This window comes from Cupriavidus sp. UME77, assembly GCF_014170355.1.
Lineage (GTDB): Bacteria > Pseudomonadota > Gammaproteobacteria > Burkholderiales > Burkholderiaceae > Cupriavidus > Cupriavidus basilensis.
Genome location: NZ_LZZU01000005.1, coordinates 57,672 through 113,903, shown reverse-complemented (window position 1 = coordinate 113,903; position 56,232 = coordinate 57,672). Strand labels below are relative to the sequence as shown.

At 67.0% G+C, this 56,232-nt stretch carries 52 protein-coding genes and 2 pseudogenes (2 of these 54 running past the window's edge); 38 read left to right on the top strand and 16 right to left on the bottom strand.

The genetic code is table 11. From position 1 onward, the window contains the following. Positions 1-668, bottom strand: partial view of a phosphogluconate dehydrogenase (NAD(+)-dependent, decarboxylating) gene (gene gnd, locus A9975_RS01690; RefSeq protein ID WP_183031118.1) — the 5' portion only. It extends 370 nt beyond the left edge of the window; only the first 668 of its 1,038 coding nucleotides appear in the window; it begins with the start codon at positions 666-668; its stop codon lies off the left edge, out of view. A 532-nt stretch (positions 669-1,200) separates the two neighbouring features. Between gnd and A9975_RS01685 the strand changes: the two genes are divergently transcribed. The 8 genes from A9975_RS01685 (at position 1,201) to A9975_RS01650 (ending at position 12,686) form a co-directional block, all read left to right on the top strand. Beyond that, on the top strand, positions 1,201-2,451 hold the full coding sequence (locus tag A9975_RS01685; protein WP_183031117.1) for an MFS transporter: 1,251 nt from the start codon (positions 1,201-1,203) through the stop codon (positions 2,449-2,451). Between the two features lie 483 nt (positions 2,452-2,934). Continuing rightward, a complete protein-coding gene (locus A9975_RS01680) occupies positions 2,935-3,639 on the top strand; it encodes an MgtC/SapB family protein (protein WP_043354534.1) in 705 nt (234 codons plus the stop codon). Between the two features lie 27 nt (positions 3,640-3,666). Then, entirely contained in the window at positions 3,667-4,023 is a 357-nt protein-coding gene (locus A9975_RS01675) for a hypothetical protein (protein ID WP_043354532.1), read from the top strand. 464 nt (positions 4,024-4,487) lie between these two features. After that, complete coding sequence (locus A9975_RS01670; RefSeq protein WP_183031116.1) at positions 4,488-5,654, top strand: efflux RND transporter periplasmic adaptor subunit; 1,167 nt, start codon at positions 4,488-4,490, stop codon at positions 5,652-5,654. Continuing rightward, positions 5,647-8,787 (top strand): efflux RND transporter permease subunit, encoded by a 3,141-nt coding sequence (locus A9975_RS01665; RefSeq protein ID WP_183031115.1) that lies wholly within the window; start codon positions 5,647-5,649, stop codon positions 8,785-8,787. The genes A9975_RS01670 and A9975_RS01665 overlap by 8 nt, the downstream gene beginning before the upstream one ends. A gap of 10 nt (positions 8,788-8,797) precedes the next feature. Next, positions 8,798-10,162, top strand: coding sequence for a TolC family protein (locus A9975_RS01660; protein WP_183031114.1), 1,365 nt, complete (start codon positions 8,798-8,800; stop codon positions 10,160-10,162). Positions 10,163-10,241: 79 nt separating this feature from the next. Beyond that, positions 10,242-10,640, top strand: a complete 399-nt coding sequence (locus tag A9975_RS01655) for a hypothetical protein (RefSeq protein ID WP_183031113.1) — start codon at positions 10,242-10,244, stop codon at positions 10,638-10,640. Between the two features lie 129 nt (positions 10,641-10,769). Then, entirely contained in the window at positions 10,770-12,686 is a 1,917-nt protein-coding gene (locus A9975_RS01650) for an ATP-binding protein (protein ID WP_183031112.1), read from the top strand. A 61-nt stretch (positions 12,687-12,747) separates the two neighbouring features. Here the strand turns inward: A9975_RS01650 and A9975_RS01645 are convergent, their stop codons facing one another. Further along, a complete protein-coding gene (locus A9975_RS01645) occupies positions 12,748-12,933 on the bottom strand; it encodes a YjfB family protein (RefSeq protein ID WP_150988355.1) in 186 nt (61 codons plus the stop codon). Between the two features lie 322 nt (positions 12,934-13,255). Between A9975_RS01645 and A9975_RS01640 the strand changes: the two genes are divergently transcribed. Both A9975_RS01640 and A9975_RS01635 read left to right on the top strand, forming a co-directional pair. Further along, a complete protein-coding gene (locus tag A9975_RS01640) occupies positions 13,256-14,296 on the top strand; it encodes a S1C family serine protease (RefSeq protein WP_183031111.1) in 1,041 nt (346 codons plus the stop codon). 55 nt (positions 14,297-14,351) lie between these two features. Further along, the gene (locus tag A9975_RS01635) at positions 14,352-15,083 is read left to right on the top strand and encodes a hypothetical protein (RefSeq protein ID WP_183031110.1); all 732 of its coding nucleotides are present in this window, start codon (positions 14,352-14,354) and stop codon (positions 15,081-15,083) included. 21 nt (positions 15,084-15,104) lie between these two features. Here the strand turns inward: A9975_RS01635 and A9975_RS01630 are convergent, their stop codons facing one another. After that, a complete protein-coding gene (locus A9975_RS01630; RefSeq protein WP_183031109.1) occupies positions 15,105-16,025 on the bottom strand; it encodes an SMP-30/gluconolactonase/LRE family protein in 921 nt (306 codons plus the stop codon). Between the two features lie 48 nt (positions 16,026-16,073). Continuing rightward, positions 16,074-17,042: a tripartite tricarboxylate transporter substrate binding protein gene (locus A9975_RS01625; protein ID WP_183031108.1), complete on the bottom strand. Its 969-nt coding sequence runs from the start codon at positions 17,040-17,042 to the stop codon at positions 16,074-16,076. Positions 17,043-17,475: 433 nt separating this feature from the next. Between A9975_RS01625 and serA the strand changes: the two genes are divergently transcribed. Further along, on the top strand, positions 17,476-18,687 hold the full coding sequence (gene serA / locus A9975_RS01620) for a phosphoglycerate dehydrogenase (protein ID WP_183031107.1): 1,212 nt from the start codon (positions 17,476-17,478) through the stop codon (positions 18,685-18,687). A gap of 66 nt (positions 18,688-18,753) precedes the next feature. Here serA and A9975_RS37890 read toward each other — a convergent pair whose 3' ends face one another. Continuing rightward, positions 18,754-19,533, bottom strand: coding sequence for a hypothetical protein (locus A9975_RS37890; RefSeq protein ID WP_255503006.1), 780 nt, complete (start codon positions 19,531-19,533; stop codon positions 18,754-18,756). A gap of 386 nt (positions 19,534-19,919) precedes the next feature. Between A9975_RS37890 and A9975_RS01610 the strand changes: the two genes are divergently transcribed. The 5 genes from A9975_RS01610 (at position 19,920) to A9975_RS01590 (ending at position 23,537) form a co-directional block, all read left to right on the top strand. Next, positions 19,920-20,642 (top strand): cobalt ABC transporter substrate-binding protein, encoded by a 723-nt coding sequence (locus A9975_RS01610; protein WP_183031105.1) that lies wholly within the window; start codon positions 19,920-19,922, stop codon positions 20,640-20,642. Positions 20,643-20,655: 13 nt separating this feature from the next. Next, positions 20,656-20,946 (top strand): DUF3649 domain-containing protein, encoded by a 291-nt coding sequence (locus A9975_RS01605; protein ID WP_183031104.1) that lies wholly within the window; start codon positions 20,656-20,658, stop codon positions 20,944-20,946. Further along, positions 20,943-22,589 (top strand): PepSY domain-containing protein, encoded by a 1,647-nt coding sequence (locus A9975_RS01600; protein WP_183031103.1) that lies wholly within the window; start codon positions 20,943-20,945, stop codon positions 22,587-22,589. The genes A9975_RS01605 and A9975_RS01600 overlap by 4 nt, the downstream gene beginning before the upstream one ends. After that, complete coding sequence (locus tag A9975_RS01595; RefSeq protein ID WP_183031102.1) at positions 22,586-22,957, top strand: DUF3325 domain-containing protein; 372 nt, start codon at positions 22,586-22,588, stop codon at positions 22,955-22,957. Before A9975_RS01600 ends, A9975_RS01595 begins: the two co-directional genes overlap by 4 nt. Before the next feature lie 157 nt (positions 22,958-23,114). Beyond that, positions 23,115-23,537, top strand: a complete 423-nt coding sequence (locus tag A9975_RS01590; protein ID WP_183031101.1) for a PaaI family thioesterase — start codon at positions 23,115-23,117, stop codon at positions 23,535-23,537. Between the two features lie 38 nt (positions 23,538-23,575). Here A9975_RS01590 and A9975_RS01585 read toward each other — a convergent pair whose 3' ends face one another. Then, a complete protein-coding gene (locus A9975_RS01585) occupies positions 23,576-24,997 on the bottom strand; it encodes an MFS transporter (RefSeq protein ID WP_183031100.1) in 1,422 nt (473 codons plus the stop codon). A gap of 241 nt (positions 24,998-25,238) precedes the next feature. Between A9975_RS01585 and A9975_RS01580 the strand changes: the two genes are divergently transcribed. From A9975_RS01580 to A9975_RS01570, 3 genes are all read left to right on the top strand, one after another. Further along, entirely contained in the window at positions 25,239-25,403 is a 165-nt protein-coding gene (locus A9975_RS01580) for a hypothetical protein (RefSeq protein WP_170302016.1), read from the top strand. 217 nt (positions 25,404-25,620) lie between these two features. Next, positions 25,621-26,280, top strand: a complete 660-nt coding sequence (locus A9975_RS01575; RefSeq protein WP_183031099.1) for a hypothetical protein — start codon at positions 25,621-25,623, stop codon at positions 26,278-26,280. 519 nt (positions 26,281-26,799) lie between these two features. Continuing rightward, positions 26,800-27,765 (top strand): threo-3-hydroxy-L-aspartate ammonia-lyase, encoded by a 966-nt coding sequence (locus A9975_RS01570; protein WP_183031098.1) that lies wholly within the window; start codon positions 26,800-26,802, stop codon positions 27,763-27,765. Between the two features lie 236 nt (positions 27,766-28,001). Here A9975_RS01570 and A9975_RS01565 read toward each other — a convergent pair whose 3' ends face one another. Then, the gene (locus tag A9975_RS01565; RefSeq protein ID WP_183031097.1) at positions 28,002-28,274 is read right to left on the bottom strand and encodes a hypothetical protein; all 273 of its coding nucleotides are present in this window, start codon (positions 28,272-28,274) and stop codon (positions 28,002-28,004) included. 141 nt (positions 28,275-28,415) lie between these two features. Between A9975_RS01565 and A9975_RS01560 the strand changes: the two genes are divergently transcribed. The 5 genes from A9975_RS01560 to A9975_RS01540 all read left to right on the top strand — a co-directional run bounded on the left by A9975_RS01560 (position 28,416) and on the right by A9975_RS01540 (position 33,819). Further along, the gene (locus tag A9975_RS01560) at positions 28,416-29,324 is read left to right on the top strand and encodes an alpha/beta fold hydrolase (RefSeq protein ID WP_183031096.1); all 909 of its coding nucleotides are present in this window, start codon (positions 28,416-28,418) and stop codon (positions 29,322-29,324) included. Positions 29,325-29,347: 23 nt separating this feature from the next. Further along, complete coding sequence (locus A9975_RS01555) at positions 29,348-30,820, top strand: MFS transporter (RefSeq protein ID WP_183031095.1); 1,473 nt, start codon at positions 29,348-29,350, stop codon at positions 30,818-30,820. 177 nt (positions 30,821-30,997) lie between these two features. Then, a complete protein-coding gene (locus A9975_RS01550) occupies positions 30,998-32,074 on the top strand; it encodes a methyltransferase (protein ID WP_183031094.1) in 1,077 nt (358 codons plus the stop codon). Positions 32,075-32,108: 34 nt separating this feature from the next. Next, a complete protein-coding gene (locus A9975_RS01545) occupies positions 32,109-32,576 on the top strand; it encodes a bacterioferritin (protein WP_183031093.1) in 468 nt (155 codons plus the stop codon). A 124-nt stretch (positions 32,577-32,700) separates the two neighbouring features. After that, entirely contained in the window at positions 32,701-33,819 is a 1,119-nt protein-coding gene (locus A9975_RS01540) for an NAD(P)-dependent oxidoreductase (RefSeq protein WP_255503005.1), read from the top strand. Between the two features lie 7 nt (positions 33,820-33,826). Here the strand turns inward: A9975_RS01540 and A9975_RS01535 are convergent, their stop codons facing one another. Next, on the bottom strand, positions 33,827-34,546 hold the full coding sequence (locus tag A9975_RS01535) for a Crp/Fnr family transcriptional regulator (protein ID WP_183031091.1): 720 nt from the start codon (positions 34,544-34,546) through the stop codon (positions 33,827-33,829). A gap of 334 nt (positions 34,547-34,880) precedes the next feature. On the opposite strand from A9975_RS01535, the gene A9975_RS01530 reads away from it, so the two are divergent. The 4 genes from A9975_RS01530 to A9975_RS01515 all read left to right on the top strand — a co-directional run bounded on the left by A9975_RS01530 (position 34,881) and on the right by A9975_RS01515 (position 37,684). Next, a complete protein-coding gene (locus A9975_RS01530) occupies positions 34,881-35,156 on the top strand; it encodes a hypothetical protein (protein WP_183031090.1) in 276 nt (91 codons plus the stop codon). Between the two features lie 258 nt (positions 35,157-35,414). Then, a complete protein-coding gene (locus A9975_RS01525) occupies positions 35,415-35,933 on the top strand; it encodes a hypothetical protein (protein ID WP_183031089.1) in 519 nt (172 codons plus the stop codon). Between the two features lie 53 nt (positions 35,934-35,986). Beyond that, a complete protein-coding gene (locus tag A9975_RS01520; RefSeq protein ID WP_183031088.1) occupies positions 35,987-36,211 on the top strand; it encodes a hypothetical protein in 225 nt (74 codons plus the stop codon). A 108-nt stretch (positions 36,212-36,319) separates the two neighbouring features. Next, positions 36,320-37,684, top strand: coding sequence for a TAXI family TRAP transporter solute-binding subunit (locus A9975_RS01515; RefSeq protein ID WP_183031087.1), 1,365 nt, complete (start codon positions 36,320-36,322; stop codon positions 37,682-37,684). Positions 37,685-37,699: 15 nt separating this feature from the next. Here A9975_RS01515 and A9975_RS01510 read toward each other — a convergent pair whose 3' ends face one another. Then, positions 37,700-38,590 carry a LysR substrate-binding domain-containing protein gene (locus A9975_RS01510; protein ID WP_183031086.1) on the bottom strand — a complete coding sequence of 297 codons (891 nt, stop codon included), beginning with the start codon at positions 38,588-38,590 and terminating at the stop codon, positions 37,700-37,702. Between the two features lie 260 nt (positions 38,591-38,850). Between A9975_RS01510 and A9975_RS01505 the strand changes: the two are divergent. The 8 genes and pseudogenes from A9975_RS01505 to A9975_RS01470 form a co-directional block, all read left to right on the top strand. Further along, positions 38,851-39,288, top strand: a pseudogene (locus A9975_RS01505) (SDR family NAD(P)-dependent oxidoreductase); the annotation flags it as partial. A 65-nt stretch (positions 39,289-39,353) separates the two neighbouring features. Continuing rightward, positions 39,354-40,379, top strand: a pseudogene (locus tag A9975_RS01500) (Bug family tripartite tricarboxylate transporter substrate binding protein). Positions 40,380-40,404: 25 nt separating this feature from the next. Continuing rightward, complete coding sequence (locus tag A9975_RS01495; RefSeq protein WP_183031084.1) at positions 40,405-41,253, top strand: amidohydrolase; 849 nt, start codon at positions 40,405-40,407, stop codon at positions 41,251-41,253. A gap of 44 nt (positions 41,254-41,297) precedes the next feature. Continuing rightward, positions 41,298-42,254, top strand: coding sequence for an SMP-30/gluconolactonase/LRE family protein (locus A9975_RS01490; RefSeq protein ID WP_183031083.1), 957 nt, complete (start codon positions 41,298-41,300; stop codon positions 42,252-42,254). Positions 42,255-42,306: 52 nt separating this feature from the next. Continuing rightward, positions 42,307-43,293, top strand: a complete 987-nt coding sequence (locus A9975_RS01485; protein WP_255503004.1) for a tripartite tricarboxylate transporter substrate binding protein — start codon at positions 42,307-42,309, stop codon at positions 43,291-43,293. 1 nt (position 43,294) lies between these two features. Continuing rightward, entirely contained in the window at positions 43,295-43,954 is a 660-nt protein-coding gene (locus tag A9975_RS01480; protein WP_183031082.1) for a glutathione S-transferase family protein, read from the top strand. A 104-nt stretch (positions 43,955-44,058) separates the two neighbouring features. Continuing rightward, positions 44,059-45,189: a serine hydrolase gene (locus tag A9975_RS01475; RefSeq protein WP_183031081.1), complete on the top strand. Its 1,131-nt coding sequence runs from the start codon at positions 44,059-44,061 to the stop codon at positions 45,187-45,189. Further along, positions 45,170-45,847 (top strand): hypothetical protein, encoded by a 678-nt coding sequence (locus A9975_RS01470; RefSeq protein WP_183031080.1) that lies wholly within the window; start codon positions 45,170-45,172, stop codon positions 45,845-45,847. The genes A9975_RS01475 and A9975_RS01470 overlap by 20 nt, the downstream gene beginning before the upstream one ends. A 65-nt stretch (positions 45,848-45,912) precedes the next feature. Here the strand turns inward: A9975_RS01470 and eutC are convergent, their stop codons facing one another. From eutC to A9975_RS01445, 5 genes are all read right to left on the bottom strand, one after another. After that, entirely contained in the window at positions 45,913-46,716 is an 804-nt protein-coding gene (gene eutC / locus A9975_RS01465) for an ethanolamine ammonia-lyase subunit EutC (RefSeq protein ID WP_183031079.1), read from the bottom strand. A 38-nt stretch (positions 46,717-46,754) separates the two neighbouring features. After that, the gene (locus tag A9975_RS01460) at positions 46,755-48,137 is read right to left on the bottom strand and encodes an ethanolamine ammonia-lyase subunit EutB (RefSeq protein WP_183031078.1); all 1,383 of its coding nucleotides are present in this window, start codon (positions 48,135-48,137) and stop codon (positions 46,755-46,757) included. Between the two features lie 65 nt (positions 48,138-48,202). Beyond that, the gene (locus A9975_RS01455; protein WP_183031077.1) at positions 48,203-49,354 is read right to left on the bottom strand and encodes a branched-chain amino acid ABC transporter substrate-binding protein; all 1,152 of its coding nucleotides are present in this window, start codon (positions 49,352-49,354) and stop codon (positions 48,203-48,205) included. Between the two features lie 166 nt (positions 49,355-49,520). Beyond that, on the bottom strand, positions 49,521-50,753 hold the full coding sequence (locus tag A9975_RS01450; protein ID WP_183031076.1) for an FAD-binding oxidoreductase: 1,233 nt from the start codon (positions 50,751-50,753) through the stop codon (positions 49,521-49,523). Further along, positions 50,753-52,108: an amino acid permease gene (locus A9975_RS01445; protein WP_255503013.1), complete on the bottom strand. Its 1,356-nt coding sequence runs from the start codon at positions 52,106-52,108 to the stop codon at positions 50,753-50,755. Before A9975_RS01445 ends, A9975_RS01450 begins: the two co-directional genes overlap by 1 nt. Positions 52,109-52,481: 373 nt before the next feature. Here A9975_RS01445 and A9975_RS01440 point away from each other — a divergent pair, with 373 nt between their 5' ends. Together A9975_RS01440 and A9975_RS01435 are read left to right on the top strand one after the other, a co-directional pair. After that, positions 52,482-53,903: a PLP-dependent aminotransferase family protein gene (locus tag A9975_RS01440; RefSeq protein WP_183031074.1), complete on the top strand. Its 1,422-nt coding sequence runs from the start codon at positions 52,482-52,484 to the stop codon at positions 53,901-53,903. A gap of 122 nt (positions 53,904-54,025) precedes the next feature. Further along, a complete protein-coding gene (locus A9975_RS01435) occupies positions 54,026-55,078 on the top strand; it encodes a phytoene/squalene synthase family protein (protein ID WP_183031145.1) in 1,053 nt (350 codons plus the stop codon). Positions 55,079-55,169: 91 nt separating this feature from the next. Here A9975_RS01435 and A9975_RS01430 read toward each other — a convergent pair whose 3' ends face one another. Next, positions 55,170-55,691 carry a hypothetical protein gene (locus tag A9975_RS01430; protein WP_183031073.1) on the bottom strand — a complete coding sequence of 174 codons (522 nt, stop codon included), beginning with the start codon at positions 55,689-55,691 and terminating at the stop codon, positions 55,170-55,172. 139 nt (positions 55,692-55,830) lie between these two features. Then, a protein-coding gene (locus A9975_RS01425) for a TetR/AcrR family transcriptional regulator (protein ID WP_150992768.1) crosses the window boundary here: on the bottom strand, positions 55,831-56,232 show its 3' portion. It continues 300 nt past the right edge of the window; only the last 402 of its 702 coding nucleotides appear in the window; its start codon lies off the right edge, out of view — the gene reads right to left on this strand; it ends in the stop codon at positions 55,831-55,833.

Sequence of the window (56,232 nt, the reverse complement as noted above, 5' to 3'; positions counted from 1 at the left end):
CGCTCGGCCTCGGGCAGGCTTTCGGCGGCCTTGGTCTTGAGGATGTCGAAGCCCTCGGCGTAGGCCTGCATCAGGCCATACTCGATGCCGTTGTGGACCATCTTCACAAAGTGGCCCGCGCCCGCCGGCCCGGCGTGGATGTAGCCGCGCTCGGCGCGGGCGTTCGCGGGATTGCGCCCCGGCGTGCGCGGGATGTCGCCATAGCCTGGCGCCAGCGTATCGAACAGCGGATCGAGGCGGCCTATGACCTCCTGCTTGCCGCCGATCATCAGGCAATAGCCGCGCTCCAGGCCCCAGACCCCGCCCGAGGTGCCCACGTCCACATAATGCAACTGGCGCGCCGCCAGTTCGCCAGCGCGCCGGATATCGTCCTTGTAGAAGGTGTTGCCGCCGTCGATGATGACGTCGCCAGGCTCGAGCAGGTCCGCCAGCGCGGTGATCATCTGCTCAGTGGTGTCGCCTGCCGGCAACATGACCCAGATCGCGCGCGGGGCGGCCAGCTTGCCAACCAGCGCCTCGATGCTGGTGACGCCGACGGCACCGTCCGCCGCCAGGGCCTGCACCTTGTCGGCGCTGCGGTTGTACACCACCACTTCGTGCTGCGCGCGCAGCAGCCGCCTTGCGATGTTCGCGCCCATGCGCCCGAGCCCTATGATTCCGAGTTGCATATCCGGTCCTCTCACTGAGTCATTGGTGATGAAACTGGTGACGAAACTGGTGGCGAACCCTGCTGCTGCCACGAGGCATTGTCTACCTCTCCGAGCGCACTTGCACAGGCCTCGCTGCCCTCGTGAACGTGCCACTTAGTGCACTTCAGCCTGACCTGCCACGCGTTCGGGCGCACTCGGTGGGCTAAATTCCGCAACCCGGATTTACACCAACTAAACGGGCGCTTAAAATCGCCCAGCCAGCAGCGGCGGACTTGCATACGACCGGGCGGCTCCGATTTCACCGGCCAGACTCTGGGGACACAGGCCGGCTAACCGCCCCCTAGCCATGTCCCTGCTCATGCTGCCAGCCCACCGCCTGCGCCCCGCCGTATTCATCCGCCGCCTCGAGTAGCGCCCGCATCACACCTTCGCTACCCGCTTCGCATTCGCCCCAAGACCGCACTATCCCGCGCGCCCCCAGCATGGCGCGCCACGGTTCGTTGTCCGGGCTCTGCGCTTTCAGCGCCAAGACACTCGCCTTCGCATCGCCATGTCCGCAAACAGCACGACCCTCGCCACCCCGGAATCCGGGGAACACCAGCAAGGCAGCATCAACCGGCGCATCGTCGCCATCGTCTTCTTCAACTTCATTGCCTACCTGACGGTCGGCCTGCCACTGGCGGTGGTGCCCGGCTTTGTCCACGGCGATCTTGGCTATGGCACGGTCGTGGCCGGGCTGGCGGTCAGCATCCAGTACCTGGCCACGCTGCTGAGCCGCGCCTACGCCGGCAACCTGTGCGACCTGCAGGGCCCCAAGAAATCCGTCACGCTCGGGCTCACGCTGGTTGCCGCCAGCGGGTTGTTGGCCGTGGTGTCCAGCCTGTTCGTGTCGATCGGGTGGCTTAGCCTGGCGTGGCTGTTTGCCGGGCGGCTGATGCTTGGCGCTGGCGAGAGCCTGGTGACCACCGGCACCATTGCCTGGGGCATTGGCGACGTGGGCGCCCGCCATACCGGCAAGGTGATCTCGTGGAATGGCATGACCACCTACGGCGCGCTGGCGCTGGGCGCGCCGGTCGGCGTGCTGCTGGATGCGCGCTGGGGCTTTGCCTCGCTGGGCATCGTCACCACCGTCATGGCCCTGGCCGCGTTCATGCTGGCCCGGCGCAAGGCAGCGGTGCCCACGGTAAAGGGCGCGCGCATGCCGTTTCGCACCGTGTTCCGCCACATGACGCCGTTTGGCCTGTGCCTGGCGCTGGGCTCGGTGGGCTTTGGCGCCATCACGGCCTTTGTCACGCTGTACTACGCCAGCCACGGCTGGGACCATGCCGCGCTGGCGCTGACCAGCCTGGGCGTGAGCTTTGTGGTGGCGCGCCTGCTGCTGGCCGATAGCATCGGCCGCTTTGGCGGCTATCGGGTGGCGCTGTGCTCGTTTGCCGTGGAAGCCGCCGGCCTGGCCCTGATCTGGCTTGCGCCGACACCCGCGCAAGCGCTGATCGGCGCCGCCGTGACCGGCTTTGGCTTTGCCTTGGTGTTCCCGTCGCTGGGCATGGAGGCGGTCAAGCTGGTGCCCCAGAGCAACCGCGGCTCCGCGCTCGGCGCCTATGCGCTGTTCCTTGACCTGGCGTTGGGGCTGACCGGCCCGGTGGCCGGCGTGATCGCCAGCCATGCGGGCTATGGCTCGGTGTTCCTGTTCTCGGCGGTGGCGGCGCTGGGCGGGCTGGGCCTGAGCCAGGTGCTGGCGGCGCGATCGCGGCGCGCTGCCGTGCCGACGCCGACGCCGACGCCGACGCCGACGCACTGACTATCTCAACGCGCCAATATAGCGGCACGCCGGATGAGGCCGCGAGATATTCCGATGCGATGAAAGAATTCGGGAATTTCCTGATCTATTTTCAGACTTGTCCGATTGATTTTCAGGCGATCTACATGCATTCGACCGTCAATATCGATGAATCGCAGGCATCCGCCGTTTTGTGCTTGACCCATTCAACTTGCGCCGCTACAGTACGCGGGTTCTTAATTCCAGGGCTACCCAGTGAGCACTTGTTCCGACGACAGTAGTCGATCCAGGATCGGCACCTCCGCCTGACGGGCCACGGTATCCCTAGCGACCGTGCCCCGCTTGCGGCACGGTGCTTTCGAGGCCGGACGTCCTGTCCCGCTTCTCTTCTTGAATACGGCTTCATTCTTCTGATCGCGCCTGCGTTGCAGCACGCCGCTGCCTGCGCTTGCCCGCGATTTGCACAAGGCTCACCGGTGCCTCCTGCTCAATTCGGGAGTTCTCATGGTGTGGCACGAATTTGCCCTGCGCTTGCTCGAAGCGCTAGCGCTGGGCGCTTGCATCGGTACCGAACGGCAGCTGCGCCAGCGCATGGCGGGGCTGCGCACAAACGCGCTGGTCGCCGCCGGCGCGGCCTTGTTTGTTTCGGTTTCCGCCTTTACGTTTGACCCGCAGGGGCATGCGCGCATTGCCGCGCAGGTCGTCTCGGGCATCGGCTTTCTCGGCGCCGGCGTGATCATGCGCGACGGCCTGAACGTGCGCGGCCTGAATACCGCTGCCACCCTGTGGTGCTCCGCCGCGGTCGGCGTGCTCGCCGGCCTTGGCCATGCGCTGGAAGCCGCCATCGGCACCGCCTGCATCCTGTGCGCCAACTTTGGCCTGCGCATGCTGGGCCAGCGCATCAATCGCAACGGCACGGCCACCGCGCCGGAAGTGGAGATGGTTTATCGCATCACCACGGTATGCACGGCCCAGGAAGAAATCCGTGTGCGCGGCTTGCTGCTGCATGCGCTGACCGAAATGCCCGCCCTGCTGCTGCAGTCGCTGCACAGCGAGGACACCGCCGCTGGCGGGCACATAGAAGTGCGCGCCGATGTGCTGGCCGCGCCCGGCAATGAAGGCAAGCTGGAGCAGATCGTCAGCCGCATCAGCATGGAGAAGAGCGTTTCCCTCGTGCGCTGGGCCATTCCGGCCGGCGCGCTCGAATAACCCCAAGGAGAAGGAAAGGAGCTGGATATGCGTTTGTTCAACTGGATGCTCCCCCAGGCCCCCAACCGCCGCGCCGCCCAGGCGGGCCGCGGCACAGCCGCCCAGCTGTTCCAGGTGGTGCTGCTCTGCAAGGACGACTATGGCGCCCGGCTGGAGCAGCAGATCCGCCAGGAGCTGGCCGCGCGCGAACTCTCGCTGCAGCGCCTGCGCACCCGGCAGTGCGAGCGCCGCGAGCTGGTCGAGATGCGCGTGCTGGTGCATTGCCAGCCGGGCGGCAGGCCCGGCATGGTCAAGCTGGTGCAGCGCCTGGGCCTGGAGCCGCTGGTTCGCGCCGTGCGCTGGGAAACCGTGCCGCAGCCCGAGCGCGCGTTGGCCGCTGCCTGAGCGCAAGGCCCCGCCCGCCAAGATCCACCCTGATTGCCTGAGGAAAGACATGGACCCAGACCCTTCTAGTAGGCAGCGCCGAAGGCACGGCGTGTTCCAGCTGGCCTGATTCCGCTTCCGGCATCCTGCCGGAGCCGCGGCAGGCTACCTGGACCCGCCAGGCTCCCATTGCGTTTCGCGCCGTCCCGGCCGCGTGCGCGCCGGACCCGCCCCGCCTTCCGCGCCGCCTCCCCCCGTTAGCAAAGCGGGCGCTTTCGCCCATCACCGGTTACCTGCGTGCATTTGCCAGCCCGCAGCGCCGGGGATGCGTCACGCCTGTCGAATCCTGTCGACCGTGGATCCTGAACCTGCGATTGCGCTTTGCGTTTTGCGCTTTGCGATTCCACCGACGACGCACCGGCAACAAGCGGTGCCCCTGTCCTGGCTGCCGCCACGGCAAGTGCACCGACCGAGGAGAAAAAACCATGCAAACGCCCATCACCCGCCAACGCTTGCCGCTGCGCCGGCAGCCAGGCCTTGCGCTCGCCGCCGTCTGCGCGGCATGTCTCGCGCTGGCCGGCTGCGATGGCGCGAGCCTGTCCGGCGCCCACGCCAACACGCCCAAGCCCGGCACCGAACCGGTCCGCGAGGGCAACTTCATCACGGTGCCCGAGGCATCGCCATTGCGCACCCAGTTGCAGGTGCAGACGCTCGTCGAGCAAGCGCTGGAGCGTCCCATCGAGGTACCGGGCTCGATCGAGCCCGATGCCGCCAAGCTGGTCAAGATCGTGCCGCCAATGCCCGGGCGCATCGTCCGCCTGCACGCTGCCCTGGGCGACACCGTACGCAAGGGAGACCCGCTTCTCACGCTGGACTCCGCCGAGCTGAGCGCGGCGCAGGGTGAGGCCAGCAAGGCGCGCGCGGCGCTGCTTGAAGCCAAGCTCAACCTGGACCGCCAACGCACCCTGTTCGAAGCGGAAATCGCAGCACGCAAGGATTATGAACAAGCCCAGCTGGCCTACGCGCAAGCCAACAGCGACGCCGTGACCACGGCCGCCCAGCTCGCGCAGCTTGGCGCCGGCACCGCGCCGCAATCGCACCGCCAGTACACCATGCACGCGCCGCTGGCCGGCCGGGTGATCGAGCTCGAAGGCGCGCAGGGCGGCTTCTGGAACGACAACGGCGCGCCGGTCATGACGGTAGCGGATCTGTCCACGGTCTACCTCGCGGCCAGCGTGTCGGAGAAAGACATCGCCTCGATCTTCGTCGGCCAGCCCGCCGAAATCCTGCTCAACGCCTACCCCGGCAAGCCCGTGACCGGCAAGGTCCGCTACATCGGCGAGATCCTCGACCCCGACACCCGCACCGTGAAAGTCCGCGTGGCCATCGACAACGCGGACGGACGTTATCGCCCAGGCCTCTTTGCCAAGGTGATCTTCGCGGGAGAAAAGCACGCGGCACTGCTGGTGCCGCCCACCGCGCTGCTGCAAAGCGGGCTCTACACGCGCGTGCTGGTGGAGAAGGCCCCGCTGCGCTTCGAGCCGCGCGTGGTCACCACGGGCGCGCATGCCGACGGGCAAGTCGAGATCCTCGCCGGGCTCAAGGCCGGCGAACGCATCGTCGTGAAGAACGGAGTGCTGCTACATGATTGACCGCCTCGTCACCCTATGCTTCAACCGGCGCGCCATCGTCTGGCTGGTCTTTGCGCTGGTGGCGCTGTACGGCGCCTACAGCTGGAAGCAGCTGCCCGTGGAGGCCTATCCGGACATTGCCGACGTGACATCGCAGATCGTGACCCAGGTGCCAGGCCTCGGCGCGGAGGAAATCGAGCAGCAGATCACCATCCCGCTGGAGCGCGCGCTGCTGGCCACCCCCGGCATGCATGTGCTGCGCACCCGCAGCCTGTTTGCGCTGTCGCTCATCACCGTGGTGTTCGAGGATGGCACCGACGGCTACTGGGCGCGCCAGCGCCTGCAGGAACGCCTGAACGAGGTCGACCTGCCCTACGGCGCCAAGCCGGGGCTGGACCCATACACCTCGCCCACCGGGGAGTTCTACCGCTACACGCTGGAGTCCACGACGCGCGACCTGCGCGAGCTATCCGAGCTGCAGACCTGGACCGTGATCCCGCGCCTGAAGAAGGTGCGCGGCGTGGTCGACGTGACCAATTTCGGCGGGCTCACCACGCAGTTCATGCTGGAACTCGACCCGGCGCGGCTGACGCAGTACAACCTGACGCTGACCCAGGTCACCGAGGCGCTCAACGCCAACAACGTCAATGCGGGCGGCAGCGTCATCGACCGCGGCGAACAATCGTACGTGGTGCGTGGCGTGGGCCTGCTGCGCTCGCTCGACGACATGGGCAACGTAGTGGTCACGAGCAAGGACGGCACCCCCGTGCTGGTCAAGGATCTTGGCACGCTGCGCTACGGCAACGTGGAGCGGCGCGGCATCCTGGGCAAGGACGACAACCCCGACACGATCTCCGGCATCACGCTGCTGCTCAAGGATTTCAACGCGTCGGAAGCACTTGCGGGCGTGCACGAGGCGGTGCGGGATCTGAACGACAACCTGCTGCCCAAGGACGTCAAGGTGGTCGCCTACCTCGACCGCACCTCGCTGATCGACGCCACCATGCGCACAGTGGGCTTCACGCTGACCGAAGGCATGCTGCTGGTGGGCATCGTGCTGCTGCTGTTCCTGGGCAGCCCGCGCGCGGCCCTGATCGTGGCGCTGACGATTCCGCTCTCGCTGCTGATCGCCTTTGTCTTCATGTATCACCTGCGCATCCCGGCCAACCTGCTGAGCCTGGGCGCGATCGACTTCGGCATCCTGGTGGATGGCGCGGTGGTGCTGGTGGAGAACATCCTGCGCCGGCGCGAGCAGGACAAGGACCGCGCGCTCACCCCGCGCGACGCCATCGAGGCCACCTTGCAGGTGGCACGGCCGATGTTCTTCGGCATGCTGGTGATCGTTGCGGCCTACCTGCCCTTGTTCTCCTTCGAGCGCATCGAGTACAAGCTGTTCTCGCCGATGGCGTTCGCCGTTGGCGCGGCGTTGATCGGCGCCTTGATCGTTGCGCTGGCGCTGGTGCCGGGGCTGGCCTGGATTGCCATGCGCAAGCCGCGCCACGTGTTCCACAATCCTGTGCTGGACTGGCTGGGCGTGCGCTACCGCGCCGCGCTGGAGCGCGGCATTGGCCGCATCCGCTGGGTGGCCGCCAGCTGCGCGCTGGCGCTCGCCTGCGTGCTGGCGCTTGGCGCCACCATCGGGCGCGACTTCCTGCCGTACCTGGACGAAGGCTCGCTGTGGCTGCAGGTGCAGATGCCGCCCGGCATCACCCTGGAGCGCGCCTCCGACATGGCCAGCGAGCTGCGCCGGGTAACCCGCGAGTTCCCGGAAGTCGCCTACGTGGTGACGCAGACCGGCCGCAACGACGACGGCACCGACTACTGGACGCCCTCGCATATCGAGGCCAGCGTCGGCCTGCATCCATACAAGACGTGGGCCTCGGGCATGACCAAGCAGCAACTGATCGACAAGCTGGCGGCACGCTACGCGCAGATGCCAGGCTACTCGGTGGGCTTCATGCAGCCGATGATCGACGGGGTGCAGGACAAGCTTTCCGGCGCCCATAGCGACCTGGTGGTCAAGGTGTTCGGCGAGAACCTGGGCGACGTGCGCCGCATTGCCGGCGAAGTGGCCACCACGCTGCGCGGCGTGCCCGGCGCCGCGGATGTGGCAATCGACGTGGAGCCTCCGCTGCCCAACCTGAAGATCGACCTGGACCGCGCCGCCGCCGCGCGCTACGGCATCAACGCGGCCGACGTGGCCGAGCTGATCTCCACCGGCATCGGTGGATCGCCGGTTGGCCAGCTCTATGTGGGTGAGAAGAGCTACGACATGACGGTGCGCTTCCCGCCGGCCGTGCGTGCCAGCGCATCCGGCGTGGGCGACCTGATGCTGACCGCGGCCAATGGCGCCAAGGTGCCGCTGGCGCAGGTCGCACGCATCACCACCGTGTCAGGCGAAAGCGTGATCGTGCGCGAGATGGCGCGCCGCCACATCATCGTGCGCCTGAACGTGCGCGACCGCGACCTGTCCGGCTTCCTCAAGGAGGCCCAGCCCGCCATCGAGCGCGCCGTGTCCTACGACCACAAGCGCATCCAGATCGAATGGGGCGGCCAGTTCGAGAACCTGGAACGTGCGCAGGCGCGCCTCGCCATCATCCTGCCGATGACGCTGGCGCTGATGTTCGTGCTGCTCTTTGCCGAATTCCGCAACCTGCGCCAGCCGGCGCTGGTGCTGCTGGCGGTGCCCCTGGCTACCATCGGCGGCCTGGCTGCGCTGCATCTGCGCGGCATGACGCTGAACGTGTCCAGCGCGGTGGGCTTTATCGCCCTGTTTGGCGTCGCCGTGCTCAACGGCGTGCTGATGATCTCGCAGATCAACCGGCTGCGCGCGCAGAACGGCTTGAGCCTGCGCGAAGCCGTGATCGAAGGCGCGGCAAGCCGCATGCGTCCGGTGCTGATGACCGCCACCGTGGCCGCCATCGGGCTCACCCCGGCAATGCTGGCGCGAGGTCTCGGCAGCGATGTGCAGCGTCCGTTGGCCACCGTGGTGGTAGGCGGGCTCTTCACCGCCACCTTGCTGACCCTGCTGTTGCTGCCCGCCCTTTACTACCTGGTCGAGGCCCGCGCCGAGCGCGCGGCGCAAGCGGCCGGGGAATCGGAAACCGATGCCGAAGGCAACGCACCGGCGACCAGCGCCGCCGGCCAGGCCTGAGGAGAATCCCATGCAAATCAAAGACAAGAACTTGCCAGCGGCACCCGCCCTGCGCCACCTCGTCCTGGCAACATCCATGCTGGCGGCATCCGCATCCTGGGGGCAGGACGCACAGGACACGCCCGCCGCCGCCACGGCCCGCGCACCGGTCCGCTTCGCCTCCTATCTCGACACGGTGGAGCGGCACAACATCGGCCTGTCCGCGCAGCAGGAAACCATCCGCGGCGCCCAAGCCGAGATCTCGATCGCCGGCGTGCGCCCGGACCCGGTGCTCAAGTACGGCCGTGGCAACATCGAGACCAGCCGCGCGGTGTCGCCCAAGCCGCCGCGCACACATGAGTTCGAAATCGAGATCCCCATCGAGCTGGGCGGCAAGCGCGGCGCGCGCATCCGCGCCGCCCAGAGCAACCTGCGCCTGACCGAGGCAAACCTGCAGGGCTTCAAGCACGCGCTGTACCAGGAATCCGCCACCGCCTTTGTCGAAGCCTGCCGCAGCCGCGAGGCCCTGGTCCGGCAGGAATCGACGCTGTCCGCCCTGTCCAATGTGGTGCGCGCCAACGAGATCCGCCGCAAGGCGGGCGACATCGGTGGCCTGGAGCTGTCGCAGTCGCGGGTCGAGCGTGACCGCTTCACCGCCGAGGTGAAATCGGCGCGCGCCGCCGCGCAGGCCGCCATGCAAAAGCTGTCCATCCAGCTTGGCGTGCGCGTGGCCGAGGCCTTCGGCAACGCGCCGCTGGCTTGCGAGTTCCAGCCCTACGATCCCGGCACCGACAGCGGCGCGCTGATCGCCCAGGCGATGGAGGCGCGCGACGAGGTCCGGATCGCCCGCGCCACGCTGGAGAATGCCCGCGACAAGTCAGGGCTGGCGCGCGCCAACCGCTGGGTGGATCCCAGCGTGAGCTTCGCGATGACCATGACCCCCGGCGTGCGCGGCACCACGGACGACGAGGGCCAGCCCAACGGCGACGGCGCGGCGCGCTCGCGCATGCTGGGCGTGTCGGTATCGATTCCCCTGCCCTTGTCGCGGCTGCAGCGCGGCGAGCTGATCCAGGCGGAGTCGGAGGTCACGCAGGCCATGCTGGCGCTGCGCGAGGCCGAGCTGAAAACCGAGGTCGACGTGCGCAACGCGCTCACCGCGTTCCAGGCTGCGCAGGACAACCTGCAGCGCTACCGCGACTCGGTGATCGCCGATGCCGACCGGGTGCTGGACGGCATGCGCCAGTCGTACCGCCAGGGCTCTGCGTCGCTGCTGGAACTGCTCGATGCGCAACGCACCGCGGACGAAACCTACCTCGACTACCTCCAGGCCCAGGCGGACCTGGCGGGCGCCACGGTGGAGCTGCAACTTTCCACCGGCTTGCGGCCCGCGCTTTAAAGGCCCGGTGCGCCCCGGCCACGGCCGGGCGCACCAAACGCTTCGATTGCCTCGCGTCGAAAGACAAAGGAGACCTGCCATGAAAGCCGTCAACCTTGCGCCGCCCATCCAGCGGTGGCGCCTGTATCGCCTGAGCGTGATCGCGCGGCTGGACGATGTGCCCGACGTGCGCGTGGCCATGCGCTGCGCCACCAGCGACTGCGGCCAGTACCCGTCCAACGAGCGGCAGATGCCGCTCGGCCTGCCGCCAATCAAGTGCATGCTGAGCTTCGAGATCCGGATGCCGCAAATGCGGGCCGGGCAGTTGCTGGTCGCGCTGGAACGCGCCCTGGCGTCCGTGCCCATCATCCTGCTGCGCCTGGAGGTCATGGGCAACCATGCCGAGGCGGCACACGCCCCACGCCTGAAGCGGGTCTCTTCGCCCGCGGCCGGCACCAGTTCCCGGCCCGCCGAGACCGCGCCGGCCGCGGTGGGGTGAGACGCGGCCCATCCCGCCTGATGGCACGGCGATGGGCCGCTCCACCGGCGCGATTGACCGAACTCCGGTGCAACGCTACGATGGGCGCGGCATCGTCCCGCACCCTTGCGCCAAGCCCCAGACCAGCTCATGGTGATACCCCTCGCGGCGGCCAGCGCCCCCGGCACGCCGGCTACCGCCCCCTTGCGGCTGCCGCGCACCCTCTTGTCCCAATCCCTGCTCACTTCAAAGCCGCTGCTGGCGTTAGTGCTCTGGCTGCTGCTCGCCTTGCCCGGTTCATCACCGCTTGCCGCCGGGCAGCTACAGATTCTTGGCGAGGCCGCCATGATCACCGCCGACGGCACGCCGGCCACCATCAGCCTGCCTTACTACTGGGACCGGTTCCGTCCCGGCCAGAGCGGCGGTGCGCGATTTCTCCTGCGCTTCCCGGATCTGCCAGGCCGCCAGGGCATGGCCGCGCTGTACATCGAGCGGGCCGCCAATAGCTATGAGGTGCGCCTCAACGGCAGCCGCCTCGCCCACGCTGGCAGCCTGTCGGCCCCGGCGCCCTATGCCGGCCAGCAGCCATTGCTGATCCCGGTGCCAGCTGACCTGCTGCGCCCGGAGAACGAACTGCTTGTCACGATCGCTGCCAGCGCCAGCTCGCGCGGCGGCCTGTCACGCGTGGAGTTTGGCGCGCCGGCCCTGGTGGAGGCGCACTACCAGCGGGCGCTCTGGTTCAAGGTCATCGGCCCGGTGGTCATCGCAGCGGCCAGCATGCTGCTGGCGTGCCTGGCGGCGCTGGTATGGTGGCGGCAACGGGATCCCCTGTTCGGGTTATATGCCATCGCCGAGCTTGGCTGGTCTTTCGGGCTGGCCGAGTACTTCGTTTCCGACGAGGCCGGCGCGCCCGATGTGTGGCTCGCGTTGGTGCTGGCCGGGCGGACGGTCTTCATGTACGCGACCGCCCGGTTCGCCATCCTTGTGACCGGCCTGGAGGCGCGCTGGCTGCGCCGCGGGATGCTGCTCTACCTGAGCGTCAAGCTTCCGCTGATCGCACTGATGGTGGCGGCCCACAGCACCCACGCCATGGTGCTGGCCAATGTGGTCGTCAATGTTGCGATGGCCTTGTCGATCGTGGCCGTGCTGGTCCGCGCCGCCGTGACGCGTCCGGAGCGTGAGCGCACGGCGATTGCCGCCGCCCTTGGCCTCACCCTGCTCATCTCGGTGCTGGATTTGATCCATGTCTGGTGGATCGGGGATGACTACTGGGACTCCTCCGTCACCCGCTACGTGTCGCTGATTTTCAGCCTGACCATGGGCTGGCTGCTGGTCGACCGCTACACGCGCGCCACACGCATGCTGGCTGCCCTGAACCAGAAGCTCGACAGCGCGGTCTCCCGCAAGGAGCAGGAACTGCATGCGCTGTACCAGCACTCCCACGAAATGGAGCGCGAGCAGGCCACCCTGCAGGAACGCGGCAGGATCATGCGCGATATCCATGACGGGCTTGGCAGCCAGCTGGTGGGCATGCTCGCCATGCTGCGCTCCGGCAGCCCTTCCACGCACACATTGCAGCAACAGCTGCAGCATGCGCTGGATGCCCTGAAACTATCCGTCGATGCGCTGCAGGATACCGGCGGCGACCTGGCCACCGTACTCGGCAACCTGCGCTACCGGCTTGGCCCGCGGCTGGAGGCGGCGGGATTGCGGGTGGACTGGCAGGTGGCGCGCCTGCCGGCGCTGCACGACCTGACGCCGCAGCGGGTGCGTGAGCTGCACTACCTGTTGCTGGAGGTGTTTTCCAATGCCATGCAGCATGCCGGCGGCAGCGCTATCCGGGTCTCGGCGCGCCATCATGCCGGCCAGCAAGCCCTGGTCATCGAGATCCATGACAATGGCCGTGGCTTTACGCCCGAGGCTGCCGCGCACGGACGGGGATTGGGAAATATGCGCCGGCGTGCCGAGGCCATCGGGGCGGTGCTGGACCTGCGCTCTTCGGCGCAAGGAACGACCGTGCGGCTGACGTTTGCACTGGCGCCGCAGCCACCCGGCTCCGCCGTTTAGCCCCCCGCGCCCGTTTGATGTCAACCCGGGCGCGGGCAGCTCCGTTACCGGATTGCCGGAATCAGACCTTGACGTCGATGTTCTGGCCAAGGTGAGGGGGATTGCTGGCCGGAACGCTGACTTGCGGCATCGAGCCCAGCAGGGTTGCCACGCTCTGGGCCTGCAGGTCCAGCGACTTGCGCAGCATCATGGTGGGCACCGGATCGCCGCCCGAGTTGCTAGCCGCACTGACGAGGGAAATATCCATTGAAGGGTCTTCCAGGTTGAAATTGAGGTTGAGATTGAAGCTACGTTCGAAGCTACGATTGGCATTGAAGCCAGCGGGAAGGCACACCTCCCAGCATCCATGTTGTCGGCCATCAACCGGGAATCTTTAGCGCGGCGGCCGCAATAGCGGGCCGCCCGCTTGGCATCCGGAACGTTTATCATAGGCAGCCCGGCCGCTTTGGCCGGGAAAGACCAGACAGCCCGCACCGTCAGGATAGCGGCTGAATCCGGCGAAACCAGTCACCAGAATGAACATCATGGGTCGGGCGCAAAACATTGCGGGAAGCGTCGCTATTTCGTGTTTGGCTTTTGGCATCTCGACGGATTGCCTGGCGCTGGATTCGGCCGAACTCTATGAGCGGGAATCGCCCAGCATCTGGGTGGTATCCGTCTTTGACGCGCAGGGCACGCGGTTCGGCCTGGGCAGCTCGGTGGTGATCGGGCCGGAGGAACTGGTCACCAACTGCCACGTGCTCAAGAGCGGCAAGTCCATCAGCATCCGGCGCGAGAAGGTCACGTATGGCGCCAGCCTGGTGCACGCCGATGTCGAGCGCGACCTCTGCATCCTGCGCGCCAAGGGCCTCACCGCCCCGGCGGTAAAGATCGCGCCGCTGGCCGCGCTCAAGGTGGGGCAGAAGGTCTACGCCATCGGCGCGCCGCGCGGCTACGAGCTGACGCTGAGCGATGGCCTGCTCTCCTCGCTGAACAAGGACGAGCGCGACCGCATCGTCCGCCTGCAGACCACCGCCCCGATCTCCCCAGGCTCCAGCGGTGGCGGCCTGTTCAACACGAACGGGCAACTCGTCGGCATTACCTACCTGATGCGGACCGACGCGCAGAACATCAACTTTGCCATTCCCGCGCAATGGATCAGCGAGGTGCCGGCGCGGTCCGCGCTGGCGCTGCAGAAATTCCGTAGCGAGACGGCATCCGCCGCCCCGCCTGCCGTGGCGCTCCCGCCTGGCCAGCCCGGGCAGCCCGGCCAGGGCGCCACCGCCTACGCCCCGGCCCGGCCCGCAGCCGGCCCGCAGGGCAGGCAACTGACGGGGGCCGAGCTGACCAGCCATTTCACGCATCTTGGCAGGATCAATGCCATCGCGCCGTCCGGCGTTACGCTCTGGATGCAGGTCCGGGAAAGCGGCAGCCTGGATGTGACCAATTCCGTCAGCCGCGGCTATTCGTCCGGGCGCTACCGCATCGAGCCGGAAACCGGCCAGGTCTGCCTGGAGATGGCCAACCCGAATTTCAGCGCGATGCAAACGTGCTATCGGCTGACCGAGGCCGACGGACGCTATGTCATGCGATCCGCCACCAGTCCCTATTACTTTTCATACACGAAGTAGCGAGCGGGCGCCGGCCGCAGCCGCTCGCCTGGCCATTTCTCTCTAGGCACAAGACATGGGAAACCGATATCGAAATAGCGCCCCCGTCGCGCTGGCCGTAGCGTCGATGCTGCTGGGCGGCTGCGCGCCAACCACTGTCGGCGTGACCAGCCGCGCCAGCGACTACACCGGCAAGCCCACCCGCATGTATGTGCTGGGCACTACCGGCATGGGGTGGAACAGCGACTTCTCCGCGGCGTTCGCGGCCAAGTTCCGCGAGGTGACCCGGCAGTGCGGTGTGGAATCGGCGTACGACGAGATCTCGGGGCTGGAGCTGGACTCGACCGCGCTGACCGGCAGGATGCGTACGTTCAGCGCCGATACGGTGCTGACCATCGCCAACGGCGGGGGTGTGGTCAATGCGTCCGGCGGCCGCCTGTCGATCGAATATGGCACGACGCTGACGGATGTCAGGCAGAACCGCGCGGTGTGGAAAGGCAAATACACGTTCAGCCGCGGCGGCACCATCATCCCGATCGAGGAACGCGCTGCAGTCCTGGCGATCGACATCACCAACAGCCTGAAGAAGGACCGCTTCCTCACCGGCTGCGCGCAGATCGCGCTGGGCCAGAATGGCCGGCTCGACCCGGCTGCCGTGCCGCATGTCGCCGCCGGCGGCAGCAATGGCCCGGCCGGCGGCACGAATACGATCAGCCGGGCCCGCCCGGCGCCCACCGTCTCCGCGCCCGCGGGCCCCGCTACCGCGGCAACCCTGCGGGACCTGCAAGACCTGCTGCCACCGAAGTGACAGGCGCGGGCCGCAACGGGATCAAACGCCCAGCCCGGCCTCGTCCAGGTCCGCGAACAGGATCGTGCCCGTTTCCGATTCGGTCACAAACACCCTGCGCGGCTGCCCCGGCTCAACGGCGGGCTGAAACGCCAGGTTGGTGGTGGTTGCGCCCGACGGGCTGGCGAGGATCGCCTCGGGCTCGCCACGCTTGCTCAGCACCCACACGCAGCCCAGGCTGGCATGCGCCACAAACAGCCGGTCACGGCTGTCGATGGCCATGCCGTCGGGGCCGCTGGTGCCGTAGAACGTGAAGAACTGCCCCACCTTCGACACACTGCCGTCGGCCTGCAACGGCACGCGCCACACGCAATTGCCGCGCGTGGCCGCCACGAACAGCACCTTCTCGTCGCAGGACAGCGCCAGGCCGTTGGGGCTGGGCACATTGCCCAGCAGCAGGTCCAGCTGCCCGCCGGGCCGCAGGCGGTAGACGCGGCCGGTGGGATCGTGCAGGCCGGTCTGGCCCTGATCGGTGAAATACAAGTCGCCACGACGAGAGATCACGAGATCGTTCACGCCCTTGAACTGCTCCGCGTTGCGCCGTCCCAGCAAGGTGGTCACCTCGCCCGTGTCCACGTTGACGCGCAACAGGCCGTTGCGATAGTCCGCCACCACCAGTTCGCGCGCGTTCAGGAACTTCATGCCGTTGGGTTCGCCCTGGTACTCGGCGACCAGCGACCATTCGCCGGCCGGCGAGATGCGCAGGATGCGCCCGAACGGGATATCCGTCACGTACAGGTTGCCCGCGGGATCAAAGACCGGCCCCTCCAGGAAGCTGTCGATGCAGGCCCCGCCCTTGTTGGCATCGGCCCATTCGGAGCGCACGCCGGTCTTGCGCAAATGCGCGGGCATGGCCGAGAAGACCTGGAGGGATATTTCCCGGGGCACTGTTCTGAAGTACATGTTCGTTCCTTGTTGTCCTGGCGCTGCGCAATGGCGGCGCTTGCCCATTTACTCGGCCTTCACATCGGCGGATTTTGCCACCTGGCTCCACAGCGCGGTGTCGTCCTTGATGCGCCTGGCGAAGTCCGCCGGCGCAATGCCGCCCGGCTGGGCGCCCATGCTGGCCAGGCGCTCCTTCACCTCCGGGCTGTTCACGCTCTTGTGCACTTCCGCCTGCAGCCTGGCGATTAGCGCAGGAGGCGTGCCTTTGGGCGCCGCCAGGCCAAACCAGTTGATGACCTTGTAGTCCTTGAGGCCAGCTTCGGCAAAGGTCGGCACGTCCGGCAGCGCGGGCACGCGCGCCGCGCCCGTGACCGCCAGCGCGCGGGCCTTGCCGCCCTTGATCTGCGGCACCGCGGTCGGCGTGGCAGTGATCAGGATATCCACGTTGTTGCCGATCAGCCCCATCAGCGCATCGCCCGCGCCCTTGTAGGGGATATGCGTGATCGATATCTTGGCGTCCTTCTTGAAGACCTCGGCGGACAAGTGCGTGGAGCTGCCGGCGCCGCCCGAGCCGAAGTTCAGCTTGCCCGGGTTTTGCCTGGCGAAGTCGATCAGTTCCTGCAGCGTCTTGAACTTCGAGCTGGCAGGCACGATCAGGATCACCGGGGTCTGCGCAATGGTGGTCACCGGCACCAGGTCGTTGTTGTAGTCCCAGGGCAGCGCCTTGAACAGCGACGGCAGCATGGTGTACGTGGTGTCGTTGGCCAGCAGCGTGTAGCCGTCGGGCGCGGAACGTGCCACCTGCAGCGTGCCAATGGTGCCGCTGGCGCCGGGCTTGTTCTCCACGAAGAACGATTTGCCGGTGCTTTCGGTCAGCGTCTGCGCCACCTGACGGGCCACGAAATCGGTGGTGCCACCGGCGGTGTATGGCACGACGATGCGCACCGGCTTGTCGGGCCAGGTGCCGCCGTGGGCATAGGTAGTGGCCACACTGAGGGTTGCCAGGGCAAGGCTGGCGCAAAGGCGGTGGTACATGGCTGTCTCCATTGATGCCTGACTGATGTCCGGTGTCGGGTATCGGGTATCGGGTATCGGGTATCGGGTATCGGGTATCGGGTATCGGGTATCGGGTATCGGGTATCCGGTGTCCGGTGTTCGCTATTCGTGGCTCACGCCTGCTCCTGGCCTGCTCTTGGCGGCGGGTCGTTCTTCCGGAGTTGTTTCGCCAAACGTTCTATTAGACGGAATAGCATTCCGATTAATTGTAGGAGCCGTTGATTCGCCGGTCAATCCGGGGGCTTTCCCTAGCGGGCCTCGTCCCGGCCGGGACGGATTTGCCATTGGCGGCAATGTGGGTGTTCGGCTGGGCAGCGCTGCCTGCGTTACCATGGCAGCGTACGTTTCACCTTGCGCATGCCCTCGCGCTGCCGCACCCACCTCGCGCCTTCGCCGCCATCACCCAATCGCCATGACCTCAGCACTGCTGCTTGAAAACATCCATGACACCGCCGTCGAGCGCTTCAAGGAAGCGCATGTCACCGTCGAGCGCCGCACTGGCGCGCTCGCTGGCGACGAACTGCATCGCGCTCCGGCAGCCCACCAGATTCTCGGCATTCGCTCCGCCACGCACCTTGGCGCCGCTGAGATCGAAGCCGCCAAGCACCTCGTGGCCATTGGCTGCTTTTGCATCGGCACCTCGCAGGTAGACCTCGACGCCGCGGCCCGCGCCGGCATGCCGGTGTTCAACGCGCCGTTCTCCAATACGCGCTCCGTGGCGGAGCTGGTTATCGCGGAGGCGATCCTGCTGCTGCGCCGCGTTCCGGAGAAAAACGCATTGGCGCATGCCGGCAAATGGGCCAAGGGCGCAAGCGGGTCGTTCGAGGCGCGCGGCAAGACCATCGCCATCATCGGCTACGGCAATATCGGCTCGCAGGTTGGCGTGCTGGCGGAGGCCATGGGCATGCGCGTGGTGTACTACGATGTGCAGGCCAAGCTGTCGCTGGGCTCGGCGCGCGCGGCGCGCTCGCTGGCGGATGCGGTGTCGCAGGCCGACATCGTGACGCTGCACGTGCCGGCCACCGCGCAGACCAAGAAGATGATCGATGCCGACGTGCTCCGGCAGTTCCGGCGCGGCGCAATCCTGATCAATGCGTCGCGCGGCACCGTGGTGGATATCGACGCGCTGCGCGCGGCGTGCGATGACAACCATATCGCCGGCCTGGCGATCGACGTCTTCCCGGAAGAGCCCAAGACCAACGCTGACCGCTTCACCAGCCCGCTGCAAGGCGTGCCCAACGCGATCCTGACGCCGCATATCGGCGGCAGCACGGAAGAGGCGCAGGAAAATATCGGCACGGAAGTCGCCACCAAGCTGATTGCCTTCCTCAGGACGGGCGACACGATTGGCGCGGTGAATTTCCCCGAGGTGAGCCCCGGCCCGCTAACGTCGCCGGCGCGGCTGCTCAACGTGCACGGCAACGCACCGGGCGCGCTCGCCGCGCTCAACACGCTGCTGGCGCGCGACGGGGTCAACATCGTGGCCCAGCACCTGCAGACGCATGGCCAGATGGGCTACGTGGTGACCGACCTCGACAAGGTGCCCTCGCCAACGCTGGCCGCCGCGCTGGATGCGGAAACGACGTTTATCCGCTGCCGCACCATCATTAACCCGCTGGCCTGAACGGCAGCGCGGCGCCATCGCTGCCTCGCCGGCAGCGACCAGGACAGCGGCCATCGGCCGCTGTCTTCAATTCACCCGGAAATGCTCCACCGACTGGCCCGCGTTGACTGCGCGCAGCAGCCATGCGGGCATGGGGCCCACGCCATCCCAGACCTGTCCCTCGGCATTGCGGTAGCGGCGCGCGGGCGCGCTCGCCTGCGGCAGTGCTGGCGCAGGTGCGGCCGCTGCCGGCGCGGCGGCGGCCTCGGCTGCCTGTGCTGGTGCCGCTGCTTGTACCACTGCTTGTACCGCTGCTGGTGCCGCCGGTTTCACGGCTCCCGCTTTCTGCGCGGGCACGGACATGGTCACCCGTGCAGGCGCGGGAGCGGCGGCCGGGGTTGCCGCCGGCTCGGCAACCATTACGGCGGCCGGCTTTTCCGCGGGCACGGCGTCGGCAACCGCCACCGCATCTGCGGCAGGCGTGGCTTGCGGCAATGCGGCCGGCGTTGCGACCGGCACAGCGGGCGGCGCTGATTGCCTGACAGGGGCAGGAACGCGTTTGCGCGCTACGGCCTTGCGCAATGGCGCAGGTGCCACGACAGGCGGCGCGGTGATTGGCCCGGCAGGCAGCAGCGCGGGCGGTGCCGTGATCGGTCCTGCGGGCAACAGCGCCTGGGCAACATCTACATCCATTTCATTTTCCTTTTCGATGGGCTCCTCGATCGGCGCCCTGGCGGGCGCCGCCTCCCAGTCAAAACAACCTGCCGCCTCCAGTTCATCCATGGAGATGCCGAGCCGCTCCATCTGGACGCGAATCCAGACAATGGCGGCGACTTTCTTGACGTCGGCGGGATCAGAAGAAGGCATGGCAAAAGACACAATAAATGCAGGTAGAAGGGGCGGGGGAACGGTCGCGGATGCGGCGCTGGCCGCACACTGGAGATCCTGAGGATCGCACATGATAGCCGAGCGCGGGACCAGCCCCCACCGAGCCTTGAATCGGGACGCAAAAGCCGGGCCAAAGGCCCCTCTCCCGCACCCCCTCAATGACCGCAAATCCGCCTCCGGGGGGCATCGGCCAGCCTGCGTCCATGCCCTGCGCCCAACGCTGCACCATCATGCAAAACCCACACAAGTTAAATGAGAACGATTATCATATGCGACTTCACGGTCACGATTTCCCGACCGTCCCGGCCAACGGCCTGTGCGCAACACGGCACTGCCAGCCCCCGTCTTGAAAGGATGCATAGCCCATGAATCGCCTCATCACCTCCGCCCTGCTTTGCAGCGCCGCACTGAGCGGCACCGCTCAGGCTCACCAGGTCTGGCTGGAGCAAACGCCGGCGGCCGCCCAACTGTATTTTGGCGAATTCAACGAGAACCTGCGCGAAGTTTCGCCGGGACTGCTGGACCGGTTCGTGCAGCCCACCGCCGTGCTGGTAACGGCCAGGGGTGAGCAAGCCCTCAAGGCCGACAAGACCACCAACGGCTTCGTGCTCTCGGGGCGCGCAGGCGCGGGCGAGACCATCGTCGCGCAAGACACGGGCTATCCGCTGCTGGAGCGCAAGGACGGCGACAAGGTGATTCGCACCGCCTGGACGCCGGCGGCTCGCTTGCTGGGCGCTGGCTCCACAAGCGCAGTAGCGCCCAAGCTCGCCCTCGACATTGTGCCGACCGGCCGCACCGGCGAGTACCAGGTGGTCTATGCCGGCCGCCCACTGCCCAAGGCCAAAGTGGGCGTGGCCGTGCAGTCCGGCTGGGGCCGCGAGCTACGCACCGACGAACAAGGCATCGTGCGCCTGGCGCAGCCGTGGCAAGGCACCTACGTGATGGAGGTGCACCACGTCGACAAGACCGCCGGCGAGCGCAATGGCAAGCCGTACGACATGGCCAGCTACGTCACCACCCTGTCGCTGACGCAGGGCGATGGCCTGGCCGCGATACCTGCGGTGCCGGCAGCCACGCCCAACAAGTAACGGAGCGCTTGTCATGCGATTGAGCCAGACCGGCCGCTATCGCCTTGGCGTTGCCTCGCGCGTGGTGGCCGCCATCGGGGGCGGCTATGTACTCGCGGCCGTGGCCACCGGGCTGCTGGCCGTGGTGATGCCCATGCCGCCGGCCGAGGCGGTGATGACCGCCACGCTGCTGTCGTTCTCGCTTTACGCGTGCGCGGTGCTGTGGGTGTTCGCCGCCGGCAGCGCGTGGCGCGCCTGGGCCGGCGTGGCGGTGCCTGCCGTGGTGCTCGGCGTCTTGCTGGCTGCCTTGCGGAGCGCGCCATGAGGGCCGGGCTGCGTCAATCGATGGCCTGGCTGCATAGCTGGTCCGGGCTGCTGGTGTGCTGGGTGCTGCTGCTGGTGTTCTGCGCCGGCACCGCCAGCTACTTCAAGGACGAGATCACGCTGTGGATGCAGCCCGAGCTGCACCGCTCGGCCGCCACGCAAGTGTCCAGCGCCGAGGCGGCCAGCCGTGCGGTAGCGTACCTGCAGCGCAACGCCGCGGACTCGCCCCGCTGGTTCATCGACCTGCCGGATGCGCGCAACCCCGCGGTAAACGTGCTATGGACGCGCCCGCCCGGCGCGCCGGCTTCAGGCATCGGCGGCGGCCGCGGCCGCTTCGAGAGCCGCACGCTGGATCCCGCCACCGGCGCCTTCCTGCAGACCGTGCGCAACACGCGCGGCGGCGAGTTCCTCTACCGCCTGCACTTCGACCTGTACTTCATGCAGGCGATCTGGGCGCGGTGGATCATCGGCTTGTGCGCCATGTTCATGCTGGTGGCCATTCTCAGCGGCGTCATCACGCACCGGCGCATCTTCCAGGACTTCTTCACCTTCCGGCCGCGCAAGGGCCAGCGCTCCTGGCTCGATGCGCACAATGCCACCGCCGTGCTGGCCCTGCCCTTCCACCTGATGATCACCTACACCGGGCTGGTCACGCTGATGTTCATGTACATGCCGTGGGGCATCCAGACCGCATACCAGGGCAACCAGCAGGCCTTCAACAACGAGGCCTTCGGCCGCGCGCCGCAAGGCAAGCCAAGTGGGCAGGCGGCGCCGCTGACGCCGGTCGCCCCGCTGGTGGAACAAGCCGTGCGCCATTGGCATGGCGCGCAGCCCAGCCGCGTCGCCATCATGCTGGCGGGCGATGCCAACGCCACCATCACGGTGTCGCGCGGCACCGAAGGGTCGTTGTCCGCCAATGCGCCATCGATGCGCTTTAACGGCGTCACCGGCGCGCTGGTCGCGGTCACGGGCGACGCGCCCGGCGCGGCCAACCAGACGCGCGGCGTGATGGTGGGCCTGCACGAGGCGCATTTCGCCGGGCCCTTGCTGCGCGCGCTGTTCTTCGTGAGCGGGCTGGCAGGTTGCGCCATGGTGGCCACCGGCGCGCTGCTGTGGGGCGTGAAGACACGCCAGGGCCAGGCCAAGGCACTGGCGGCCGGCGCACGCCCGAGCTTTGGGCTGCGGCTGGTGGACGCGCTCAACCTCGGCGCCATTGCCGGCCTGCCGATCGCGTTTGCTACGTACTTCTGGGCCAACCGCTTGCTGCCCGTGGGCATGCCGCACCGCCCCGACGCGGAGATCCATGCCTTCTTCATCGCCTGGGGCGCGGCAGCCGTGCTAGCGCAGGTGCGGCCGACGCGCACCATGTGGCGCGTGCAACTGTGGGCCGGCGCGCTGATGCTCGCTGCCATTCCGGTGCTCAACGCCTTCACCACGCAAACCCACCTGGGCGTGACGCTGCTGCAAGGCCAGGGACCTGCCGCCGTGGCGGGGTTCGACCTGACCGTGCTGGCGCTGGGCATTGCGCTGGGCGCGGCAGCGCATATCCTGGGGCGGCGCGCCAAGGCGCGCGTGCCCGCGCGGCGCCCGGTGCCAGCCAAGGACATCGGCATGCCATCCAGCGATGCGAAGGGAGCCGCATGAGCGCAAGCCTGGGTTTCTTCACCGCGCTGGCCTTCACCTATAGCGGCTTCACCGCGCTCAGCCAGACGCTGGACCGCCACTATGCCGATCGCCACGGCCGCGGCGCCACGCCTTCGCCCGCCGAGCGCCTGCGCCTGCAGGGACTAGGCTGGGCCGCGCTGGCCCTTGCCCTGGCGGCTTGCGTGCAGCAGCAAGGCTGGCCGATGGGCAGCGTCTCATGGATCGGCACGCTGACGCTCGGCGCGCTCGTGCTGGTGCTGCTGCTCAGCTACGCGCCAGCCATCGCGGTACGCGCTGCCCGCTGGGTGGGGTTGCTGGGCGGATGCGGGCTGCTGATGATGCGCGCGATGCCCGCGATGCCCGCCTAGCCATTCCTGGTGCCTGCAAACAGGATCAGGCGCGCGGCAAACGCATCTCGCCCGTCCCGTCGGAGAGCGTGACAACGACGCCGTCCGGATTGCCGCAGGCATGCTAGCGGCTATCATGACGGCCATTCCAACTCACTGGCACAGTCCTTCGCTCGCCATGCCTGACAACACCCCCGCAAGCCAGCCATACGCACTGGAGAATCCGTTTCTCGAATCGCTGAATCTCACCATCGTGGAGTGGCAGCCGGACCTGGTGCGCATGTCGCTGATGCCGCAGGCTGCGCACCTCAACAACACGGGCGTCGTGCAAGGCGGCATCCTGGCCACGCTGCTGGACGCGGCGGGCGGCTACGCCGGCCTGTTTCCCGAGAATGGCGTGCGCCGCGCCGCCACCACCATCTCGCTGAACGTCAACTATGTCTCGTCCGCGCAAGTGGAGCCGCTGCTGGTGGTTGGCCGGCGCGTGGGCGGTGGCCGCCGGGTATTTTTCTCCAACGCCGAGGTCACCGACAGCCAAGGCCGTCTGATCGCCACCGCGCAGGCCGCCTTCCGCAGGAAGGATCCGGTCCGGGCAGACTAGACCGGTGCCCGTGTTGCCGGCGCGCCATGCAAGGCGGGCTAATCGCGCGACGACAGCGGCGGCGCGATCTCTTCCAGCGGGCGCTTTTCCGCATTGACCGCATAGCGCAAGGCAAACAAGCCCGCGACGATCACCAGCGCCGCGCCTATGCCATAGCCAACGGCCACCGCGGCGCGGCTGCCGCTCTCGATCAGCGCGCCGAACAGCAACGGCCCGATAAAGCCCCCGGTGCCCGTCCCCACAGCGTAGAACACGGAGATGGCGAGGGCGCGCGTCTCGATGGGAAAGACCTCGCTCACCGTCAGGTAAGCGGAACTAGCCGCCGCGGAGGCCAGGAAAAACACCGCCGACCAGCACAGCGCCTGGCTGCGCGCGTCAAGCCAGCCCTGCTCGAAGGCCCACCCGGTCATGGCCAGTCCCACGCCGGAGAGCACATAGGTAAGCCCGATCATGCGGCGCCGCCCGATGTGGTCGAACAGTGGCCCCAGCAGCAGCGGCCCCAGCACATTGCCCAGCGCAAAGGGAAAGATATACAGCCCCACGCGGTTATCGGGCACGCCGTGAAAGCGCGTGAGCACCAGCGCATAGGTAAAGAAGATCGCGTTATAGAAGAACGCTTGCGAGACCATCAGCGCCAGGGCTACCGCGCTGCGCAGCCGGTAGCGCTTGAACAGCACATGCGCGACCTCGCCAAGCGAGGGCGCCGGGCGCCTGGAAAGCAGGATCGTGCCCGTGGCCGGCGGCAACGCGCCGTACTGGGCCACCACCTGCGCCTCGATGGCGGCGACGATGCGTCCGGCTTGCTCGCCTCGCCCATGCGTGAGCAGCCAGCGCGGGCTCTCCGGCACGTCCCGGCGCACCAGCAGGATGGCCAGCGCCAGCACAGCGCCGAGCAGGAACGCCACGCGCCAGCCCAGGGCCGGGCCCAGCACGCGCGGATCCAGCAGCACCAGGCTCAGGCCCGCGCCAAGCGCGGCACCGAACCAGAAGCTGCCGTTGATGGCCAGGCTGACGCGTCCGCGCACGCGCGCCGGGATCAGTTCATCGATGGCCGAGTTGATCGCCGCGTACTCGCCCCCGATGCCAAGGCCTGTCAGGAAGCGGCACACCGCGAAGAAGACAAAACCCGTGGAAAAAGCGGTGGCCAATGTCGCCGCCATGTACACCGCCAGCGTCACCAGGAACAAGGCCTTGCGGCCAAGGCGGTCCGCAAGGCGGCCAAACACCAGCGCGCCCACGACCGCGCCAGCGATGTACAACGACCCTAGCCACCCTACCTGCGCCGCATTGAGGCCCAGGCCGTCCGGGCGCTCGAGCACGCCGCCCAGCGATCCCACCAGCGTCACCTCGAGCCCGTCGAGCACCCACGCCACCCCCAGCGCAATCACCACCCGCCAGTGCCAGCGCGACCACGGCAGGCGGTCCAGGCGGCCAGGGATATCGCTCTGAATGAGTGGCATGGCGGGTTCCGTTCCGGTGCGGCGATTGGCAAGCATGCGCTGCGGTCCGCGCCCGAGAGGCGCTTGCGGCATCGGCTCAGCCGTTCACGATGTTTCCGTCTGTTTGCGTCATGGATCTGCACGACCTGGCCGGCGATGCAGCTAGCCGCGCCGCAGGCCAGGAACACGTAGCCGCCAGCGCCCGGCACGCCAGGCGCACGACGCCTACAATGAATCATGGCCACCATAAAAGGGAACCGCCATGATCGTCTATATGCTCTTCCTCGGGGCAGTCGTCCTGCTCTATGCCTTCGTCATTCGCGCAGGCTTTTTCCACAAGTCGGTGCTCTATCCGGAACATGCCCATCCGTTCCATTACTGGTGGGACCGGATCGTCCATCACCAGAAGAAAGAGAAAGCCAGCTAAGGCGCTTGGCGCTTGGACCCCGCAAGGCCTGACCTGGCCGCCCAGCCCGCCGATTGGCGGGCTGTTTCATGCCGGTGACTGGCACCGGGCGCCGGGCGCGATCACCGGAACGGAAGACGGAAAGCGAGCACCCCGACAAAGAGGCCCTTGCTGCTCATGGCCGCCTGCCCGGGTGCTAAACTGGCCGCCCTTCTTATCCGGCCGTTCCTCCCAATCCATGCGCATTTCCCGCCTCGCTACCCGAGCTGCATTCCTCTCCTTCTGCCTGGCATCCGCCAGCACCGGCGTCCTCGCCGCCGCGGCCCCGCCCGCGCCAACGCCCGACCAGGTCACCGCCGCCATCCAGCAATCGGAAGCCGAGCGCCTGAAGCAACTGGAACAGACTGACCCGGCCGCGGCCGAGCGTGCGCGCTCGCCGTTAGTGGCGGGGATCATGGCTTCCATCAAGGCGCATACGGTCAAGGGTTGCCTGCCCGCCAGCGGCGGCGAGATCGTCTGCATCGTTGGGGTCAAGGCTGGCCGCCGCGACGGCTACCGCGCACTGGCCTTCGGCGGCGATCCGGAGCCGTGGGTGCTGGTGCGGCGTGAAGAACCCGCCATCAGTGGCCCGGACGCCGCGCAAGCCACCGCCTCGATGCGCGAATTTGCCCGTGGGCAATTGAAGACCCAGACGGATGCGGAGGCCGTCGCGGAACTGACCGCAATGGCCACATCGCTGACGGTCAAGCAACTCAGCGAGTGCAGTCTGAGCCATGAGAGCGGCAACGTGCGCTGCTCCGCCGTGATCTCCACCGGCGGCAAGCCCGACCAGCGCGTCACCGGCTTTGCCTTTGCGCTCGAAGCCGGCGGCTGGCGATTTGTGCCGCGCGAGCAGTAAGCAGGCCGCCGGGGCCATCCCGGGCCACTGGCCCGCAGGGAGCGGAGATCACATCTCCTAGCTTCGAATGTTGATCCAAGTCAAGTGAGTAATGAAGCACAATCCCCACGCTATTGGGGCAGATGCCCGGCGCCCACGGTGAGACACTGCGTGCGGGCGAGAAAAGCGTCTCGCCCAATGTCACTTCTTCATGCCCTCCGTTTACCCGGTGGGCATTTTTTTTGCCTTGCTGTCCTTTGGCCACGAATTTACAAATTATCCAGATATAGATAATATGTACAGATTGATCGCGCCTCTGAGTATCTGCAAGCAGCAAGAGCTGCTCGAGCAGGAACAGGAAAGGGAAAGCGGCCCACGGTTTGATTGAGACTTTCGCACCAGTTGACCAGTTGCAATCCGACGACATGGCGCCGCAGGCCATGAAAATGGCACGCCTGCCCGGCGGCGCGCTATCGATGCTCAGGGGGGGTCCAGAATCCATCGGCCCTGACAACGCCTTCAATCCAACAAGACTTAACGATGATGCTGAATCTTCCAACCTTCGATGACGTGTCAGCGGCCGCGCGCCGGATTGAAGGCTTTGCCCACCGGACTCCCGTGATGCGCTCGCAGACCGCCGACAAGGAACTGGGCGCCGCTTTATTCTTCAAGTGCGAGAACCTGCAGCGCACTGGCGCCTTCAAGTTTCGTGGTGCATTCAATGCGCTGGCGCGCTTCGATGCCGCGCAGCGCCGCCGGGGCGCTCTCGCCTTCTCCGGCGGCAACCACGCGCAGGGCATCGCACTGTCGGCGGCATTGCTGGGGATACCGTCGACGATCCTCATGCCGCACGATGCGCCAGCTGCCAAGGTGGCGGCGACCAAGGGCTACGGGGGCAAGGTGGTGCTCTATGATCGGTACACCGACGACCGCGAGGCAATCTGCCACAAGCTGGCGGAGGAACAGGGCCTGACGCTGATCGGGTCCTATGACCAGCCGGACGTGATCGCCGGCCAGGGAACCGCCGCCAAGGAATTGCTCGAGGAAACGGGCGAGCTCGATGCCCTGTTCGTCTGCCTGGGCGGCGGCGGCCTGCTCGCCGGCTCGGCACTGTCCGCGCGCGCACTGGCGCCGCGGTGCAAGATCTACGGCGTAGAGCCCGCCACCGGCAACGATGGCCAGCAATCGTTGCGCTCCGGCGCGATCGTGCATATCGATACGCCGAAGACCATCGCCGACGGCGCGCAGGCACAGCACCTGGGCCGTCACACGTTCGAGATCATTCGCCGTGATGTCGACGATATCCTTACCGCCAGTGACGAGGAGCTGGTCGATGGCATGCGCTTCTTTGCGTCACGCATGAAGCTGGTCGTGGAGCCAACCGGCTGCCTGGGACTCGCCGCCGCACGCGGCATGAAGGCCGAACTGATGGGCAAGCGCGTGGGCGTCATCGTTAGCGGCGGGAACGTGGACATTGACCGTTTCGCGGCGCTTCTTGCCGGCTGAGTTGCGTGATTCGCGCGTGTACACCCGAAACACCGGGCACCGCGCGAAACGTCCTCGCCGCAATGGCCTATGGCGCTCATCCGCATCATCCCGATGGTGGATCGCGGGGCGTCGGCACAGGCGCTTTTCCGCCGTCAATAGTCCTTCACGATTACCCCAACAAGGGGGGATCGTCCCCACGCAAGATGGGTGCACAATCCGGCCTGAAACAGCAACCGCAGGCCTCGAATCCCATGCTAAATGACGCGAAACCACAGATCGATCCGGTCCGCCGCAGCGAAGCCGTGAAGGAGTTGGGCGCCGACGCGCTCACGGATACGGGGATGCCTGGCGCTCTGGCCACGGTGCAGCAGATCGCGGAACGCCGGACGCGGGCCCTTGCGGATTTGCTTGAGGAAGCGATTCGGAGCGGGTCGCCGCGGGCGCTGCGAAGCCATCGCCGGCGGTAACTTCCACCCTTTCGCCCTTTCGCCAGCGTCCAGAACCGGCGCGACCGGCACGCCGGTCATAGCCGGCGCCGTGATCCTCCTGGCCCCTGCCGCGGTCGTCATGGGCACCTTGATTACCTGTCGCGTAATTGGCGCGCAGCCCCCCAGCTCCCACACTGAGCTTGCCTGGACTCGCCAGGTAACCGCCACCGGAGCTGCCTCATGCCTGCCGCCGCCAGTACCCATTCCGCCCCGTCCCTGCGCCATCCCGGCGCATCAAACCCCGCTCGGCTCCATTCCACACGGCCCGGCCATGTGCTGACCCGTGACGGCGTGTCGCTGTTCGTGCGCGACTGGCACCACGGCAATCGAGCGGCGGACGTGGTGCTGTTCGCGGCCAGTTGGGCGCTGCCGTCGGACGCCTGGAGCGGGCAGATGCAGGCGCTGCATGCCGCAGGCATGCGCTGCATCGCCTACGACCGCCGGGGGCATGGCCGCTCCAGCGATCCGGGGCACGGCTACGACTTCGATACGCTGGCCGACGATCTCGCGGACGTCATCGACGCGCTCGGCCTGCGGCGCGTGACGCTGGTCGGCCATTCGATGGCGGCGGGAGAGATCGTGCGCTACCTGTCGCGCCACGGCGCGGGCCGCGTCGCCGGCATCGTGCTGGTGGGCTGCACCACGCCGTGCGTCCCGCGCAGCGAGGACAACCCCGACGGCATCGATCCCGCGCTGCTGGCACAAGCGGCGGCCGAGCTGGCGGACGACTTCCCGCTCTGGGTGGAGAACAATCTCGCGCCGTTCGGCGGCGGCCTGTGCTCGGCGCCGCGGCTTGCGTGGGTGCGCGCCATGGCGCTGCAGACTTCGCTGCAGGCGTTGCTGGCCTGCAACCACGCCAGCACCCATGCGGATTTCCGCGCGGAACTGCCGGCCATCAAGGTGCCCGCCCTGCTGGTCCACGGCGACAACGACGCCTCCTGCCCGCTTGCGCTGACCGCCGAGCGCACGGCGGCGCTGCTGCCCGACGCCCGCCTCGCCGTCTACGCTGGCGCGCCGCACGGCCTGCCGTTCACGCATGCGCAACGGCTTGGCGCGGACATCCTGGCGTTCGTGCGCGAACTCGGCTAAGCCCCCTGCCAAGGACGCCAGCCATGACCTCCTCCAGCCTGAACCGCGCCGAGAGCGCGCCGGTCCCGCACCACGCCGCCGCATCGTCGCCGACCGCCATCGACCGCCTGGCCCTGCTCGTGATGCTGAGCGGCACCTTCATGGTGGTGATGGATTTCTTTATCGTGAATGTGGCGCTGCCGGCCATCCAGCGCGAGTTGCACGCCAGCGCCGGCGCGCTGCAGTTCGTGGTGGCGGGCTATGGCCTGGCCAATGCCACCGGGTTGATCACCGGCGGGCGGCTGGGCGACATGCTCGGGCGGCGCCGCATGTTCATGCTGGGCCTGTTGCTGTTCGCGCTCGCCTCCGCCGCTTGCGGGCTTGCCCCGTGCGCGCCCGCACTGGTCGCGGCACGCGTGGCGCAGGGCCTGGCGGGCGCGCTGCTCCAGCCGCAGGTGCTGGCCATGCTCTCGCTCACCTACACCGGCCCCGCGCGGGCGCGGGCCTTCGCCGCGTACGGTCTCACGCTAGGCCTGGCGGCGCTGCTCGGCCAACTGGCGGGCGGCGCGTTGATCCGGGCCGACCTGGGCGGGCTGGGCTGGCGCACTTGCTTCCTGATCAACGTGCCCGTGGCAATCATTGCGCTGCTGCTGGCGCCACGCGTGTTGCGCGCATCGCCACCCACCAGCGGCAGCAAGCCGGACGTGCCTGGCATGGCGCTGTTGGCGGCGGCACTGGGTGCGCTGGTGTGGCCACTGGTGGAAGGCAGGCAGCAAGGCTGGCCGCCCGCCGCCCTGCTTACGCTGGCCATGGCGCCCGTGTTGCTCGCCGTGTTCGCCTGGCATCAGCGCTGGCTGCATGCGCACGGCGGGCAGCCGCTGGTGAGCCCGGCGCTGTTCGCAGCGCCGGGCTTTGCGCGCGGGCTGGCCGTGACGGTCGCCTTCTATGCCGGCAATGCCTCGTTCTACTTCGTGCTGGCGCTCTACCTGCAAGACGGCCTTGGCCTGAGCCCGCCGCAAGGCGGCGGCGCGTTCACGATGCTGGCGCTGGGCTTCTTCGCCACCTCGCTGGCCGCGCCGCGCCTTGCCGCCCGCCTGGGACGCTCGTCCCTCGCCTATGGCGCGATGCTGCTGGCGGCAGGACACTGGCTGCAACTGGCGAACACGCTGATGCCATGGCAGGCGCAAGGCACCGGCTCGCTGGCAGTGATGCTGACCCTGCTGTTGGTAGAGGGCGCGGGCATCGGCATGGTGATGGCGCCGCTGGCCTGCGCCGTGCTGGCGGGGACGGTCCAGCACCATGCCGGCGTGGCCGCCGGTGTGCTGGCCACGGTGCAGCAGGTGGGCAATTCGGTTGGCGTGGCGCTGGTCGGGAACCTGTTCTATGCGCGGCTGGAAGGCGCCGGCACGGCGCATGGCTACGGCAGCGCCTTTGCCTGGTGCCTGGGATGCCTGCTCGGCCTTGCGCTGCTTGTCACCCATCTTTGTCGCGGGCGGCGGCTGGCCGCGGCCCTGTAGACCCCACAGGCGAAAGGGCATTCGGTGGTGTCCCCCGGCAGGATGGGGGCGCCTGGGCTGCCGCGCCAGAATCGGCTGGATTTCGCCTCTTCCGGCATCTAGAGTTACCAGCATCCTTCCCTACGCCCCGGCGCCCGGGTATCCAGGTATGCGCCGGCGGCGGCGACGAGGTGACTTATGCAGAACGGAAAAGACGTCGCCCGCGGCCCCACGCCCGCCAGCCCTTGGCAGGTGCCGGACCTGACACCGGAGCGGGTGTTGCAGCTCGGCATGGGCTTCTGGGCCTCCAAGGCCCTGCTCAGCGCGGTGGAGCTTGGCGTGTTCACGCAACTGGCGAAAGCGCCGCAGCCGGCCGGCCCCCTGGCCGCCGCCCTTGGCCTGCATCCACGCGGCGCGGTGGATTTCCTCGACGCGCTGGTGGCCCTGCACCTGCTCGAGCGCGAAGACGCCGAGGCGCCCAGCCGGTACAGCAACACGCCCGACACGGACCTCTTCCTGGACAAGGCCAAGCCCAGCTACGTAGGCGGCCTGCTGGAGATGGCCAATGCGCGGCTGTACCCCAGTTGGGCGTCGCTGACCGATTCGCTGCGCTCCGGCCTGCCGCAGACCCAGGCCGACGAGCATGGCGACCTCTTCGCCGCCATCTATCGGGACGAACAAGGCCTGCGCGGCTTCCTGCAAGCCATGACCGGCGTCAGCCTGGCTGCCGCCCAGGCGATGGCGCGCAAATTCCCTTGGGCGCAGTGCCAGACCTTTATCGATATCGGCACGGCGCAAGGGGCCCTGCCGGTACAGATCGCGCTGGCCCACCCGCACCTGCGCGGCGGCGGCTTCGATTTGCCCACGGTTGGCCCGGTCTTCGAGGAATATGTCGCCTCGCATGGCCTGCAGGATCGGCTGCGCTTTTATCCTGGCGATTTCTTCAACGACCCCTGCCCGCAGGCAGACGTGCTTGTCATGGGGCATATCCTGCACGACTGGGATCTCGAGCAGAAGCTATACCTGCTGGAAAAATGCCACGCCGCGCTGCCGTCCGGCGGCCGCCTGATCGTCTATGACGCAATGATCGACGATGCGCGCAAACAGAACGTGTTTGGCTTGCTGATGAGCCTGAACATGCTGATCGAAACCCCGGGCGGCTTCGATTACACCGGGGCGCAGTGCTGCGCCTGGGCCAGGCAAGTGGGCTTTGCACAAGCGCGGGTGGAACCGCTCACCGGGCCTGACTCCATGATGATTGCGACCCGCCAATGACGTAGCAACGCCAACCCGCCGGAGGGAACATGCCATGGCTGAGATGGAAACAGAAGAAGTGGTCAGCGTGCTGAACCGGATCCTCGAAGCCGAGCTTGCGGGGGTGGTCCGCTATACCCATTACTCGCTGCTTGTGTTTGGCTTCGGCCGCATCCCGATCGTTTCCTGGCTGCGCGAGCAGGCGAACGAATCGCTGCTGCATGCCCAGCAGGCGGGGGAATGGATCACCACGCTGGGCGCGTATCCGTCGCTGGCCATCGGCAAGCTGCTCGACAGCCACACCTTCGATACCGCCGCCATGCTGCGTGAGTCGCTGGACGCGGAAAACGCTGCCCTCAAGCTGTATCGCGAGCTGCTGACGCTGGTGGAGGATCGCTCCGTGGCACTGGAGGAATTCGCGCGCCAGATGATCCAGATCGAGGAACTGCATGCCGGCGAGGTCGACAAGATGCTGCGCAAGCCAGGGCAGGCCGCAGCCTTCACGCCGCCGCCAAAAGCCTGACGCGCCAGCCGCGCGGCCGCCGGACCGCGTATCCCCCTCGCCGTCGCCATGGCAAACAACTCGCCGTTCGGCCTGGCCGCGTACTGCCATACTGGCAGCCACGCCCGCTCCTGGTGCGTGACCGATGCGCTGGATTGCGCCATCATCGCCTGAATGCAGGCATCATCTCCACCGAGGTGGCGCCGCTTGGCCGCGAGAAGAAGCCCGGCGTTGGCTCCGAGAGCCCAAAATACGGGATCGAGGATTACCTGGAAATCAATTAAACCGGAGCCGGCAGCGCCTGGCGGCAAGCGCGGCCAGGCGCTGCCGGACTCGGATATTCGCACCTGGCAGAAAACACAAGAACGGAGACAACATGAAGAGAATCGGCATGATCGGCATCGGCATGATGGGCCATGGCATCGCCACCAACATCGCCAAGCACGGCCACCCGCTGGTGCTGCTCGACCATCCCGGCAACCAGCCGGTGGACAAGCTGCTGGCGGCTGGCGCCACCACGGCCGCCACCCCGGCCGAGCTTGCGCGCGCGGTCGATATCGTGATCCTGTGCGTCACGGGCACTCCGGAGGTCGAGGACGTGCTGTTCCGCCCGGACGGCGTGCTCGCCGGCCTGCGCCAGGGCGCCGTGGTGATCGACTGCTCCACCGCCATTCCCTCGTCCACGGAGCGCATTGCCGCAGCAGTGGCCAAGGCCGGCGCACGCTTCCTTGACGCGCCCATGACGCGCACGCCCAAGGAAGCCGAGGAAGGCCGCCTCAACCTGATCGTCGGCGGCGATCGCGCCTTGTTCGAGCAATGCCGGCCATTGCTGTCCTGCTTCGCGGAAAACATCGTGCACGCCGGGCCAGCCGGCTCGGGCCACCGGCTCAAGCTGCTGCACAACTTTGTCTCGCTGGGCTTCTCCGCAGTGCTGGCCGAGGCCGCCGCCTGCGCCGAGCGCGCCGACGTAGACCCGGGCGTGCTGGTGGAAGTGCTGGCCAAGGGCGGCGCAGACGGCGTGATCCTCAACCGCATGCGCCCTTACATCGAGTCGCAGGACAAGTCCGGGTTCCGCTTCTCGATTGCCAACGCCCTCAAGGACATGGGCTACTACACCACGATGGCGCAGGAGCTGGGCGCCGCGCGGGCCACGGCGGAGGCAGTGCGGGATACCTACGAGCGCGCCACCCACACCGCGCGGCCGCAGCCGACGGTGCCGGAGCTGATTTCGATCCTGGCGGACGAGGCAGGCAAGGCGGCCTGATCCTCGCTCAGATCGCCCGCAGGTCGGGCAACAGGCGATCGCACTCGCGCTTGACCACGGCATAGCACTCGCACACGCGCTGCTCCAGCCCTGGCCGGTCGAGCACGTCGATATGCCCGTGGTGATAGCGAATCAGGCCGGCGTTCTGCAATTTCAGCGCGGCCTCCGTCACGCCTGAACGCCGCACGCCAAGCATGTTGGCGATCAGCTCCTGCGTCATCTTCAATTTGTTGGTTGGCAAGCGGTCCATGCTGAGCAGCAGCCAGCGGCACAGCTGCTGCTCGATGGAGTGATGCCGGTTGCACACGGCCGTCTGCGCCATTTGCGTGATCAGCGCTTGCGTATAGCGCAGCAGCAGCCGCTGCATGGGGCCGGCGCGATTGAATTCCGCCTTCACCGTGGCGCTGTCAAGCCGATAGGCCGTGCCGGCGCTCTGGACGATGGCACGGCTTGGCGTGGTCTCGCCCCCCATGAACAGCGCGATCCCGACCATGCCCTCGTTGCCAACGATGGCGATCTCGGCCGATGCGCCGTTTTCCATCACGTAGAGCAAAGATATGATCGACGTGGTCGGAAAATACACATGATTGAGCCGGTCCCCAGACTCATAGATCACCTGCCCCAGCGGCAAATCCACCAGCACCAGCTGCGGCGCCAGGCGCGCCCATTCTTCTTCCGGCAACACCGCCAACAGATGATTGGCTCTGGCGTCTTCCTTTGTCTGCATGGGTGTGCCTCGTAGGTTCAGGACCTGCCTCTTGCCGGCATCTGCCATGGCAAATCAGGGTCAGGACCGCCATCTGAGCCACAGTGTAAGCCAGCCGCATGACGCGCTTGTCGAAGCCGCCAGACACTGCGCCATAAAAAGAGAACGCCACTTGCACGCTAGCGTACCGACTTGCCATAGGCCCCCGCCTAAGATGCCCCCAGATGTCGATCGGCCGGATGCCATAGGGCTGCAGGGCCGCATCACAGCCAAGGCATGCCTCTCCCTCCCCTTGGGGCATGTGGTAGTTAGTGGCGCTCGAGCCACTTGGCAGGGGAAACGTTCTGGAGGGCACATGCAAGCCCAAGCAAATGGTCACAGTGTGATCGTCTATCCCGACATGGTCGGTGGATGGTACTTCGCGGAGATCGACAGGAAAGCCGTCTACCGCTTTGGGCCATTCGAATCGCACAAGCTCGTCAGGGAGTTGGTGGGGGTGTTGTTCCCGGAGATTCCTGTGCTTGAGTTGGTCGAACCGTCGCCGGAAATGGACGACAGCGCGCTGATGATCCTGGGCAATGGGGAACGGGTATCCCAAGTCACAGAAGAGCAGGGAACTGCCAGGCAGTAGACGCGGCTGCGACCGGGCAGGGGTCGTGCAGCCGACCAGCGATGGCGGCAAACGCAAGCCAACGCTGAACGTCATTCCTTTCATGCCCTCGGCCTTCGGGCCGAGGGCTTTTTTTTGCAGGGTGAGCCGCGTCGGATTCCGTGTCCGCCATCGTACCGACTTCGCAGCCGATCCATGTCAGTCTCAGCCTGTCGCGGCGCCACGTTGCGGGCCTTCGCCATGTAGCGCGCGCCATGCGATAGATCTCGAGGTGACATCATGCGCAGCGTCCTGTATTTCCGGCTTAGCGGCATCGCTGCCGCGAGAAGCATGCAATCTTCGTTGCAGGCGCTGCCTGTTGCCCCTGTCCATATCGGGGGGCCCTGGTTCATCCAGCGCGACGACCAGCCCATGGAAGGGTTGCCCCGGGCCGCATCCAGGCAAACCACGTATCGCCAGGAATGGGCGATAGCGGGCACGGTGATCGGCGCCATATTGGCCGTTGCCGCGACGCTGCATCTCGGCACTTCGGCGGGCACCTTTGCCAGCGTCCTGGCCTGCGTGGCGAGCGGGGCGCTCGGCGGCTTGTGCGGCGCCTGGCTCGCGGGCCAGCTTGGCGCACGCATCCTGCGCGGCAAGGTTGCCCGGGAACGCGCGCAGCTCGCGCAAGGCGAGATGCTGCTGGTCGCAAGCTGCGCCGGGGACGCAAAGGATTCCGTCAAACGCATGATCCATGAACTGGGCGGCGTGAGCGTTGAGGAACACAGTGACGTCATGCCAGGTTTCCGGTGGGCATGAAGCATTGCGGAAGACCGCTGCAGCGCGCGGCGTAGTAGTGATAGGAGCATGTCATGCGAACTCGTCTTATGATTTGCGCTGCTGCGCTCGCACTCGCCCAAACGGGGTGCCTGTGGGTACCCGGTGGCGAAGGCCGCACCGGTGGCTATGGCGGCTATCGCGGTGAAGACAGGCATGACGGCCATCCGGGCAACGAGTGGAACAACGATCATCGCTCCGCAGACCACGGACAGGCGTATAGCACCCAGCGCAACGGCGATAACCGGGAGCACGACTAGCGCCAGGAAGCCGTTGGACGCAATGACGTAGCCGGATAGCACGCGCGCAAAAATGCGGCACACCGCGGGTGCTATCATCCAACGGCCCTACCCTCCCCAATCGCGCCGATGCCGCCAGACCCCGCGCCAGGCAAGTCCACTGCCGCCAACGCGCTACCTGATATCCGCCGCCTGCGCGCCCGCTTTGTCGCCATTTCCTGGCGCGACCTGGCCGTGTCCTTCGGCCCCGTGCTGGCCCTTGCCCTGGCCGCCATCTGGCTCGCCGTATGGCTGGTGCAGCCGGCGCCGCCGAGCACCATCTCCATCAGCGCGGGCCCCAAGGGCAGTTCCTTCTACAACGCCGCCGGGAAGTACGCAAAGATCCTCGCACGCAATGGCATCACACTGAATGTGCTGGCCTCCGAAGGCTCCCGCCAGAACGTGGAGCGGCTGGCCGATCGCAAGCAGGACGTTGACCTGGCGCTGGTCCAGGGCGGCGTCTCCGGCGATGTGGACACCGAGGGGCTGGTCTCGCTGGGCAGCGTGTTCTACGCGCCCATCACGGTGCTGTACCGCGGCAAGGAACAACACAAGTTGTCCGACTTCCGCAAGTCGCGCATCGCCATCGGGCGCGAAGGCAGCGGTGCCCGCGCGCTGGCGCTGACGCTGCTCAAGGCGAACGGCATCGAGCCGGGCGGCAGCGCCGAGCTCATCGCGTTCGATGGCGACGACGCCGCCCAGGCGCTGGTCGACGGCAAGATCGATGTGGCCATGCTGACCGGTGACTCCGCCACCGGCCCGACCATGCGCAAGCTGTTTCGCATGCCGGGCATCCGCCTGCTGGATTTCGCCCAGGCCAGTGCTTACACGCGGCGCTTTCTCTATTTGCAGGAGCTGGTGTTGCCCGCCGGTGTATTCGACCTGGGCAAGAATCTCCCGGCACATCCGATCCGCCTGATCGGCCCGACGGTGGAGCTGGTGGCGCGCGACTCGCTGCATCCCGCGCTGTCCGACCTGCTGATCGAGGCCGCGCGCGAGGTCCACGGCAAGGCCGGGCTGCTGCAGAGCGCCGGGCAGTTTCCCTCGGCCACCGCGCATGAGTTCCCGCTGAGCGACGACGCCACGCGCTATTACGCCTCGGGCAAGGGCTTCCTGTACCGCCACCTGCCCTTCTGGCTGGCGAGCCTGCTCTCCCGTGCACTGGTGCTTGTGCCGGTGATCGTGATCCTGATCCCGGCGTTCCGGCTGGTGCCTTCGCTCTACAGGTGGCGGGTCAAGTCCCGCATCTATCGCTGGTACGGCATCCTGATCGAAATCGAGCGCGTGGCGCTGGTGAACCCCTCCGAGGAAGAAAAAGCCGCCCTGGCCCAGCGCCTTGACCACATCGAAGACGCGGTCAACAAGATGAAGATGCCGCTCGCCTATGCCGACCAGTTCTATGTGCTGCGCGAGCATATCGTCTTTGTGCGGCGCAGGCTGACGGGCGCGCTCTGAACCGGCGCAGCGGCGCTACTTCCCCGCCGGCACCCCCAGCAGCCCAAGCGCTCGTGCCAGCACGGGGGACTGGTTGCCGGGGTGCCAGATCACGGAATACTCCGCCTGCGCCTGTGCCGGCGCCCCCGCCAGGGGCTTGAGCACCACGCCGGGCAATGCCGCGCGCCCCAGCGTGCGCGGCACCAGCGACACGCCCCGGCCCAGCGCAACGAGGCTCATCACGGATAGCAAGTGCCGGGCGTAGTGCCGGATATTGGGGCTGAAGCCGGACTGCAGGCAGGTGGAGACGACCAGGTCGAAGTAGCCCGGCGCACTTTCGCGCGGAATCACGACAAAGGGCTCCTCCACCAACTCCGCGGGATCCACCCGCCGCTTGCCCGCCAGCCGGTGCGTGGCCGGCAGCGCGGCGACCAGCGGCGTGCGGGCCACCAGGTGCGCGCTCATCTCGGCGGCGCCCGTCTGCACCTGGGCAAAGCCCAGGTCGATGCGGTCATGGCGCAAGGCCTCGACCTGCTCGGACGAGCCCATCTCCTCCCACACCGTCTCCACGCCGGCCAGGTCGCGCTCCAGCCGCGCGAAGAGCTTCTCGATGCCGATGTAGATCACCGCTGCCACGAAGCCGATGCGCAAAGTGCCGGTCTCTCCGTGCTCAGCACGCCGCACCACCTGCATGGCCACCTCGGCCTGGCTAAGTATCCGGCGCGCTTCCTGTACCAGCGCGCTGCCGGCCGGCGTGAGCCGCACGCTGCGCTTGTTGCGATCGAACAGCATGACGCCAAGCTGGGCCTCGAGTTGCTGGATATGTTTGGTCAGCGGCGGCTGGGAGATACGCAGGCGCTCGGCGGCGCGGCCAAAGTGCAGCTCCTCGGCCAGGGCCAGGAACATCCGCAGGTCTCGCAATTCCATGAAACATCTCGCATCGGGATGAGGGGCCAGTCATTCTAGTTTGGAATTAGTCTGTTCCAAAAAATATATTGGACGGTGCCATGCCGCGCTACGCACAATGCATGCAGCATCGCACAACACCAGAACGTACAACAACGCGATATGGAGACACCCCCTGCCTGCCCGGCAGCTCGTCGTCCTTACGTACGTCCGTACGCAATGATCCATGTACCTCCAGACGAGCGCCACCCCATGACAAGACTTGCCCCTCTAGCCCCCGCCGGAGCGTCTACCTGGCCTGCAAGCACGTGCTGCCGCTGATGGAGAACCAGGGCGGCGGCGCCATCGTCAACACCGCCTCCACCTCCGGCATCCGCTGGACTGGCGCGGCGCAGGTGGGCTATGCCTCGGCAAAGGCCGCCGTCATCCAGTTCTCGCGCGTGGTGGCGGTGGAATACGCCAAGAAGAAGGTACGCGTCAACACGGTCATCCCCGGGCAGATGCACACGCCCATGGTAGAGGCCCGCCTGGCCGGCCAGCGCGCCGGCGGCGATGTCGATGCGCTGCTGGCGCAGCGCGTGGCGCGCATCCCCCTGGGTTTCATGGGCGATGGCCGCGACACCGCCAATGCGGCGCTGTTCCTGGCGTCCGACGAAGCACGCTTCATCACCGGCACGGAGATCGTGGTCGATGGCGGCATGAGCGTGCGCTGCGACTAGGCCCCGCCGGCGGCGCCTCGCCGCCGTCACCACCCGGCAAGAACAACGCAGGAGACCGTTTTACGATGGCATCGCGCAAATCAATCGTCATGGCCAGAGCGCCAATCATGCAACGGCGCACGCTGCTGCATGCCATGCTGGCCACCGCCGTGGCAGGGACAGCCCTCATCGGCGGCACCGCGCAGGCAAGCGGCTACCCCGACAAACCCGTGCGCATGGTGGTCGCGTTCTCGCCCGGCGGACCCACCGACATCATCGCGCGCGTGATCGCGCGCAAGCTGGGAGACCGGCTTGGCCAGCAGGTGGTGGTGGAGAACCGGCCCGGCGCTGGCGGCAATATCGCCTCGGACCAGGTCTCGAAAGCACAGGCGGATGGCTACACGCTGCTGTACAACAGCTCGTCCATCGCCATCTCTCCCGCGCTGTTTCACAAGCCTGCCCTGAACCCGGGCGAGATCTTCACGCCGGTGGCGTACGTCGCCACGGTGCCGCTGGTGCTGATCGTCAACGCGTCGACACCGGTGAAGACGCCGCAGTAGTTCCTCAATCTGCTCAAGTCCAAGCCGGGCAGGCTCAATTTCGGCTCATCCGGCAACGGCACCATCGACCACCTGACGAGCGTGCTGTTTGCCAACAAGACTGGCACCGAATTCAACCACGTTCCATACAAGGGCAACGCCGCCGCCCTGCCGGACCTGCTCGCCGGCCGGCTCGACTTCATGATGTCCGGCAGCCTGAACGCCGTCATGCCCTTTATCAAGGACGGCAAGCTGCGCGCCATCGCGGCCACCACCAGCCGCCGCGTTTCGGTGCTGCCGGATACGCCCACGCTGGCCGAGACCATCACGCCAGGCTTCGACTCCGGCACCTGGCAAGGCATCGTGGCGCCGCGCGGCATGCCTGCCGACGTTGTCGGCCGCCTGAACCACGAGATTGCCGCCGTGCTCAAGGACCCGGAGACCGTCGCCGCGCTGCAGGCGCAAGGCGCCGAGCCCACCGGCGGCACCCCCGCCAGGTACGGTGAACTGATCAAGACCGAATACGCCCGCTGGACGCGCGTGGTCAAGGAAACCGGCGCCAGCTCCGACTGATCTTCCAAACGACACCAGACACTCCATGACCGATCACGACGCTGCTGCCGCTGGCGCCGCCGGTGCCGCCTCCGGCGGCATCTGGGACTGCCACACGCATATCTTCGGCCCCTACGCGCAGCACCCGCTGCCGGCGGATGCCATCTACAGCCCACCCCCGGCCCCGTTCTCCGCGCTGCGCGCATTACACGCCGGCCTCGGCGTCGCGCATGGCGTGCTGGTACAAGGCGCCTGCTACGGCGACGACCACGGCGCCCTGCTGACGGCGCTCGATCGCAGCGCCGGCACCTATCGCGGCGTGGCGCTGATCGATCCCGAGATCGACGAAGCGCGCCTGGCGGACATGCATGCGCGTGGCGTGCGTGGCATCCGGCTCGGCCTGATGTCCCACCTGGGCGGACGCATCGATCCCCGCCGCATGCTGGCAATCCTGGATCGCATCCGCCCCTACGGCTGGCATGCGCTGCTGCACGGCGAACTAATGGACGTGAATGGCGCGCTGGAGACCCTGGCACCGCACGGCGTGACGCTGGTGATCGACCACATGGCCCGCGTCAAGGCAGCGGATGGCGTGGACTATCCCGCCTTCGCGGCATTCGAGCGGTTCCTTGCCTTGCCCAACGTGTGGATCAAGCTCTCAGGCGCGGACCGCATCACCGGCGGCGCGCCGTCCGACGCCGCCGCGGTGGTTGCGCGCAGGATGCTGGATATCGCGCCGGACCGCGCCATCTGGGGCACCGACTGGCCGCACCCGAACATTGCCTACACCCGCCCCGACGAAACGCAATTGCTAGCCTGGATACGCGCCGTTTGCGGCGACGCCGATACCGCCGCCGCGGTGCTGGTGCGCAACCCTGCGCGCCTGTACGCGTGACACGCTGCAAGCAAGCCGAACGCAAGCCGGAAACTGGAGACATCATGCACAACAACGTGAATATGCCAATGCCGCTGTGCCGCTACCCGGACCCCGCCGTCCAGGTGCTCAGCCCCGCTTTCGAGAAGTACCACCTGGTGCTGGCCGCGGTGGAGCGCATCGCCAGCGGCAGCCGCTGGGCCGAAGGCCCGGTCTGGTTCGGCGACGGCCGCTACCTGCTGTGGAGCGACATTCCCAACAACCGCATCCTCAAATGGGAAGAGGAAACGGGGGCGGTCAGTGAATTCCGCGCGCCGTCCAACAACGCCAATGGCAACACCCGCGACCGCCAGGGCCGCCTGGTGACCTGCGAGCACGGCGGCCGGCGCATCACGCGCACCGAGTACGACGGCAGCATCACGGTACTGATGGACAGCTTCGAAGGCAAGCGCCTGAATTCTCCCAATGACCTGGTGGTGAAGTCAGACGGCTCGATCTGGTTCACCGACCCGCCCTTCGGCATTGCCGGCTACTACCAGGGCGAGCACGCCGAGCAGGAATTGCCCGAGCGGGTCTACCGGCTGGACCCTGCCACCGGCAAAGCCACCGTGGTGGCCGACGACATCAGCGGGCCCAACGGCCTGGCCTTCTCGCCTGACGAACGCACCTTGTACGTGATCGAGTCGCGCGCACGTCCGCGCCGCATTCGCGCCATCGAGGTCGATGCCAGCGGCACCCGCCTGGGCGCCAGCCGAGTGCTGGTGGACGCCGGCCCCGGCACGCCGGACGGCTTGCGCGTGGACGTGGACGGCAACCTCTGGTGCGGATGGGGCATGGGCGCGCCGGAGCTCGATGGCGTACGCGTGTTCTCGCCCCAGGGCGAGCCGATCGGCCATATCTCGTTGCCCGAGCGCTGCGCCAATCTCTGCTTTGGCGGCCGCCATCGCAACCGCCTCTTCATGGCCTCGTGCACGTCGATCTATTCGCTTTACGTCAACACGCAGGGCGCGCTCGGCGGTTAAACCGCCGCGGCGCAAGCTGACGCCCATAACACGGAAAACCCGGAGACAATCCATGCCTTATAGCGCCTCGCCCCGTGGCACCTTTGCCGCGGCGCTGCTCGCCTGCCTGTTTGCACCGCAACTCGCCATGCCACGGGCCGCCCAGGCGGCCCCCATCACCCGGCTGGTGGTGGCGTTTCCCGCCGGCGGCCCGGCCGACTCGCTCGCCCGCGCGATCTCGCGCCAGCTCGAGACCGAGCTCAAGCAGACCGTGGTCATCGACAACCGGCCCGGAGCCAATGGCGCCATCGCCGCCGGCTTCGTCGCCAAAGCGCCCACGGATGGCTCGGTGCTGTTCCTGACCAGCGCCGGCGCCATCGTCATCAACCCGGCGCTGTACGCCAACCTGCCCTACAACCCGCAGAAGGATCTCGCACCCATCTCCATGGTGGTAAACACGCCCGAGGTGCTGGTGGTCAAGCCCGATGCGCCCGCCGCCACCGCGGCCGCCTTCGTCAGGCAAGCGCAGCAGGCCGGCAAACCGCCTAGCCTTGCCTCCACCGGAGTCGGCAGCATGCCGCACATGGCCATCGAACTGTTCAAGGCCGCCACCGGCGTCAACATCCTGCACGTGGCCTACAAAGGCGCCGCGCCGGCCATCACCGACACCCTCGGCGGGCAAGTGGATGCCTTCTTCGGCGATGCGTCCGGCCTCATGCCCTTTATCACCAGCAAGCGCCTCAAGCCCATCGGCGTGGCCGCGCCCAAGCGCCTGGCTTTCCTGCCTGGCGTGCCCACGCTGACGGAACTCGGCATCAAGAATGTGGAAGCCAGCAACTGGTACGGCATGATGGCCCCGGCCGGCGTCCCGAGCGCGGTGGTCGAGCGCGTCAACGAAGCGCTGCGCCGCACGCTGGCCACGCCCGGAGTGCGCAAGAGCCTCGACCAGCTCGGCCTGGTGCCAGCCCCCGGCAGCGCCGCGGACTTTGCCAGCATCATCCGCGCCGATTCCGCCAAATGGGCACGCGTCATCAAGGACCAGAACATCCATGGAGAATAAGATGACGCTCACCGCCACCCCTGCGCCTTCGCCCCTGGCCGGCCGCCTCAACCTGTTCTGGTCGCCCCGCTCGCCCTTTGTGCGCCGCGTCATGGTGGCAGCCCATGAACTCGGGCTGGCGCAGGACATCCACCGCATCGACACCGTGGTCGCCATGACCGGCTGCCACGCCGGGCTGATGCAGGTCAACCCGCTTAACAAGATCCCCACGCTGGTCACCGAGGACGGCGCGGCACTGTTCGATACGATGCTGATCTGCGAATACCTGGACAGCGTGGCCGCGGTGCCGTCGCTGTTCCCGCCAGAGCGCGCCGCGCGCCTGCAATCCATGCGCTGGCACGCGCTGGGGCACGGCCTGACCGATCTGCTGGTGCTGTGGCGCAACGAGCGCAACCGGCCACCGGCCACGCAGTCGGGCGAGGTCATTCGCGCCTGGGACAGCAAGGCGAGCGCTACGCTGGGCCAGCTTCAGAGCGAGGTTGCGGCATTGCAGGCAGCGCCCCTCTCCATCGGGCAGATTGCGGTAGCTTGCGCGCTGGGCTACCTGGACTTCCGCTTTGAGCAGATGCGGTGGCGCGATAGCGTGCCGGCGCTGGGAGCGTGGTTCGATGGGTTCAACCAGCGGCCTTCGATGCAGGCGACGCTGCCCGCGCTGGCCTGAGCCTAGCCAGGAAGTGCGATCTGTGCGCTCCACCACACCAAACCACGACACCGAAGCGCGGAAAACAAAATAGAATCGACGCCTGAGACCATTCAAGGATTCTCATGCCGGGAAAGACAAAGCGGTCCGGTGACCTGGCTACCACGTTGGCGGCACGACATGCGACGGCTTTCCTTGCTGCATGGCGCAACGCCCTTTCCACTGCCCGCACTGCCTCCACTGCCGGCGCTGCCTGCGCGGCGCTAGCCGGCGTTTCCTATCTCCCGCCAGTTGCGGCCGCTCCGCTTACCTTCGCGTCACCCCCCGCCGAAATCGCCAAGGCCGTGCTCGACGATGAGCCCGGCACCGTGGCGGTGGGCATCTGGCGGAACCAGCAAGGCCGCTTCGCGCTGCAACGCAATCCAGTGGGTAGCGTCGGCGAGGTTGTGGAGGACGACAGCGCGCACGCACAGCCGTTCTTCGAGATCGGCTCCATCAGCAAAGTATTCACCGGCCTGCTGCTCGCGCAGGCCGTGGAGCGCGGCGACCTGTCGCTGGACGACACGCTGGGCAAGCTGCTCGAGGCAAAGGCCACCTTGAAGCCCGAAACCGCCGCCATCACCCTGCGCCAGCTGGTGACGCACAGCGCCTGCCTGCCCCGCGAGCCACAGGACTTTCCCGGCTACGGCACGCCAAACCCCTTCTCCCGGCACGACCGCTGGAAAATCTACGCCGGTCTTTCCGGCATGACGCTGGAACATGCGCCACCGTGCGGCGCGGCGTACAGCAACCTGGGCATGGGCCTCGTCGGCCAACTGCTCTCGGACCGCTACGCAAAGCCATGGGATGTGCTGGTGCGCGAGAACATCACCGGACCGCTGGGCATGCGCGACACGATGCAATACCTCGGCCGGCAGGCCAGCCGGCTGGCCACCGGCTATCAGCACGAGGCGCTCCAGGCGCCATGGGATTTCGAGGCGCTGTCAGGCGCCGGCGCACTGCGCTCAACGGCCCCCGACCTGCTCCTGCTGGCGCGCGCCTTCATGGCTGGCCGGGCCGGCCCGCTTGGCCCGGCGGCAGAACGGGCGCTCACCCCCCTGGGCCACTTCCGTGGAGATGAGATCGGCTATGCCATCCTGATCCGCGGGCCGGCCGGGCATCGAACGTATCACCACGACGGGCTTACCGGGGGGCTACCGGACACTGCTGGCGTTTGCGCCGGATACGCAGGAAGCCGTGGCGATACTGGCCAGTAACTCGCACGCCAACCCGGTTAAGGTTCTGACAGGCATTACGGCCAGCCGCTATCCGATCGCCCCGGCTGCCCAAATGGCGCCAGCACCGGCCGCATTGGCCGAGTATGGCGGCGTCTACCAGACAGACAAGGACACCAGCTTCACCTTCGTGGCGCAGGACGGCAAGCTCTATCGCCGCTCGACGGGCACAGGGTTTCGCGCGCTCTCGCCCGGCGGCCCAGACACCTTTGTCGACGCCGATGCCGGCGCGCGGTACGTGTTCAGGCGCGAGGCCGGCGAGATCGTGCGGGTCGACTACTACCTGGGTGATAGCGGCGTTAGCGGCTTTAGCGGCGTTGCGGGGCTACGCACGAAGGAAGCCGCGCCGCCGGTTGCGGTCGTGCCGCTCGACACGCAACTGGACTACGCCGGCCACTACCGCGCCCGCCGGTTCATTCGCACAGACCTGGACCTTGATGTTCGCGCGGAGAACGGGCAACTTGGCGTGCGCGCCGGAAACTGGCTTCGCCGCCCCGTGTTCCCAGTCGCCGGCAAACCGGATCGGTTCGCCTACGAAAACGGCCGCAGCCAGCTCCAGTTCGAGCGCGATGCGGCCGGGCATGTTGCCGGCGTGGTCCTGTATGAGAATGGCGTGATTCGGCTGCGCCGCCTTCCTTGAAGCTGGGACGGCCGCGTGGCGGCCTTCTTTTCTATTGGAGCCGGCGCGCCTTGCCTGCTCGATCGCTATCGCGCGCCGGTCGACAGCACGGCGTGATCGCTATCGTCCTTGAGGTCCACACCGCTATGGCCCAGCGCCAGTGCGCCGCGCAGCAAGAAGGCGAGCTTGCCGGCGGCCTGTAGATAGGACAAGCCTTCCGGGCGCACATTGGAGATGCAGTTGCGTTGCGCATCGCTGCGGCCAGGACGCGGGTCATGCGTCAGGTAGATGCCGAGGCTGTCGGGGGAGCTCAGCCCGGGCCGCTCGCCGATCAGCATCACCACCTGGCGCGCGCCAAGAAGAAACCCAGCCTCGTCACCCAGCGCGACGCGCGCCTGTTCTGCCGTCACCACGGGCCCGATCACCCAGCCGGGCAAGCGCTCGCGCACGGCCAGCAGCAACGGCACACCATGGCGCTGGGCGGCGAGCGCGGACAAGCCATCGGCAATCACGAACACCACGTCGGGCGCCTTTGCCGGGCGCGCCTGCGCCAGGCGCGCCCGGCTATCGTCGTCCAGCTGCCGGCCCAGATCCGGGCGGCGCAGGTAGTGCTGGCGGTCGGGCGCGGCGCTGTGCGCAGCCACGGTGGCAAAGCCAGCGTGGTGCAGCGCCTGCTCGATTTCCGCGCGCGCCAGCGGCAGGTGCACCGCGTCGCGCGCTTGCGCATGCGCCAGCCCAAAGGCGAGCACGGCTTGCGTGGTCTGGCTGTGGCCCACGCGGCCTAACGCGATGCGCGCTGCCGTGAACTGGCGCAGGCGCTGCCAGGGGTTGTCCTGGATCAACGCCCTGGGTATCTCGTGCGTCTGGTCCTTCTCTTGCTTGTGGCGCATGACAGGATCTTGTGCTTTCGCAACGGCGATGCGAGGGATTACAGGCCATGGGCGAGTTGCAGCAGCGGCTGGCGCTCGGCCAGCTCCAGCAAGCGGCCATCCGTGCCAAGGATGCCCATGCGCTGCAGCCAGTCCTCGAATTCCGGCGCGGGGCGCAGGCCGAGGGTGTCGCGCAGATAGAGCGCATCGTGGAACGAGGTGCTCTGGTAGTTCAGCATGATGTCGTCGGCGCCGGGCACGCCCATGATGAAGTTGATGCCGGCCACGCCGAACAGCGTCAGCAGCGTGTCCATATCATCCTGATCGGCCTCGGCGTGGTTGGTATAGCAGACGTCGCAGCCCATCGGCACGCCGAGCAGCTTGCCGCAGAAATGGTCTTCCAGCCCCGCACGGATGATCTGCTTGCCGTCGTACAGGTATTCCGGGCCGATAAAGCCGACGACGGTGTTGACCAGCAGCGGCGAAAACTCGCGCGCCAGGCCGTAGGCGCGCGCTTCCATGGTCTGCTGGTCAACGCCGTGGTGGGCATTGGCCGATAGCGCGCTGCCCTGCCCCGTTTCGAGGTACATCACGTCGTTGCCCACCGTACCGCGCGCCAGGCCCCGCGCGGCGTCGTGCGCCTCGCGCAGCAGCGCCAGGTTGATGCCGAAGCCGGCGTTGGCCTGTTCGCTCCCGGCCACCGACTGGAACACCAGGTCCACCGGCGCGCCTTGCTCGATGGCGCGCAAGGTGTTGGTGACATGGGTGAGCACGCAGGACTGGGTCGGGACATCGAAGCGGCAGCGCAGGTCATCGATCAGCCGCATCAGGGTCACGATGGCGCCAAGATTGTCGGTGGCCGGGTTGATGCCGATGGTGGCGTCGCCGCTGCCGTAGAGCAGGCCATCGATCATCGAGGCGGCGATCCCCTTGGGATCGTCGGTCGGGTGGTTGGGCTGCAGCCGCACCGCCAGCCGTCCGGGCAGGCCGATGGTGTTGCGAAAACGCGTGACCACACGGCACTTGCGCGCCACCGCGATCAGGTCCTGGTTGCGCATGAGTTTGCTGACCGCGGCCGCCATCTCCGGTGTGATGCCGGGCGCCACGCGCCGCAGGACGGCGGCATCGGTCTCGTGCAGCAGCAGCCAGTTACGAAAATCCCCAACGGTGAACGACCCGATCTCGCGAAACGCGGCGCGGTCGTGGCGGTCGATGATCAGGCGCGTCACCTCATCGTCTTCGTACGGTACCAGCGCGTCTTCGAGGAAACGCGTGAGCGGCACATCGGCAAGTGCCATGCGCGCGGCCATGCGCTCCTCCTCGCTGGCGGCGGCCAGGCCGGCCAGGCAGTCGCCTGAACGGGCCGGGCTGGCCTTTGCCAGCAGGGTCTTGAGATCGGCAAACAGATGGCGCCGCGAAGCCACGGTATGGGCGAAGGACATGATGCGAACTGGTCAGTGTCGGTAGCAAGACATCGGCAGGCGGGCGAGGCCGCCCCGGGCAAGCGCTAGGAACCGCTGCTTGCCACCGTCTTGATGCTCTTCCATTGGCCCTGCTGGACTTCAAACAATGTGTAAGGCGGCTTGATCAGGTCGCCGGCGGGATCGAATGCAATCTTGCCGGTCACGCCGGTCACGACCACCTTCGGCATGCTACCGACGATCTTCGCGCGGTCTAGAGAGCCCGCGTCATGGATGGCCTTGATCATCGCAAGCGCGGCGTCATACGCGAACGGCGCGTACAGCTCCACGTCCTGGTTGAAGCGCGCCTTGTAGCGCTTGGCGAACGCCTGTGCCGCGGGTTCCTTGTCCAGTGCCGGCCCCGGCTCGAGGTCCTGCGTGCCCTCCCCGGCCGGGCCGGCGATCTGCAGGAACGCATTGCTCTTGAGCGCGCCCGCGCCAAACAGCTGTGCCTGCATGCCAAGGGAACGCATCTGCTTGACCAGCATGGCCCCTTGCGCGTCCAGGCCGCCAAAGAAGATCACATCGACGTTCCTGCCTTTGAGCGTGGTCAGGATGGCGCGGAAATCCACCGCCTTGTCGTTGGTGAACTCACGGCGCACGATATTGCCCTTCGCTTCCTTCACGCCTTTCTCGAAGGCATCGGCCAGGCCCTGGCCGAACGCCGTGCTGTCATCGATGACGCCAATGCGCTTGGCCTTGAGCTGCTCGACCACGAAACGCCCGGCCACGACGCCACCCACGCCATCGTGGCCCATGGTGCGGAACACGTTTTTGAAACCTTGCTTTGTCAGCTGCGGATTGGTCGAACCGGGCGTGATCATGGCGATATTGGCCTGATGATAGACCGCCGACGCCGGGATGCTGCATCCCGAGTTGTAGTGGCCGATCACGCCCACCACGCCGTCGTCGTCCAGCTTCTGGGCCACCTGCATCGCAATGCGCGGGTCGGCCTGGTCGTCCTGTACGTCCAGCACGAACTTGACGGGGTTGCCACCAATCGTCGGATTCCTGGCGTTTTCATCGTCAAGCGCTAGTTGCGCGCCGTACTGCAGGTCCTTGCCTACGCGGGCAACCGCGCCACTCAGCGGCGCGACAAAGCCGATCTTGACTTCCTTGGGCTCGGCCGCCCGGGACAGCGGCAGGTGCGCGCAAAGCGCAATGACGCTCAGACTGATGAGACAACGCCGGCGATGCATGATGAGCTCCTGGCAATGAATGATGTCGCGACGGACTTGATCTCGACTGGCCGATGCGCGAAGTGTCGGGGTCGTGGCGTGGTAGCCGCAAAGCAACCGGATTGCGGGATCCTGCCGCGGTCTTGCCGCATCCGGAATCCGGAATCCGGAATCCGGAACCCGGAATTCAGAAACGTGTCGGCGCATACGGCGCAAGGTTCAGGCGCGGGCTGCGCCTGGCTACCAGGTCCGCAACAATGCGCCCGCTGATGCCAGCCAGCGTCAGCCCCAGGTGTTGATGGCCAAACGCGTAAATCACCCGCTCGCTCGCACGCGAACGGCCAAGCACCGGCACGCCGTCGGGCAGCGTCGGGCGAAAGCCCAGCCAGCTACTGTCCGGCTCTGCAAGCCCGGGCAAGGCGCGCTGCGACGAGAACGTGAGCAAGTCCAGCAGCGAGCGATTGCGCTTGTCGCTAAAGCCCCCCAGTTCAACCGTGCCAGCCACCCGGATGCCATCGCTCATCGGCGTCATGTAGAAGCCGCGCTCGGCCCAGCCGACGGGCCGCGAGATCAGATCGGCAGCGCCTGGGTAGCGCACGTGATAGCCGCGCTCCGTATCGAGCGGCACGTTGTCGCCGCACTGCCGAGCGAACCTGGCCGAGCGCGCGCCTGTGGCGATCACCACGTGATCGAAGCGGCGCGGTGCGGCGCCCTCGACCGTCAGCGCCGCGCCATCCGGGACCGGCTGCACGGCACTGACGCCGGCGCGCTCGAACTTCAGGCCCCGCGCCACAAGCTGCGCGTTGAGCGTTAGCAAGAAGCCTTGCGGGTCGGTGAAATGCCAGCTGTCGTTGAACAGCACGCCTCGCTCGAAGATTGGCGCCAGCGCCGGTTCAAGGCCCTGGATGTCAGCCGCGCCAAGCACTTCCAGTTTCACCCCCAGCCTGCGCCGCAGTTCCAGCGCGGGCCGTGCCGCCTCGAACGACGAGCCACTGGAATACAGGTACAAGCACTCACGTTCCCGCACATAGCGCGCCAGGGCGGGCTGCGCCAGGAACGGCGCGTATCCCTCTTGCGCATGGCACAACAGCGCGGCCAGCGCGGTGGCGCTGGCTTCATAGCGTCCCGGCAGCGAGCAGAGCATGAAGCGCGCCAGCCAGGGCGCGAGTTGCAGCAGATAGCCCCAGCGCAGCCGCAGCGGGCTGTTGCTGGACAGCAGGAAGCGTGGCAGGTCGCGGAACACCGATGGGTTGTTCACGGGAATGCATGCATAGTGCGCAAACGTGCCGGCGTTGCCGTATGAGGCCCCCTGCCCGATCCCCGCGGGGTCGAACAGGGTCACGTCGTGCCCGTCTTGCATCAGGCAGCCTGCGCTGGCAAGGCCGATGAAACCGGCACCGATGATGGCGACGTTCGCCATTACTCCCTCCCCTGCAGCGCGGGCACCCCAACCACCGATCCATAGCCGGTCGCGGTTGCGTTGTCCGTGCGGCGCTTCACACACAGCCAGTAAGCCGCGAGCGCCACCGCCAGGCTCGCCACGCTGGCCAGCAGCTGGGGCCGCAGTTGCGCGTCGGCGCCCATCGCGACCAGCACGCCGGCGATGGCCGCCACCACGGCGTACGACAGCCCGGGGAACAGCCACATCTTCAACGTCAGGCTTTCGGGCGCCAGCGCCTCGGCACGCCGGCGCAGGCGGATCTGCGACACCGCGATGGCCAGGTACACGAAGAGCATCACCGCACCCGACGCATTGACGAGATAGAGGAACACGCCCTGGGGCGACACGATCGCCGCGAGGATGGCAACGTACCCCACCACGCTGCTAAGCAGCACACCCAGGCGCGGCACCTTGTGCGCCGAGAGCGTCAGCAGCTTGACGGGGGCATCCCCGCGCTCGGCCAGGCGGAACAGGATCCGCGATGAGACATAGAGGCCGGAGTTCAGTGCCGACAGCACGGCGACCAGCACGATCGCGTTCATGATATCGGCGGCGCCGGGCACGTGCATCACCTCCAGGGCGGCAACGAAAGGCGAATAGCCCACCCTGATCTGAGCCCACGGCACGATACAGGCAATCACGAACATGGAGCCGACATAGAAGGTGATCACCCGCAAGATCACGGAGCGCGTCATTGCGGCAACGCTCTTGCCGGGGTCATCGGATTCGGCGGCGGCGATCGTGGCGATTTCGGCACCGCCAACGGCAAAAATGACGGTGGGCACGCCGGCGAAGATCGACATCGCGCCAAACGGCAGGAAACCCCGATCGCCGCTCAGGTGAGCCACGGTCTGGTGCCAAGACGAGAAACCAATCAGGTAGCTCGCGCCGATCACGATAAAGGCAATGATCGCCGCCACCTTGATCGAGGCGAACCAGTACTCGAACTCGCCATAAGACTTCACCGACATCAGGTTGATGGCGGTCATGACCGACAGCAGCACGAGACCGATCGCCCAGACCGGCGCGGGAATCCAGCGCTGCAGGATGGCAGCGCCCGCCACCGCTTCCACCGCGACAACGATGACCCAGAAATACCAATACAGCCAGCCATTGGTGAACCCGGCCCAGTTGCCCAACCCGAGCCGGGTGTACTCGGTAAACGAGCCGACCCCAGGGTTGGCGAGCGCCATCTCGCCAAGCATGCGCATCACGAACAGCACCACGATGCCGGCAAGCAGGTAGCTCAGGCAGGCGGCAGGCCCCATCGTGCTGATGGTGGCGCTGCTGCCCACGAAAAGGCCGGCGCCAATGATGCCGCCCAGCGAGATCATCGTCACGTGCCGTTGCCGCAGGGATTTGCCCAGGTCCGCCGCGGCCGGGGCGGCGAATGGGGCCGGTGTCGGACGCACCGGTGATTGTCGAGTTGCCATCAATGTCTCCTCCTGTAATACAGTTCGGGTCGTGCATCCGCTCTATCGGCATACAAACGACACGCAAATCGTCACACAAAACTTTTTTGAGTGCAATTTATTTGTCTTTGTATGGAGGTAGGTGTTTTCCCGAGGATCGCGCGTCGCTGCGACGAAAAGGACGCCTTGCTGCTGGTATGATGGGATCTCTTCTGCAGTACTGGCTGGCGCGCGGGGCATGAGAGGGCGGTAATGTTGTGAGGGATAATACTTTTTGTATGGAGACAAGATCTGGATGACCACCGAGAATAACCACACAAACGGCGATGACAATGTCCAGACAAAAGCACGTCAGGCGCCCTACCTCGAGGTTTCCCGCGCGCTGGAAGAGAAGGTGCGCAGCGGCATCTACCCCACGGGCAGCCGGCTGCCCGCGCAGCGGGATCTCGCCGTGGAGCTCGGCATCAACGTCTCGACGGTATCCCGGGCCTACAAGGAATTGCAGGCCCGCGGCCTGATCGTGGCCAGCAAGCGGCGCGGCTCCATCGTCACTGGCGGCGCGATGCCGGCGGTCCAGTCGAAGCCGGCGCGCAGCGCCACCGGCGAAGCATCGAATACGGTCATCGACCTGACAGTCAACCGCCCCGCAACGGACCAGTTCCTCGTCCACCTGGCGCGCACGATGAGCAGCCTCCCGCGAGATCCGCGCTATCCGGAAATGCAGGAATACCAGCCGCCGCAAGGCCCCGACTGGGCGCGCGTGGCCGGCGCGCACTGGATGGCGGCCCCCGGCTTTACGCCCTCACCCGACAACGTCGTGGTGACCAGCGGCGCGCAGCATGGGCTCTATGCGGTCCTTAGCAGCCTGATGGGCCATGACGGCGTGATCCTGTCCGACCAGCTGACTTACTACGGCCTGAAGGCGCTCGCCCCGGTGTTCCAGTTCGAGCTGGTCGGCATTCCCAGCGACGACGACGGCCTGCTGCCGGAGCAGCTGGAAGACGCGTGCCGGCGCATGCGCGTCAAGGCCATCTTCACGGTGCCGAACCTGCAGAATCCCACCGTGGTGACCATGAGCCTGGCGCGGCGCGCGGCGCTGGTCGACATCGCGCGCCGGCACCATATCGCCATCATCGAGGATGACGTCTACGGGCCGTTGCTGCGCACCCGCCTGCCCACCATTGCGAGCCTGTGCCCGGAGCTCACGTTTCACGTCACGTCGACTTCCAAGATCCTCGCGCCGGGATTGCGGGTGGGCTACGTGTTGACACCGCCCAACGGCGCCGCGCTGGCTGCCGAGGCGGTGCGCACCACCGCGTGGATGCCCGCCCCGCTATCCACCCTGATCGCCACGCGCTGGATCGAGGACGGCACCGCCCAGGCCATTCTCGACGCCCAGCGTGCGGAGCTGGCGGTACGCCAGCAGCTCGCTCGCGAGCTATTGCCCAAGGAACTCCTGAAGAGCGATCCGGCCTGCATGTTCGTGTGGCTGCGCGTGCCAGCGCCGTGGCGCTCGGATGATTTCGCGGCGAACGCGCTGGCGCGCGGCGTCAGCACCATGCCGGCATCGGCGTTCGCGGTGGATCGCTCGACCAGCGAGCACGGCGTGCGTATCAACCTTGCCTGCGCCGTCTCGCGCGATCAGCTGGTGAGCGCACTGCGCATCGTCGCGCAGACCCTGGGAGACCGCCCCCGGGCGCTGTTTGGCACGATCTGATGCCAACCGCGGCGCCGGGCTCCGGGCAGGGCCAGGATCGGGCGGTCCGGCACGCAGTCATCGCGCCGGATGCGGATACAATCCGGCAGCGCCGACTTGTCAATCACGACCCGACCCCATCCATGCCTAACCCTACCCGGGCCTTCCTTCTTGGCCCGCTGCTCAAAGGCGTTTCACGCTCTTTCTATCTCACCCTGCGGGTGCTGCCCGCAGGGATGCGCGATCCGATCGGCCTGGCTTATCTGCTGGCGCGCGCCGCGGACACCATCGCGGACACCTCGCTGATTCCGCCGCAGCAACGGCTGGAACTGCTGCTGTCGCTGCGTGATCAGGTCAACGGCGCCACGGACGATGGCACGCTCATGCGGCGGCTGGCGGCAGAGGTAGCTGGGCAGCAAGCGCTATCGGACGAGAAGGTTCTGCTCGAATCGCTCGGCCCGGCGCTGACGGCGCTGTCCCAACTGAGCGCGGCGGATCGGACGGCGGTTCGCGAGATCGTGTCGACCCTGGCTTCCGGCATGGAGTTTGACCTGCGCACCTTCCCCGACGAAAGCTCCGGGCAGATCGGCGTGCTGCGCGAATGGGAAGAGCTGGACCGGTACACCTACCTGGTCGCGGGATGCGTGGGAGAGTTCTGGACCAAGATGACCTACGCCCATATGCCCGGGACGCTCAAGGCAGACTCCGAGGCGATGCTGCTGCGAGGCGTGCGCTTTGGCAAGGCGCTGCAGATGACCAATGTGCTGCGTGACTGCGCCAAGGACCTGCGAATCGGGCGCTGCTACCTGCCCGGGACGATGCTGGACCAGTATGGACTGACGCCACAAGATTTGCTGTTGCCAGGCAATTCGGCGCGTGCGAAACCACTTCTGTTCGCGCTGATCCGCACCACGCTGGGTCATTTCCGTGAGGCGGTGGATTACACGTTTGCGATTCCGGCGTTCTCTGTGCGATTGCGCCTGGCGTGTTTGTGGCCGGTGCTTATCGGGCTGGAGACGCTGCTGCTGCTTGCGGGCAATGACGATTGGCTGGATCCGGCGAAGGTGTCCAAGATACGACGCAGCGAGGTGTATCGGATTGTGGGGTATTCGGCGTTGATGGCGCCGTCCAATGGCTTGCTGCGGATCTGGATTGAGCGGTTGATTGGGGGGATCGAGGCGCGGCTGGAAGGTTAATGGCAAAGGACGCCTTGCGCATCTCCGGCGCGAACCCCTGGGCCATTGCGCGCCTTTGCGCCCGCCGCACAGCGGGTTTTCAAGGCGGCAATCACTTGCTGCTGGAGTGGTCGTCCCCCCCAAGCGGATCGACAATGATCATGGTGCGGTCCAGCACCCCGCGATCGTCAAAGTAGGCGCTGAAGTGGGCCGGCTGGTAAGCGCCGATGTAGAGCCGGTACGACCATGCCTCACGCTTCATCAGCGGGTAGTACTCGACCGGCTCGCGCGGCAGGCCGAAGCGTTCGGCCACGTCCTGCTTGGTCCAGGCTCCCGGGCGCGCCTCATAGATCTCCTTCTCGGTAAGCATCTGGCGGAAACTGGTGAGGTTTCCGCTGGCGTCGAAATCCGCCGCATAGACATCGAACCCGAGCGGCTGCTTTGAGTAGATCCAGCGGCTGGTGCCGCCGGCGAGCTGGTAGGTCTCCGTGGGCTTGCCAAAGGTGTCGCGCACGGCGCTCTGCGGGCTGCCGATCATCTTTTGCGCGGTCTCCACCGGCTGCAGGAACGCGCAGGCACACAGCGCGAGTGCGGCGGCGGTAGTCCCCATCCATCTGGCTAGGCGATATTGCATGACCATTCTCCATCGTTGGCACGGGTGGTGTTCCCGGGCCAGGATCCCTTCCAGCATAGTTCAAGTACGCGCACACGCCGTGCCACGACGAAGCGCTCTGCTTCGCGTGCCCTATTCCGCGCGCCCTATTCCGTGCGCCCTATTCCGTGCGCCCGTCCACTCGCCGCAACGCCGCCCCCACTTCCCCATAAAACTCCCGCAGCGCTGCTACCTCCAGGTCCGGCGGCAATAGTGCCGGCCAGAGCAGCGCCACGATATCCTTGGCGGTCCGCTCGATATCCACCGGCCGCTGCCTGGCGATTGCGTCCCAGAGAATGTGTTCCATCGGCCCGAAGATCGCCGAGCGCAGCAAGCTCAGCGGCAGGTCGGCCCGGATCTCCCCACTCTCCCGCGCGCGCGCCAGCATATCCATCAGCGGCGCGGTGTAGCGCCGTTGCAGCGGCACGAACACCTCGCCCAGCCCCGGCCCCCTGGCGCGGCCTTCGGAGAGCACCAGCGCGCATAGCCCGGTGCCCTGGATCAGGAACAGCCGAAGATGCGT

Coding starts and splice junctions, on each gene's coding strand:
- A9975_RS01660 (WP_183031114.1), top strand. CDS start 8,798: ATGCAAATCAAAGACAAGAACTTGCCAGCGGCACCCGCCCTGCGCCAC.
- A9975_RS01670 (WP_183031116.1), top strand. CDS start 4,488: ATGCAAACGCCCATCACCCGCCAACGCTTGCCGCTGCGCCGGCAGCCA.
- A9975_RS01430 (WP_183031073.1), bottom strand. CDS start 55,691: ATGCAATATCGCCTAGCCAGATGGATGGGGACTACCGCCGCCGCACTC.
- A9975_RS01625 (WP_183031108.1), bottom strand. CDS start 17,042: ATGTACCACCGCCTTTGCGCCAGCCTTGCCCTGGCAACCCTCAGTGTG.
- A9975_RS01520 (WP_183031088.1), top strand. CDS start 35,987: ATGCGAACTCGTCTTATGATTTGCGCTGCTGCGCTCGCACTCGCCCAA.
- A9975_RS01605 (WP_183031104.1), top strand. CDS start 20,656: ATGCGATTGAGCCAGACCGGCCGCTATCGCCTTGGCGTTGCCTCGCGC.
- A9975_RS01635 (WP_183031110.1), top strand. CDS start 14,352: ATGGGAAACCGATATCGAAATAGCGCCCCCGTCGCGCTGGCCGTAGCG.
- A9975_RS01600 (WP_183031103.1), top strand. CDS start 20,943: ATGAGGGCCGGGCTGCGTCAATCGATGGCCTGGCTGCATAGCTGGTCC.
- A9975_RS01540 (WP_255503005.1), top strand. CDS start 32,701: ATGCGCTGGATTGCGCCATCATCGCCTGAATGCAGGCATCATCTCCAC.
- A9975_RS01530 (WP_183031090.1), top strand. CDS start 34,881: ATGCAAGCCCAAGCAAATGGTCACAGTGTGATCGTCTATCCCGACATG.
- A9975_RS01655 (WP_183031113.1), top strand. CDS start 10,242: ATGAAAGCCGTCAACCTTGCGCCGCCCATCCAGCGGTGGCGCCTGTAT.
- A9975_RS01460 (WP_183031078.1), bottom strand. CDS start 48,137: ATGTCCTTCGCCCATACCGTGGCTTCGCGGCGCCATCTGTTTGCCGAT.
- A9975_RS01610 (WP_183031105.1), top strand. CDS start 19,920: ATGAATCGCCTCATCACCTCCGCCCTGCTTTGCAGCGCCGCACTGAGC.
- A9975_RS01675 (WP_043354532.1), top strand. CDS start 3,667: ATGCGTTTGTTCAACTGGATGCTCCCCCAGGCCCCCAACCGCCGCGCC.
- A9975_RS01535 (WP_183031091.1), bottom strand. CDS start 34,546: ATGCAGACAAAGGAAGACGCCAGAGCCAATCATCTGTTGGCGGTGTTG.
- A9975_RS01555 (WP_183031095.1), top strand. CDS start 29,348: ATGACCTCCTCCAGCCTGAACCGCGCCGAGAGCGCGCCGGTCCCGCAC.
- A9975_RS01645 (WP_150988355.1), bottom strand. CDS start 12,933: ATGGATATTTCCCTCGTCAGTGCGGCTAGCAACTCGGGCGGCGATCCG.
- A9975_RS01510 (WP_183031086.1), bottom strand. CDS start 38,590: ATGGAATTGCGAGACCTGCGGATGTTCCTGGCCCTGGCCGAGGAGCTG.
- A9975_RS01545 (WP_183031093.1), top strand. CDS start 32,109: ATGGCTGAGATGGAAACAGAAGAAGTGGTCAGCGTGCTGAACCGGATC.
- A9975_RS01560 (WP_183031096.1), top strand. CDS start 28,416: ATGCCTGCCGCCGCCAGTACCCATTCCGCCCCGTCCCTGCGCCATCCC.
- A9975_RS01565 (WP_183031097.1), bottom strand. CDS start 28,274: ATGACCGGCGTGCCGGTCGCGCCGGTTCTGGACGCTGGCGAAAGGGCG.
- A9975_RS01525 (WP_183031089.1), top strand. CDS start 35,415: ATGCGCAGCGTCCTGTATTTCCGGCTTAGCGGCATCGCTGCCGCGAGA.
- A9975_RS01685 (WP_183031117.1), top strand. CDS start 1,201: ATGTCCGCAAACAGCACGACCCTCGCCACCCCGGAATCCGGGGAACAC.
- A9975_RS01480 (WP_183031082.1), top strand. CDS start 43,295: ATGACGCTCACCGCCACCCCTGCGCCTTCGCCCCTGGCCGGCCGCCTC.
- A9975_RS01580 (WP_170302016.1), top strand. CDS start 25,239: ATGATCGTCTATATGCTCTTCCTCGGGGCAGTCGTCCTGCTCTATGCC.
- A9975_RS01585 (WP_183031100.1), bottom strand. CDS start 24,997: ATGCCACTCATTCAGAGCGATATCCCTGGCCGCCTGGACCGCCTGCCG.
- A9975_RS01650 (WP_183031112.1), top strand. CDS start 10,770: ATGGTGATACCCCTCGCGGCGGCCAGCGCCCCCGGCACGCCGGCTACC.
- A9975_RS01435 (WP_183031145.1), top strand. CDS start 54,026: ATGCCTAACCCTACCCGGGCCTTCCTTCTTGGCCCGCTGCTCAAAGGC.
- A9975_RS01450 (WP_183031076.1), bottom strand. CDS start 50,753: ATGGCGAACGTCGCCATCATCGGTGCCGGTTTCATCGGCCTTGCCAGC.
- A9975_RS01680 (WP_043354534.1), top strand. CDS start 2,935: ATGGTGTGGCACGAATTTGCCCTGCGCTTGCTCGAAGCGCTAGCGCTG.
- A9975_RS01445 (WP_255503013.1), bottom strand. CDS start 52,108: ATGATCTCGCTGGGCGGCATCATTGGCGCCGGCCTTTTCGTGGGCAGC.
- A9975_RS01515 (WP_183031087.1), top strand. CDS start 36,320: ATGCCGCCAGACCCCGCGCCAGGCAAGTCCACTGCCGCCAACGCGCTA.
- A9975_RS01490 (WP_183031083.1), top strand. CDS start 41,298: ATGCACAACAACGTGAATATGCCAATGCCGCTGTGCCGCTACCCGGAC.
- A9975_RS37890 (WP_255503006.1), bottom strand. CDS start 19,533: ATGCCTTCTTCTGATCCCGCCGACGTCAAGAAAGTCGCCGCCATTGTC.
- A9975_RS01455 (WP_183031077.1), bottom strand. CDS start 49,354: ATGCATCGCCGGCGTTGTCTCATCAGTCTGAGCGTCATTGCGCTTTGC.
- A9975_RS01575 (WP_183031099.1), top strand. CDS start 25,621: ATGCGCATTTCCCGCCTCGCTACCCGAGCTGCATTCCTCTCCTTCTGC.
- A9975_RS01475 (WP_183031081.1), top strand. CDS start 44,059: ATGCCGGGAAAGACAAAGCGGTCCGGTGACCTGGCTACCACGTTGGCG.
- A9975_RS01590 (WP_183031101.1), top strand. CDS start 23,115: ATGCCTGACAACACCCCCGCAAGCCAGCCATACGCACTGGAGAATCCG.
- serA (WP_183031107.1), top strand. CDS start 17,476: ATGACCTCAGCACTGCTGCTTGAAAACATCCATGACACCGCCGTCGAG.
- A9975_RS01630 (WP_183031109.1), bottom strand. CDS start 16,025: ATGTACTTCAGAACAGTGCCCCGGGAAATATCCCTCCAGGTCTTCTCG.
- A9975_RS01595 (WP_183031102.1), top strand. CDS start 22,586: ATGAGCGCAAGCCTGGGTTTCTTCACCGCGCTGGCCTTCACCTATAGC.
- A9975_RS01570 (WP_183031098.1), top strand. CDS start 26,800: ATGATGCTGAATCTTCCAACCTTCGATGACGTGTCAGCGGCCGCGCGC.
- A9975_RS01440 (WP_183031074.1), top strand. CDS start 52,482: ATGACCACCGAGAATAACCACACAAACGGCGATGACAATGTCCAGACA.
- eutC (WP_183031079.1), bottom strand. CDS start 46,716: ATGCGCCACAAGCAAGAGAAGGACCAGACGCACGAGATACCCAGGGCG.
- A9975_RS01495 (WP_183031084.1), top strand. CDS start 40,405: ATGACCGATCACGACGCTGCTGCCGCTGGCGCCGCCGGTGCCGCCTCC.
- A9975_RS01550 (WP_183031094.1), top strand. CDS start 30,998: ATGCAGAACGGAAAAGACGTCGCCCGCGGCCCCACGCCCGCCAGCCCT.
- A9975_RS01485 (WP_255503004.1), top strand. CDS start 42,307: ATGCCTTATAGCGCCTCGCCCCGTGGCACCTTTGCCGCGGCGCTGCTC.
- A9975_RS01665 (WP_183031115.1), top strand. CDS start 5,647: ATGATTGACCGCCTCGTCACCCTATGCTTCAACCGGCGCGCCATCGTC.